The sequence below is a fragment of the Streptomyces sp. NPDC014894 genome (assembly GCF_043080985.1).
Classification (GTDB): Bacteria; Actinomycetota; Actinomycetes; order Streptomycetales; family Streptomycetaceae; genus Streptomyces.
Map to the genome: position 1 here is coordinate 1 of NZ_JBIBWD010000013.1, position 56,473 is coordinate 56,473.

Here is a 56,473-nt window from a genome sequence, read left to right on the forward strand (position 1 = left end):
CACCACCACACCCCCGACCACCCACAACACCCTCAAAATCCACGCCCGCACCCGCTACGGCAACATCGACATCCGCCGCGCCCGCACCTGACCCCGGCGCCCCGCCCCACGCCACCCCGCATCGCCCCACCTCAACCTTCCCAGCCTTCCCATCGGGGGACCCCATGCCTTCATCTGTCATGCCCATGTCCAATCGCGGCAGCGGCCCGCAGTCGTCCACCGCCACCGCCGTCTCCGCCACCGGTCTGCGCAAGTCCTACGGAGACAAACTCGTCCTCGACGGCATCGACCTGAACATCCCGGCGGGCAGCGTCTTCGCGCTGCTCGGCCCCAACGGCGCCGGCAAGACCACCGCCGTGAAGATCCTCTCGACCCTCATCGCCGCCGGCCCCGGCTCCGGCGAGATCCACGTCAGCGGCCACGACCTCGCCGCCGACCCGCAGTCCGTACGGGCCGCGATCGGCGTCACCGGCCAGTTCTCCGCCGTCGACGGTCTGATCACCGGCGAGGAGAACATGCTCCTCATGGCGGATCTCCACCATCTCTCCCGCCGCGACGGCCGCCGCACCGCCGCCGAACTCCTCGAACGCTTCGACCTCACCGCCGCCGCGAAGAAGCCCGCCTCCACCTACTCCGGCGGCATGAAGCGCCGGCTCGACCTCGCCATGACCCTGGTCGGCAACCCCCGGATCATCTTTCTCGACGAGCCCACCACCGGCCTCGACCCTCGCTCCCGCCACAACATGTGGCAGATCATCCGCGAGCTGGTCGCCGACGGCGCCACCGTCTTCCTCACCACCCAGTACCTGGAGGAGGCCGACCAGCTCGCCGACCGCATAGCCGTACTGAGCGACGGCAGGATCGCCGCCGAGGGCACCGCCGACGAACTGAAGCGACTGATCCCCGGCGGCCATGTGCGGCTCCGCTTCACCGACCCCGCCGTCTACCGAGCCGCCGCCGACGCGCTGGGCGAGGCCACCCGGGACGACGAGGCACTGTCGCTGTCCATGCCCAGCGACGGCAGCCAGCGCGAACTGCGCTCCCTCCTCGACTGGCTGGACTCGGCCGGCGTCGAGGCGGATGAGCTGACCGTGCACACCCCCGACCTCGACGACGTCTTCTTCGCCCTCACCAGCGACGCCGCCGCCCCCCGCCAGTCCAAGGAGACCGTCCGATGAACGCGCTCGCCCTCGCCGCCCGCGACTCCAGCACCATGCTGCGCCGCAACCTCCTGCACGTCAGGCGCTATCCGTCCCTCACCCTGAACCTGCTGCTCAGCCCGATCATGCTGCTGCTGCTCTTCGTCTACATCTTCGGGGACGTGATGAGCGCGGGCATCGGCGGCGGCGCCGCCGACCGCTCCGCGTACATCGCCTACATCGTCCCCGGCATCCTGATGATGACCGTCGGAGGCACCGTCGTCGGAACCGCGGTCTCCGTCTCCAACGACATGACCGAGGGCATCATCGCCCGCTTCCGCACGATGGCGATCCACCGGGGCTCGGTCCTCGTCGGGCATGTCGTCGGCAGCGTGCTCCAGTGCGTCGCCAGTGTGGTCCTCGTCGGAGCCGTCGCGGTCGCCATCGGCTTCCGCTCCACGGACGCGACGGCCCTGGAGTGGCTGGCCGCCTTCGGACTGCTCGTCCTCTTCGCCACGGCGCTCACCTGGATCGCGGTCGGCATGGGCCTGATCAGCCCGAACGCCGAGGCGGCCAGCAACAACGCACTGCCCCTGATCCTGCTCCCCCTCTTCTCCAGCGCCTTCATCCCGGCCGACACCATGCCGGGCTGGTTCCAGCCGATCGCCGAGTACCAGCCCTTCACCCCCGCCATCGAAACCCTCCGCGGCCTGCTGCTCGGCACCGAGATCGGCCACAACGGATGGCTCGCCGTCGTCTGGTGCGTCGGCCTCGCCGTCCTCGGCTACCTCTGGTCGACCTCCAGGTTCAACCGCGACCCGAAGTAACCGCCATGACAGCGGGGGCCGCCTCCCGAGGCCCGTCCCGCCCGGGGCGGCGTACACCGACAACGCGTCGGCGTGCGCCGCCCTCCCGGCGTTCCCGGCGCGACCCGACAGGCGCTCACGCCACCGGCGCGGGCGCGTTCGAGCACCGCCCGTCCGCGCGCCGTACGCGGGGATCGAGAGCGGGTACGGGCCTTCCGCCCCGCGCCCTACTCCCAGGTCGCGGTGTCGGGGTCGATGCCATGGGCCCGTGCGCAGGCGTCGATGACGCGGCGGAGCCAGGGGGCGAGGCCGGCGCGGACTCCGTCGTAGTGCGCGGCGAACGCAGGATCGGCCTCGTACCGGCGGCCGAGACAGACCTGCATCCGCCTGGTGAGAGGAAAGTACGAGGAGAAGACCTCACGGTGCCGCTCGACCAGGTGATTCGCCTCGGGACTGCCGGGCAGGACGCCGGCGTCCATCGCGTCCCCGAGCGCCCGGTCGAGATCGGCCATGGCGTCGGTGACGGCCCGCCATTCCTCCGGACCGCGAGAGGCCGAGCGCTCGGCGTACTGGAGCCACTGCGCCGTGTCCCCGTAACGCTCACGGGCCTCGGCGGGCCAGTCCGGGTTCCACCGCGGGCCGAAGACCGCCGTCTGCTGCTCCACGGTCAGCAGGAGACCGCGCTCGTGGGCCTCGATCATCCGGTCCAGTCCCTCGCCGAGCCGCTGGAGGCGGTCGATCCGCTCGGCGACCTGCGCCCGCTGCGCGCGCAGCGCGCCCGGCACGTCCGCGGTCGAGCCGTCCAGGACGGCGCGAATCCGGTCCAGACCGAGACCGATCTCGCGATAGACGACGATGCGGTGCAGGCGTTCCAGATCCCCGGCGGTGTAGAGCCGGTATCCGGCGGCCGTGCGCAGCGACGGCCGCGCCAGACCGATCTCGTCCCAGTGGTGCAGCGCGCGGACGGTGACGCCCAGCCGCGCCGAGACCTGACCGACGGTCAGGCCGTCGGCGTCCGCGGTGTCAGGCATGCTCCTCATTGTCGCCGCGACCGGCGGGCGGTGGGGTGATCCCCATGGCTTCGAGGGTCCGCGCCTCCTCGCTGCCCGGGACGAAGGGCTTCGCGGCGGTGAGGACGATCCGCGCGTTCTCAGGGGTGGTCACCACCACATCGCGGGTGTTCCAGGGAGTGTCCCGGGGCCCGTCGACCGAGTCCGGGCGCAGCGCGCGACAGGCTTCGACAAGGGAATCGACCTGGCCGAGCACGCACGCGAAACTCAGGCTCAGCGCCGGCGCCTCCTCCGGAACGCTCTCCGCCGGTACGAGGAGCACGTCCTGGAACGCCCATCGGCGCAGATGCACCAGCCTGCCGGGGACGCCGAACAGCTCGAAGAACCCGAGCCCGCGCGTCCAGAAGTCCACCGACTCCGCCAGGTCGGTCGTGGGGATCGTCGCGAACGCGGGCATTCCGTAGATGCCGTGGAACGGCTCCGGCGGAACCGCGTCCGGGCCGGGGGCGGGTACGGGACTGGTCTCGAACGCGTTGTAGTAGTCGCTCATGGGCCCCACCCTCAAGCCTCACGCGACGTGAGGGTCAAATCGGTTCGGGAATCCGGGAGGCCCCCGGCGCGTTCGGCCGACAGTCAGTCGTACGCCCTCGCCCCGTCCAGGAGACCTCTTCCATGTCCAAGCCAGAGATCGACGCGATCGTCTTCGACGTGCTCGGCACACTCGTGAACGAGCCCGCCGGCATCCGCGCCGGCGTTCACGCACTGGACCCGTCGCTCGACGGCCCCGGGACCGAGCGGCTGCTGTCCCTGTGGCAGCGGCACATCGAGCGCGAACAGCGGCGCGTTCTCGACGGCGAGCGGGAGTATCTCCCCAGCGACCTCCTCGATCTGGAGGCCGCCCGGCTCGTCGCGGACGCCGCCGGAGTGGACGATCCGGCGGCGGGGGCGTCGCTGGCCCTGGCCGGCCGACGGCTCCCGCCGTGGCCCGACACCCTGGCGGGCCTCGCCCGGCTCGCCGAACGGTTCCCGCTGATCGGGCTCTCCAACGCGAGCCGTACGGCTCTCCTGGAGCTGAACGCCCACGCCGGACTGCGCTGGCACCAGGCCCTGTCCGCCGAGGACGCCCGGACCTACAAGCCGGACCCGGCCGTCTATCGGCTCGCCGTCACCGTGTCCGGGCGACCGCCCGAGCGGCTCCTGATGGTCGCCGCCCACGCCTGGGACCTCCGCGGGGCCCAGCGCCTCGGCCTGCGCACCGCCTATGTCTCCCGCCCCGTCGGCGACCCGCCGGCCTCCTCGGACGCGTTCGATCTGTACGCCGAGGATCTCGCCGATCTGGCCGATCAACTGGACCGCGGCTGAGGAGCCCTGACAGAGCGCGCCCTCCCCAAGGGGCGGCCGGTGTCCCCGCCGCCGCCGGCACATCGGTGCCCTAGAGTCGCCGCATGCGACGAAGGACAGGCCTGGCGATGGCCGGGGCCGCGATTCTGGCCTGGGGCGAGTGGATGAACTGGCGCTGGTCGCGCGCCCTCGTCGGAAGCGGCACGGGCGGATCCGAGGCCGTGGTCGTGCTGGGCTACCGGAACCCGCAGCCGACCGCGAACTTCATCAACCGCTGGCGGGTCCGCGCGGGAATCCGCTCCGCCGCCGACGGTGCGCGCGACACTCGCGTCATCTTCAGCGGCGGTGTCACCAGCGACGGAGCCTCGGAGGCGCGGCTGATGGCCGACTACGCGGAGTCGGTCCTCGCGTTCGACGGCACGGTGCTGCTCGAAGAACGGAGCACGACCACCTGGGAGAACGTCACGAACGTGATCCCGCTTCTCCAGGACGTCGACCGCATCAAGATCGTCTCCCAGCCGGCCCACGCGCTCAAGGCCCGCGCGTACATGCGGCGGCAGCGCCCCGATCTCGCCGAGAGGCTTGTACGGGCGGACGACTACCGCCCCGGCGAGTGGGTTCTCGGCAAACCGCTGCTGGCTCTGGGCGGGCTGTGGCTGCTTCGCGGCCTCAAGCCCGAGGAGCGGAGAGTCTCGCGGTGACGGCCGCTCCGGAGCCGGGGCTTCGTGGACGCCGTCGCGACGGCGTCACCCGTGCGGGCGGGCGGGGCCGGCTCCACGCCCCGGCGCGGGGCGCCGGGTCCTGAGCCGGGCTTCCCCGACAGCGCCGGCGCCCGCGTCCACAAGGGCGTAGGCACGCCGGCCGACGCGAGTGCCCCGCCGTGCGGGACATCGCGAGCGGGCTGACCGTCCGTCGGCACCACCGGCCGGGGCGGGGGGTGTGCTCCGGCGGGCGAGTGAGGAGGGGGCGGGGCGCTGCTCGCGGGCGAGGCCGGGGGCGGGCGAAGGCGGCCGTCGGGATCTGGCGGTGGGATCTGGCGGTCGCCCGGCTCGCGCGGGAACAAGGAGAAGGTCATGGCGAGCCGGTACGGGCGGTCCGGTCCGCCCCCGCTCGCGCGGGAACAGCGCCGCCGCCCGCGTCGTCAAGGACGTAGGCACGGCGGCTCCGGTCCGGCCGGTCCACCCCCGCGCCCGCGCCACGCGGGCTACCCCGACGGGTCGGGCCGCTGGTTCGCCGCGGCGCGGAGCAGGGCGACGGTGGTGTCCACGGTGTGGCGGGTGGGCTCGTCGTCGGAGTTGCGGCCCATTTCCTCCAGGAGCACGATCGCGGCCTGGAGGACGCCGACATGGACCGGCACGGTGTGGATCGCGGCGAGCGCGGCGGCCGCGCGGTCGGTCGGCGAGGCGGCGGCCGACTGCGGTATGAGGGTGGCGACGCCGCGCCCGAGGGCGCGATCGCGGCTGGGCTGAGCGGGAGTTGAGGTCACCCGGGAATTGTCCCTCTCGCGGGACGGCCCCGGTCCCGTCCGTCGTGGGCGGGACCGGTCGGCTCCGGCGGGAGGCGCGGGGTGTCAGCGGTGGCGGGGCGCGGGGTGGACGATGTGCTTGATCTCCTGGAACTCCTCCAGGGCGCGTTCGCCGTTGAGGCGGCCGACGCCGCTCTGCTTGAAGCCGCCCTCCTCCATCTGGTCGACGATGACGGCCCAGGTGTTGGTCCAGACGGTGCCCGCGTCGAGTTCGCGCGCGACGCGCAGGGGGCGGTCCGCGTCGCGGGTCCAGACGCTCGCGGCGAGGCCGAACTCGGTGGCGTTGGCGCGGGTGATCGCGTCGGATTCGTCGTCGAAGACCTCGAAGGTGGCGACGGGGCCGAAGATCTCCTGCTGGACGATGGGCCGGTCGGTGTCGTCCACCTCGATGAGTGCGGGCCGGACGAACGCCCCGGCGGCGAGGGGGCCTTCGGTGATCCGGCCGCCGCGTACGAGGACCTTGGCGTACTCGGCCGCGTCGGCGATCTCCTTCTCGACCCGGTCCGCGTTGGCGTGGTCGACGAGCGGGCCCATCTCGCTGGCGGGATCGGTGCCGGGGCCGACCCGTACGGCCTCCAGCGCGGCGGAGAGCCGGCCGCGGAGCCGGTCGGCGATGCCGCGCTGGACCAGGACGCGGCTGCCGGTCATGCAGAACTGTCCGGTGAAGGTGGTGATCGCCTTGGTGAGGACGGGTACGGCGGCGTCAAGGTCGGCGTCGTCGAAGACGATCATCGGGGTCTTGCCGCCCAACTCCAGCGACATGGCCTTCAGGGACGCGGACGCGGAGGCCATGATGGAACGGCCGACATGGGTGCTGCCGGTGTAGCTGACGACGTCGACGCCCGGATCGGCGACGATCAGCCGGGCTCCGGCGCTGCCGGACTCGGTGAAGGCGTTGAAGACGCCCTTGGGCAGGGACTTCACCGAGGCGACGATCTCGTACAGCAGACCGTTGGTGAGGGCCGTCTGTCCCGGCAGCTTCAGGGCGACGGTGGCCCCGGCGGCGAGCGCGGGGGCGAAGGAGCGGACGGAGAGGATGACCGGCGAGTTCCACGGTGCGATCACTCCGGCGACCCCGGCGGGCTGGCGCAGGGTCATCGAGTACAGACCGGGCTTCACCTCGGAGGCGCGGCCGGACTCGGTGAGCGCGAGCGCGCCGTAGTAACGGATCTTGGAAACGGTCAGATCGACCTCCAGAGCCGCCTCCGCCGGTATCTTCCCGTTCTCCCGGGACAACAGCGCGACCAGCTCGTCCCGCCGCTCCGCCATCCGCTCCGACAACTCGAACAGCGCCCGCGCCCGCAGATCGCGGTCGCGGGACCAGTCGCCGGACTCGAACGCCCGGCGCGCGGCGTTGATCGCGGCACGAGCCTCGGGCGCGCCGCCGTCGGCGAAGGTGCCGATGATCTCGCCGGTGGCGGGGTCGGCGGACTCTCCGACGGTGCCGGAGTCGGTCCAGGCTCCGTCGATGAAGTGACGGGCGTGGGGCTTGGTGCTCATGGGGGGCATCTCCTGGGAGGTTCGGGGTGGTGGTCCGGGGCCCGGACACCGGTACGGGGTCCGCGCGCGAGGAGAGGGGGAGCGGTCACGCCCTCGGACGGGCCGGGTGCGGGCCGGCGCGGAGCGGTCCGGTCCGGTCGAGCGGGACGGGGCTCGTGGTGCTGTTCATCCGGGTACCTCGCTGAGCGGGTGCGGGCCCCGCCCGGGCCCTGGGAGAGCGGACGGCGGTGGGTGGCCGAGAGCCGTGGCACTCGTCCGCGGCCGCCCGTCACCCACTCCATGTAGTTCGTTCTGCAACGAATAATAACAGGCGTGGAAGCGAAACGGCGGGGGAGGCGCTCCCCGGTGCGCGCCGGGCGGCCGGCGCGGCCGCGACGGCGCGTTCCCTGGGGCCGGAGCGGCGGCGGCAGGCCCGGAAGGGGGCGGGCCTCCGATCGCCGGGCCGCCTCTCCGGGCCGTACGCGGCACACCGGCACCGCGGTCGACGTCGGGCCGCGCGCCCGGCACCGGCACTCCGGTCGGCGTCGGGCCGTACCCGCCCGTACCGATACCGAGGCCGGCTTCGGTGCGTACGCCCGGCACCGGCACCGGCACCGGCACCGACGCCGCCGTCGGGCCGTACGCCCGGCGCCCGACAATGCCGCCCGGCGCCCGACAACGCCGCCCCGCGCCCCTCCCGGCCGGGGCCGCGACGCCTGGGCCTGCGGAAACTCCGTGGACGAGACGGCCGCGCCGATGCGATAGTCCCGCCGTGACCGAGACCGCAATTCCTTCCGTACCCGTCGCACTGCCCGACGGCCTCGTTCTGCGCGAGGCGCGCCCCGGGGACCTCGATCAGATCGGCGCGCTCCTCACCGCACGCGGCGAGCCCGCCGACGCCGTCGATCACCGGCTGGTCGTCGAGGACCCCGACGCCGGCTGGTCCGCCTGCGCCGTGGTCGTCGACGGCGACCGGGTCGTCTCCACGGCGACCCTCCTCGACGAGGAGATCCGCGTCGGGGGTGTGCGCCTGCCCGCCGGTCAGGTCGAACTGGTCGCGACGGACCGCGCGTACGAGGGGCGCGGGCTGGTGCGGGCGCTGATGGGCTGGGCCCACGACCGCTCCGCCGCCCGCGGCCATGTCCTCCAGGCGATGATCGGGATCCCGTACTTCTACCGGCTGTTCGGCTACGAGTACGCCATCGACATCCCGCTCGCTCCGGCCGTGCGCACCCCGCCGCCCGGCGAGGGAACCCCCGCGCTCCGCCCCGCCCGCCCCTCCGACATCCCCGCCGTGACGGCCCTGCAGAACGCCGCCCAGAGCGGGTTCGACGTGGCGATGCCGCACTCGGCGGCCCGTCTGCGGTGGCTGACCGCCCACGAGGCGAGCAGCCTCTGGGTGCTGGAGCGCGCCGGAGCGGTCGTCGCCACCGGACGCACCACGCCCCCCGACGGCCGGGTGCTCCTGGCCGAGGCCGCCGCACTCGACGCGGCGGCCGCCCGGGACCTGCTGCGCGGCGTCGCCGCCCTGGCCCCCGGGGGCGAGGTGCGGGCCGTCCACCGGGCCGGCACGGTGACCGCGGCCGCCTGGGCGGAGTTCCAGGAGCACGAACCCCGCGAGCGGGCGGAGCAGTACTACGTCCGCGTTCCGGACGTCGCGGCGCTGCTCGACCGGCTGCGACCGCTGCTCTGGCAGCGCCTCACGGCGGCCGGCGCGGACCGGACCGGCCGCGACATCGTTCTCTCCACCTTCGGCGCGCACTACCGGATCCCGGTACGCGCCGACGGCCTCGGCGAGATCGCCACCGGCCGTGCGATGCAGGCCCCGGGGTCCGTGGGAGGCGCGGCCGTCGCTCCGGACCAGCTGCCCGCCCTGCTGTTCGGCCCGCACGGAATCGACGGGCTGTCCCGGATCCGGCCCGACGTCTACCCGGGGGGTGAGGAGCTGTTCCAGACGCTGTTCCCGCCGCTCACCGCCGATCTGCTCAGCTACTACCTGCCCTACTAGGACCCTTCTCCCGGGTCACCTCCTCCGAGTGAAGCCGGGCAGGGTGAGGGCCGTATGGGCGGGCCGCCCCTCCGGGGAGGGCATCGCGCCGAGACCGCGCAGCATCGCGTTCCGCCGCTCCAGGGAGAGGGCGGTGGTCGGGAAGAGGACGGCGTCGCCCTCGCCCACCAGGTCCTGGTTCAGGGTCACGAACGCACGGGTGCTGTGCTCATAGGCGGCGAAGCCCTCCCCGTGGTCCTGTCCCGCCAGGGACGCGGCTCCCGCCAGGGACGCGGCGAGCATGTACGCGCCGACGAGGGCGAGGCTGGAGCCCTGTCCGGTCAGGAACGAGGGGGCGTACGCGGCATCCCCCACCAGGGCGGCCCTGCCGCTGGACCAGCGGGGCAGACGGATCTGGCCGACCCCGTCGAAGAACAGGTCGTCCGCTTCCCGCAGGGCGGCGAGCAGGCCCGGGATCTCCCATCCCGCGTCGGCGAAGACCGTCTCGACCAGCTCCCGCTGGGACTCCGGCTCCCGGAAGGCGCCGTGCGGCGGCTCCGGATGGGCGAAGTTCAGCAGGGCGTGCACCGGGTCGTGGCGGCCCACCGCGTAGAGCGCCGCGGCCCTGCCCGGGGTGTTCCACAGCAGGATCTCGCGGGAGAGCCCGAAGGCGTTGGGCAGGGTGAACCCGGCGAAGCGGTAGCCGAGGTACCGGTGGAACCGCTCCTCGGGGCCGAGAAGAAGCCCACGGGTACGGGAGTGCAGACCGTCCGCGCCGAACACCAGGGCGAACGTACGTCTGCCGCCCCCGTGAAAGGCGACGTCGACCCCGTGGCCGGACTGGTCGAGGGTGTCGACAAAGTCGCCGAACAGGAACTCCACATCGTCGTGGACCGCCGCGTGGAGGGCCTCGGTCAGATCCCCGCGCCGCACCTCCAGATCCCGTCCCGCGACCCCGCCGGTGACGGCGTGCGGAACGACCGAGGCCACCTCGCCGCCCTCCCCGTCGAGGAAGGTCAGCCGGCGCAGGTCGATGTGCGCGTCCCGCAGCCGCGGCAGGATGCCCATCCGCCGGACGACCTCGAGGGCGGTACCGCGTACGTCGACGGGGTATCCGCCGCCGCGGGGCGCGCCCGCCTTCTCGACCACCGTGACCGCGTATCCGCGGCGGTTCAGCCAGAACGCGAGGGCGCAACCCGCGACACCGGCCCCGGATATCAGAACCTCGCGCCGTGGCGCGGTACGGAGACGGTGCGAGCGCTCGGTGCGGGTGCTGGTCATTCCTTGTCTCCCTCGCTCAGGGTACGGGCGACGAGCAGCGACAGCGCCGTGACGGCCGCGGCCACCGCGAAGCCGGTGACGAAGGCCGATTCGGCCGGGACTGTCGAGCAGGAGGGGGTTCCGGCGGTGAGGATCGCGCCGCTGATCTGCACCCCCACGGCATAGCCGACCACGCGTGTCACCAGGACCAGGCCGGTGGCGATGCCGGTGTCGTGGCGGTCGACGGACAGGGCGGCCCCGGTCACCAGCGCCGTGACGCACAGACCGTTGGCGAGCGAGATCATCGCCTTGCCCATGACGAGGTGCCAGATCTCGGAGTGCGCGGCCGCCAGGGCGGTCAGGCCGACGGTCATGAGGGCGATCCCGGCGGTGACCACGGCACGGGAGCCGAAGCGCCGCGCCCCGAGCCCGCTGAGGGGCCCGGCGAGCGACGCGGCCACCGCGCCGGGCAGCAGGAAGAGTCCGATCTCGGTGGCGTCGGCGCCGAAGCCGTAGGCGTCGGCGGGGACCGCGAAGAGCTGCGGGACGAGATGCGCCGCCACCGCGGTGCCGACGCACAGCGAGAAGGTCAGCACACACGACTTCCACACCGCGGGCCGTGCCAGCATGCGCAGATCGACCATCGGCGAGGCCGCGCGGCGCTCCACCGCTGTCCAGCCGGTCGCCAGGGCGATCAGGGCGATGACGAGGGCGGCGAGGAGAAGCGGCTGTGAGCCGAGGGCGGGCGCCAGCGCGAGGAGGAGCATCAGCGTGACCAGCGTCCCGCTCAGCAGGACCAGGCCGGGCCAGTCGACCCCGGACCCGTCCGGCCGGCGGCCCGGCGGATCGTCCGGCATCAGCCTGTTCACCAGCAGGGTGGCCCCGATGACGGCGATCGTCGGCAGCGCGAACATCCAGTGCCGGGAGAGCCCTTCCGCGACGGGCCCGGCGGAGAGCGTTCCCGCCATCCCGCCCCCCACGAACATCCCGCTGACCACTCCGATGGCGACCTTCGACTCCGCCGCGGGGAGGTGTTCGCGCACCAGGATGAACGACAGGGGCAGCGCGCCCACCATCGCTCCCTGGAGTAACTGACCGAGCAGCAGCACCGGCAGACTGGGCGCCAGGGCGGACACCAGACCGCCGGCACAGACCACCGCCATCAGCCGGACCAGCACCCGTTTCCCGCCGTAGCGGTCGCCGAACCTGCCCGCGACCGGGGTGATGAGCGCGCCGGTGATGAGGAGCATGACGCTGAGCAGCGCCCCTTCCGAGGGGCTCATGTCCAGCTCGCGCTGGAGGAGCGGGAGCGTCGGCGTCACCACCGACTCCAGGGCGCCGGTGGAGACCGCCAGCAGGCCGAGGGCCCCGACGGCGGCTCTGCCGACGCGGACCGGGGGAGCGAGATTCGTGATCATGGACGTCCTTCCGTCATGGCGGGACCCGGTGCGGGCGCGGCTCCGAGGGCACGGGAGCGACACACGGGAGACGGCTGCGGGGCGCTCGCACCGAGGCTGAATTACACTACACCGTGCAGTGTAGAAAGGTTAGGATGCGGCCATGTCGACCATGAAGACGCCCACCACGAAGACACTGCGCGAGGGGTCCGCGCGAAAGCGGGCCGCCATCCTCTCGGCGGCCCGGGAACTCTTCCTCGCCGACGGCTTCGACCGGACCAGCGTCGACGCCGTCGCCGCTCGGGCCGAGGTGTCCAAGCGCACGGTCTACGACTACTTCGGCGACAAGCGGACCCTGCTGAAAGCCGTCGTCGACGCCGTCGGCGAGTCGCTGATCACCACGATCCGGCGCACCCTCGACGACACCCTCGCCGGCCTCGCCGAGGCCGCCGGCCTCGAAGACGCCCTGGTCGCGTTCTCGATGCGGATCGCGACCGACATGCTGGGCTCGGCGGAGTACGCGTCGCTGCGGCGACTGGTCCGGGCGGAGTCGGGCCATCTGCCGCACCGGGGCTACAACTCCCTGGCCGACACCCCCGACGAGGCGCTCGCCGAGCGGTTCGCCGCCTTCGCCGCGGCCGGGCTGCTCGACGTCCCCGACCCCCGCCTCGCGGCCGACCAGTTCATCGCGCTGACCTTCGGCGTGGCCCTCAACAGGCTCGGCTCGGCGAACGCGGTGGAGGACGCCCGCGTCAGGCCCCTGGTCGTCGAGGGAGTGCGGACCTTCCTGCGGGCCTACCGCCCCCGGTAGGGAGACGGCCACCGCCGGGGCGGGCCCGCGGATGGGGTGGCGTGAGCGAGGTCCGCCCCTGTCGGGCCGGCGTGCGGCAGGCGGCGGCCGGATCCGAGAAGCTTGTTCATGAAACTTCCCTAAGCTTCCCTATCTGATTCCATCAAGAGGACGGATAGGGTAGTTTCATGAATGAAAGCTTCTACTCGGTGGAGCAGGTCGCCGAACTCCTGGGGCTCCATGTGCGCACCATCCGGACCTATGTACGGGACGGGCGGCTCCCGGCCGTCCGCATCGGCAAGCAGTACCGGATCGCGCACCGGGACCTGGAGGCCTTCACGGGCCGCCCGGTGAACCCGCCCCCGGTGGACGAGGCCGGGCCGCAGCGGTACGCCGAGGTGTCGAGCATCGTGGAGATCGACGCGATCAGCCCCGTGACGGCCGACCGTGTGGCCACCCTCCTGACGGCCGCGGCCGCTGGCCGGGGCGCGGGCGAACGGCCCCTGCGCATCGAGACGGTCTACGACAGGGAGAGGTCCCGGATGAAGGTCGTCGTTCTGGGCGGTCTGGGCGACACCGCCCGGCTGTTCGACTACATGGAGGGGGTGCTCACCTCGTGAGCGCGATCTACAAGTCGGAGGCCGGCGCGAGCGAGATCCGGCGGCGCTATCTGCGGTCGCTGGACGACTGGCCGGTCCCCGCCGAGCGGATACGGGTGCCGACCCGCGAGGGCGAGACGTTCGTCGTCGTCTCGGGGCCCGAGGACGCGCCGCCTCTTCTGCTGCTGCACGGCTCGGGGGCGAACGCGACGATGTGGTGGGACGACATCGCCGTATGGTCGCGGCACTTCCGCGTCCACGCCGTCGATCTCATCGGCGAGCCCGGTCTGAGCGCGCCGTCCCGCCCGCCCCTGGCCTCCGACGCCTACGCCCTCTGGCTGGACGACGTCCTGGAGGGCCTCGGCGTGCCGAGCGCCTCGGTCGTCGGATCCTCCCTCGGCGGCTGGATGGCGCTGGACTACGCCACCCGCCGCCCGGAGCGGGTGACCCGGCTGGCGCTGCTCTGCCCCGGCGGACTGGGCGGGCAGCGGATGGGCTGGCTGTTCAAGGCGCTGTTCCTGCGCCTGTTCGGGCGTCGGGGGATCCGCCGCTCGGTGGCGGTCACCGCCGGGCTGAGCGACTCGCCGACCAGCACCGCGCTGGACCATGTGGTCCTGGTCTTCACGCACTTCAGACCGCGCACGGAGCGACTGCCGCTGTTCCCCGACGCCGACCTGCGCCGTCTCGCCATGCCCGTGGAGGTCACGGTGGGCGATCGTGACGCCCTCTTCGACTCCGAGGGCACCGCCCGCCGGGTGCGGGAGAACGTCCCGCACGCGACCGTGCGCCGTCTGCCGGAGACCGGGCACGCGATCCTCGGCGAGACCGACTCCGTCCTGGCCTTCCTCCGCGGCTGACGCGCGGGGCGGACGCCCGCTGTCGGACGGGCGTCGCTCCTCTCGCCCGCGGTCCGGCGGTCCGGTATTCCGCCGGAACGGTGGATCGTGCGACGAGAAAAGGATCGCGGGCGTCGCCGGTCCGGTCCGGGAATTCCCTTTCCGGCTTGGCGGAAAGCGCGCGGGAATACGACACGCCGACGCCCGCGACCTCGGACCGGAATACGCCCGGACGGCCGGGAGCCGAATTCCGTTCACCGCGTCGCCCGCCCCTCGCGTACCCGCCGCCGACGCCGAGCGAACCGGCCGCCGGATCGACCCGCCGTACGCACGGCTCCCGCGTCAAGCCGTGCGTACGAGCCCGCCGCCCCGGTCCACCGAGGGTGTACGAGCGGCTCGACCGCACGGGAAGGCGGCTCCCGCCGCGGGCGAACTCCGGTGCGAAGGCCGGGAATCCGGATGCCGCGGACCGGTACGTGAGGCGTAGAACTCAGGACGGACGATTCCGTGTTCCTCCTCATGAAGTCCCATGGGAAATCCGCGAAGGATCCTCGGTGCGTACTCCTTGATTCGGATATCACGTGAACCTTTGAGCCCCCTTCGGCCCGGGTGAATACTGCGGCGCGATGGGCGGGCGAAAGGCGATCCGCCCCGTGTATTCGCGTATTTCCGGGGAGAGATGTGAGCGGACGCAGGAAAAGGGTGTACGTGTCCACGCTGGCCGTGGCGGCGGCCGTCGCGGTGACGGCGGGGATGACCGGGCCGCCCCGGGCCGGGGGAGACCGGGAGGAGCGGACCGCGAAGGCGCGTACCGGAACAGCGACGGCGGCGGGGGCGACGGGACCCGGGGCCGGGGGCTTACCACCGCGCACGATCACCCTCGTCACCGGTGACCGGGTGACGGTCGACCCGAAGGGCCGGGTCGTCGGCGTCGAACCCGCCGAGGGCCGCGAGAACGTGCCGATGCACACCCGGACGGGCCAGGGCCGCACCCTCGTCGTGCCCTGGGACGCGCAGCGGCTCATCGACGAGGGCGTGCTCGACGAACGGCTCTTCGACATCGACGAGTTGAACAGCGCGACGAGCCGGGCGGCCTACGGCCGGGGCGTCAAGGTGATCGTGGACTATCGGGGACCCGGGGCCCGCGCGGCGCGCGACGGCGTCCGGGCCGCCGGCTCCGGCCGGGCCCTCGCCTCGCTGAACGCGGACGCCGTCACCGTGCCCGCGCCGAAGACGGCCGCCTTCTGGAAGACGCTCACCCGCGACGCGGGCGGCGAACGCGGCCGCACCGCCGCCTCCGGCATCGGCCGGATCTGGCTGGACGGGGTCTACACGGCCGCCCCGGCCACCGGCGTGGAGCGGGTCGGCGCGCCCCGGGCCTGGGCGAAGGGGCTCGACGGGACCGGGGTGAGGATCGCCGTACTGGACTCCGGGGTCGACGGAACCCACCCGGATCTCGTGGGCCAGGTGGTCGCCGAGAAGAACTTCTCCCCGTCCCCGGACACCCGGGACCGCTTCGGCCGGGGCACGCACACGGCGTCGGTCGCCGTCGGCACCGGCGCGCGCTCCGGCGGTGTGTACAAGGGGATGGCCCCCGGGGCCGAGGTGCTCAGCGGCAAGGTGCTGGACGACGACGGCTTCGGCACCGAGTCGGCGGTCATCGCCGCTGTCGACTGGGCCGTCGCCGAGGGCGCCGACATCGTCAATCTCGGCCTCAGCGGCCGCACCCGGCCCGGGATCGGCCCGCTGGAGGCCCATGTCAACCGGGTCGCCGCCGAGCGGGGAGTGCTGTTCGCCGTACCGGCGGGCGATCTGGGGCCCGGGGCGCGCTCGATCACCTCGCCGGGCCGGGCGGAGGGCGCGCTCACGGTCGGCGCGGTCGACGGCGAGGACCGGCTCGCCGACTTCTCCGGGCAGGGCCCGGGCACCGGCTCGGGCCCCGGTGTCAAACCCGACCTCACCGCGCCCGGGGTCGACATCACCGCCGCCGCCTCCACCGCCGCGCCGGCCGCTCCGGGAGCGGGGCAGAGCCCGCCCGGCCATGTGTCGTTCACGGGCACGGCCGCGGCCGTGCCGCATGTCGCGGGGGCCGCCGCGCTGCTCAAGCAGCAGCATCCGGCCTGGAAGTCCGCCGAGCTGAGGAGCGCGCTAACCGGCTCCGCGAAGGACGTCGGGCGGACGCCGCAGGAGCAGGGGACGGGCCGGGTCGCGGTCGACCGGGCCGTCGAACAGCGGGTGTTCGCCGAGCGGCCGACGCTGAACCTCGGGGTCCAGAGATGGCCCCACACCGACGACCGGCCCGTCACCGAGCCGGTCGTCTACCGCAACACCGGCTCCGCCGACGTCACCCTCGATCTGACGGTGACCGCGACCGGACCGGACCGGAAGCCCGCGCCGGAGGGCTTCTTCACCCTCGGGGCGCGCCGGATCACCGTCCCGGCGGGCTCCACCGCCAGGGTGGACCTGACCGCCGACACCCGGCTCGGCGGCGACGCCGACGGCTCCTACACCGCGGCCGTCGTCGCGACCGGCGACGGCCGGAGCGTGCGCGCCACCGCGACCGTGGAGCGCGAGAGCGAGTCGTACGACCTCACCGTCCGGCACATCGGCCGCGACGGGCGGCCGGGCAGGGACTTCAGGACCTGGGTGCGCACCGTCGATCTCGATTTCCCGAAGGACAGCGCGTTCGGCCCGGCCGACGCGTCCGGCACGGCCGTGCTCCGGCTGCCCAAGGGCGTGTTCTTCCTCCAGTCCGTCCGCTCGGCGGACCCGCGGGACTCCGCCAAGGGCTTCGACTGGCTGTCGTGGCCCAAGCTGTCGCTCGACCGCGATCTGACGGTGACCCTCGACGCCCGCACCACCCGGCCCGTCGACATCACCCCGCCGGGCCCCGGGGCCACGCCGTCCGGGGCCACGGCGTACAGCACGGTGCGGTCCCCGGGCGTCACACGGCTGGGATCGGTCTTCTCCGCCGCCTCGTTCGAGGGCTTCCGCACCGCGCAGCTCGGTCCGGACCTCACCGACGGCTCGCTCACCCAGTCCTGGGACACGCAGTGGACCCGGGGCGGGAAGGTCCAGTACAGCCTGCTGCACGGCGGGCCCGTGGACCGGTTCGCGACCGGGTACACCAAGCGCTTCACCCAGGCGGAGCTGGCCACGGTCAAGCTCCGCCACGGCGCCTCCGCGCCCGGGAAGCGGATGGTCGTCGGGGCGGTGGGCCAACTGCCCCACGGCGTCCAGGCGGTGACGCACGGCCGGACGTCGCAGCCGGCCCCCGGCGTCCGGACCCTGTACGCGTCCGGGATCGACGGGGCCACCTGGACCCTGCACACCTATCAGCACGGCACGGACGGGGACGAGCCCGAGACGGCGTACTTCCCCCCGCGCAACGAGACGTTCGAAGCCGGCGGGACGTACACGAGGGAGGTCAACACCCCGGTCTTCGGCCCGGCGATCACCGGGAGCGAGGGAGTCTTCCGGGAGGGCGACGAGATCACCGGCAGGCTGTCGGTGTTCGCCGACGGCACGGGGCACGAGGGCTGGTCCCAACTCTCGTCGGCGAGGACCACACTCCACCGGGGCCGGACGAAGATCGGTGAGAACACCGATCCCCTCAGCGGAGAGGAGCCGTTCACGGTCGGCCCCGACGACGCCTCGTACACCCTCGCCACCTCGGTCGAACGCCCGGCCGCCGTGGCGCGGGCGGGCAGCCGGATCGACGCGAGCTGGACCTTCCGCTCCCGGCGGCCCGCCGCGGGCGAGAAGGTCGCGCTGCCCGTCTCCGTCGCCCGCTTCTCGGCCCGCGTCGGCCTCGACGGCACGGCGCCGGCGGGCCAAACCCAACGGGTGCCGGTGACCGTGCGGGGCGCGGCGGCGGGGGACGCCCTCCGCCGGCTGACCGTCCACGTCTCCTACGACGGCGGCGAGGTCTGGCAGCGGCTCCCGGTGACCCGGGGCGCGGTGTCCGTCAGAAACCCCGCCAGGGGCAGGGCGCTCTCCCTGCGGGCCGAGATCACCGACAAGCAGGGCAACCGGAGCGCCACGACGCTCCACGACGCCTACTTCGGCCGCTGAGACCACGCGTCGGCATCCGTGTCCGCCGTCCCCGTGCCCCCCTTGGCACGGGGACGGCGGGCCGTCCGTCCGCGAGGCCCGGGCGCGGCGGCCGGATCAGACCATGGCCTCGTGGACGAAGCACCAGCGCCAGTCCTCGCCCGGTTCGAAGGACCGGATGACCGGGTGCTCGGCGGACGCCGCGTGGGCGCGGGCGTGGCGCTTCGGCGAGGAGTCGCAGCAGCCGACACGGCCGCAGGTCAGACAGAGGCGCAGATGCACCCAGACGGATCCCTCGCGCAGACAGTCCTCGCAGCCCTCCGGGGTCCGCGGCACGACGGGCCGGACGAGGGCGAGATGCGGATCGCGTTCCACGGTCATCGGTTCTCCTCCGTCGTGTCCCGGAAGGTCACGGTCAGCTCGCCGTCCTCAGCGTCGAGCACCACGGTCACGTCCTCCCGCGCCTCACCGCTGAGCAGGGCGCGCCCGATCCGCGTCTCGACCTCGTGCGAGATGAAACGCCGCAGCGGGCGGGCCCCGTAGACCGGGTCGTACCCCTCGCTCGCGATCAGCCGGCGGGCCGGCTCGGTCAGGGCCAGCGCGACGCGCTGCTCGGCCAGGCGGCCGCGCAGCTCGTCGAGGAGCAGATCCACGATGCGTTCGATCTGGGCCAGACCGAGCGGGCGGAAGAGCACGATGTCGTCCACCCGGTTGAGGAACTCGGGGCGGAAGTGGCCGCTCAGCTCGCCCATCACCAGCTCCCGCACCTCGGGTTTGATCTCGCCGTCCTCGGCCGCGTCCTGGAGCAGATACTGCGAGCCGAGGTTGGAGGTCATGATGACGACCGTGTTGCGGAAGTCGACGGTACGCCCCTGGGCGTCGGTGATCCGGCCGTCGTCCAGCACCTGGAGCAGGGTGTTGAAGACATCGGCGTGCGCCTTCTCGATCTCGTCGAAGAGCACGACCGAGTACGGTTTCCGCCGCACCGCCTCGGTGAGCTGGCCGCCCTCCTCGTACCCCACGTATCCGGGCGGAGCGCCCACCAGCCGGCTGACCGTGTGCCGTTCCTGGTACTCGCTCATGTCCAGCCGGACGATATTGCTCTCGCTGTCGAACAGCGCGGCGGCCAGCGTCTTGGCCAGCTCGGTCTTGCCGACGCCGGTGGGGCCCAGGAAGATGAACGACCCGATCGGCCGCCGCGGGTCGCGCACCCCGGAACGGGCCCGGATCACCGCGTCGGCGACCAGCCGTACGGCCTCGTCCTGGCCGACGACCCGCTCCCGGAGGATCTCGTCGAGGCGGAGCAGCTTCTGCCGCTCGCCCTCCTGGAGCCGGGTGACGGGGATGCCGGTCCACGCGGCGACGATCCCGGCGATCTCGTCGGCCGTGACCACCTCGCGCAGCAGCCGGGTCTCGCCCTGCCGCACGGCGAGCTGCTCCTCCTCGGCGGCGAGCCGGCGCTCCAGCTCGCCGACGGTGCCGTAGCGGAGCTGGGCGGCCCGGTTGAGGTCGTAGGAGCGCTCGGCCTCCTCGGCCTCCTGCCGGGCGTGCTCCAGCTCCCGGCGCAGCTCCTGGACGCGGCGGATGGCCTGGCGCTCGGCCTCCCACTGGGCGTGCTGGGCGTCCACCTCCCCGCGCAGATCGGCCAGTTCGCGGCGGAGGTCCTCCAGCCGGGACCGGCTGGCCGGATCGGTCTCCTCGGCCAGCGCCGCCTCCTCGATCTCCAGCCGGGTCGCCCTGCGGCTGAGTTCGTCCAGCTCGGCAGGCATGGAGTCGATCTCGGTGCGCAGCCGGGCGCAGGCCTCGTCCACCAGGTCGATGGCCTTGTCGGGCAGGAACCGGTCGGTGATGTAGCGATGGCTGAGAGCGGCGGCGGCGACCAGCGCGCCGTCCTGGATCTTGACCCCGTGGAAGATCTCCAGCCGTTCGCGGATGCCGCGCAGGATGGAGATCGCGTCCTCGACGGTCGGCTCGTCCACCAGGACGGTCTGGAAGCGGCGTTCCAGCGCGGCGTCCGACTCGATGTGCTTGCGGTACTCGTCCAGCGTGGTCGCGCCGATCATGTGCAGCTCACCGCGGGCCAGCATCGGCTTGAGCATGTTCCCGGCGTCCATGGCCCCTTCGGCGGCGCCCGCCCCGACGACGGTGTGCAGCTCGTCCACGAAGAGCAGGATCGCGCCCTCGGCGCCCTTGACCTCGGCCAGCACGGCCTTGAGACGTTCCTCGAACTCGCCCCGGTACTTGGCCCCGGCCACCAAAGAGCCCATGTCGAGCGAGAACACCGTCTTGTCCCGCAGACCCTCGGGGACGTCGCCGCGGACGATCCGCTGGGCCAGCCCCTCCACGATCGCGGTCTTGCCCACACCGGGTTCGCCGATCAGCACCGGGTTGTTCTTCGTCTTGCGGCTCAGGATCTGGATCACCCGCCGGATCTCGGCGTCCCGGCCGATCACCGGATCGAGACGGCCGGTACGGGCCTCCACGACCAGATCGCGGCCGTACTTCTCCAGGGCCTCGTAGGCGGCCTCGGGATCGGCGGAGGTGACCCGCTGATGGCCGCGCACCCCCGCGAGCGCGGTGAGGAAGCCGTCCCGGGTGACGCCCTGCTCGGCCAGGCGCAGTCCCGCGGCGGCGGCCGGGCCCTCGTCCAGCAGGGCCAGGACCAGATGCTCGGTCGAGACGTACTCGTCCTTGAGCCGCCGGGCCTCCCGCTCGGCCGTGTCGAGGAGCAGGGCGAGGCGCTGGGTGACCGTCAGCCGCCCGGGCTCCGCGCCCGGTCCCGTGGTGCGCGGACGCCGGGCGAGATCGCCCTCCACCGCCTCCCGCAGCGCGTCCGCGTCGGCCCCCGCGCCCGTCAGCAGCCGGGCCGTGAGCCCGTCCCGCTGATCGAGCAGCGCGAGCAGCAGATGCTCCCCGTCGACCTCGCTCTGCCCCAGTCGCACCGCCAGGCTCTGGGCTTCCCGGAGCGCCTCCTGGGACTTCTGGGTGAGGCGGTTCATGTCCATGGCGTTCCCTCCTCGGCGGCGCGCTCGCTCTGCCGCAGCGCGCTCTCCAGGGCGTCGATGCGATCCAGCAGATCCAGCACGACCCCGACGGCCGCGTAGTTCAGGGACAGCCCGGACCGCAGCCGCTGGACCCGGGCCAGGGCCGACGGCGCGGTGGTACGGAACCACAGCCGGCCGGCCCCGTCCCGCTCGGCGTCCACCAGCCCGAGGGCGACGAGACGGCGGACCATGTCGGGCGGCAGACCGCTGCGCCGGGCGACGCCGGTCAGGGTCAGCCGGTAGGGGGTGCTCCGGTGGATCCGCACCAGCGGATAGCGGGCGAGGGGGGCGCCGCCGCCCTCCGCCGCCGGGGTGGGGTCGTCGGCTCTCATGTCTGCTCCCTCCGGTTCCGCGGGTCCTGGGAGTTCCGGGAGCGGTTCCGGGAGTCGCGCGCGTCCGCGCTGTCCCGCGGGGCTCTCGGATCGAAGGCCGAGACGGCCGCCAGCTCCTCGAAGAGTTCGCGTTCCCGGGCGGTCGCCTCGGGCGGGACCATCACCCGGATCTCGGCGTACAGATCGCCGGCGCTCCCCCGGGGACGGGGCATCCCCTCGCCGCGCAGCCGCAGCCGGCGGCCGGTGGACGAGCCCGGGGGCACCTGGACCTTGGCGGCGCCGCCGGGGCCGGTGACCGGCACGGTCGCGCCGAGCGCCGCCTCCCAGGGGGTGACCGGCAGATCGACGTGGACATCGCGGCCGGTGAGCCGGTAGCGGGGGTGCGGGGCGAGCCGGACCACGAGATAGAGATCGCCGGCCGCGCCCGGGCCGCGCCCCCGGCCGCCCTCGCCGGCGAGCCGGATCCGCTGGCCGTCGATCACGCCGGCCGGGATGTTCACGTCGTAGCCGCGCTCCCCGCCGGGGCCGCCGAGGGTGATCCTGCGCCGGCCGCCGCGATGGGCCTCCTCGACGGTGAGGGTGAGTTCGGCCTCCTGGTCCGCGCCGGGCGCGGGTCCGCCGCCCCGGCCCGCCCGGCCGCCGAACAGATCGCCGAAGAGATCCTCGAAATCGACCCCGGAGCCGCCGAAGCCGCCCTCCCGCCGGCCGCCTCCCGCACCCCCGAACGGCCCGCCGCCGCTCCAGCCGCCCCCGCCGAACCCCCCGGCGGCGGCGACCCGTTCGTCGTAGTCCTCCGGGACCTGCCGGAAGTCGGGGCCGAACCGGTCGTACCGGGCCCGGGTGTCCGGGTCCGCGAGGACTCCGTACGCCTCGTTGATCTCCTTGAAGCGCTCCTCGGCCGCCGGATCGCGGTTGATGTCGGGGTGGTGGCGGCGCGCCAGGGTGCGGAAGGCCTGCTGGATCTCGGCCGCGTCGGCGGTGCGGGGGACGCCGAGCACCTCGTAGTAGTCGCGGGCCACGGCGGCCTCACTCCTCCTTCCGGCTGACGGCCACCGCCGCCGGGCGCAGCTGACGGCCGGGGTCGCCGTAGCCGGGGCGCATCACCTGGACGACGGAGCCCGGCGGGGCGTCGGGGTCGTCGACCACGGACACCACGTCGTGCAGCATGGGGTCGAAGGGGACGCCGGTCTCGTCGTGGCGCGGATAGCCGAGGCCCCTCAGCACCTCGACGGCCTGGTCGCGGACGGCCCGGACGCCGCTGACGATCGCGCCGGGGTCGGCGTCGGCGTGATCGAGGGCCAGTTCGAGATGGTCGAGGACGGGGAGCCAGGCGGCGGCCACCCGGGCGCGTTCGGCCTCCAGCTCCCGGGGCCGGTCGCGGGCGTGGCGCTTGCGGAGGTTGTCGAGATCGGCGAGGGCGCGCCGCCAGCGGTCCGTCAGCTCCTCGGCGTCCGGCTCTCCGGCGTCGGGCCGGGTCACGGCGGCCTCCGGGGGATTCTTTCCGTTCTGCCAGAGTTCGGGGGGCGACTCGGGCGGGGAGTCGGCCGGCTCGGGGACGTCCGCGCGACGCCCCGGGGTCTCCTCGGTCATGACCTCACCTCAGCTCCGGTCGAACTCGGCGTCGATGACGTCGTCGTCCCCGGAGTCCCCCGGGGAGCCGGGTCCGCCCGGTCCGCCGGCGGACTCCGGGCTTCCGGGGGCCGGGCCGCCCGCGCCCTCGGCGGACCGGGCGCTCAGCGCGGCGTACATCTGCTGAAGCTCGGAGGTGAGCGAGCGGGAACGGTCCGCCGGCGCTTCCTCCTTCACGGCGGTACGCGCCTGATCCACCAGGAGTCCGGCGCGGGCGCGCTCGTGCTGGGGAGCCGCTTCGCCCAGCTCGCCGAGCCGTCGCTCCACCTGGTAGGCGGCGGCGTCCAGCTCGTTGCGGGCGTCGACCGCCTCGCGCAGCGCCTGGTCGGAGCCGCGGTTGCGCTCGGCCTCGTCGATCATCCGCTCGACCTCCGCCGGGTCGAGATTGGACCCCTCGCTGATGGTGATCGACTGTTCGGCGGCCGTCTCCTTGTCCTTCGCGCCGACCTTGAGGATGCCGTTGGCGTCGATGTCGAAGGTGACCTCGATCCGGGTCTCGCCGCGCGGCGCGGGCGGGAGGTTCTCCAGCCGGAAGCGGCCCAGCACCCTGTTGTCGGCGGCCAGCTCCCGCTCGCCCTGGAGGACGACGACGTCCACGGCGGGCTGGTCGTCCTCGGCCGTGGAGAAGATCTCCGAGCGCCGCGCGGGAATGGTGGTGTTCCGCTCCAGGATCCTGGTCATCACCCCGCCCGCGGTCTCCACGCCCAGCGAGAGCGGGGTGACGTCCAGCAGCAGTACGTCCTTGACCTCGCCCTTGAGCACCCCGGCCTGCACGGCCGCGCCCAGCGCCACCACCTCGTCCGGATTGACGCTCATATTGGGGTCCTTGCCGCCCGTGAGCCGGCGCACCAGCGCCTGCACGGCCGGGATCCTGGTCGAGCCGCCGACCAGGATGACCTCGTCGATGTCGTTCTCGGTGACCTTCGCGTCGCTCATCGCCTGCTTGACCGGCCCCAGACAGCGCTCCACCAGATCGGCGGTGATCTGCTCGAACGTGGAGCGCCGGATCGTCTCGGTCAGATGCTTGGGCCCGGCGGCGTCCGCGGTGACGAACGGCAGGCTCACCTGGGTCTGGGTGACCGAACTCAGCTCCGTCTTCGCCTTCTCGGCCGCCTCGAACAGCCGCTGGAGGGCCTGCGGGTCCTTGCGCAGATCGATCCCCTCGGCCTGCTGGAACGCGTCCGCCATATGGTCCACGAGCCGCCGGTCGAAGTCGTCGCCGCCGAGATGGGAGTCGCCGGCCGTGGAGCGGACCTCCACCACCCCGTCGCCGACGTCCAGGATGCTGACGTCGAAGGTGCCGCCGCCGAGGTCGAAGACGAGGACGGTCTCGTGCCCCTTCTTGTCCAGTCCGTAGGCGAGCGCCGCCGCGGTCGGCTCGTTGATGATGCGCAGCACCTCAAGGCCCGCGATCTTCCCGGCGTCCTTGGTCGCCTGCCGCTGCGCGTCGTTGAAGTAGGCGGGCACGGTGATGACGGCCTCGGTCACCCGCTCGCCGATCGACCTCCCGGCGTCGTCGGCGAGTTTGCGCAGCACCTGCGCGCTGATCTCCTCCGGCGCGTACTGCTTGCCGCCGACGTCGAAGCGGGCCACTCCGCCGGGCCCCTCCACGACGTCGAACGAGACCGCCCTGGCCTCCTCGGACACCTCGTCGTAGCGACGGCCGACGAACCGCTTGGCGGAGGTGACGGTGCCCTTGGGGTTGAGGATCGACTGACGCCGGGCGAGCTGACCGACCAGCCGCTCGCCGTTCTCGGTGAAGGCGACCACCGAGGGGGTGGTCCTGGCTCCCTCGGCGTTCGGGACGACGGCCGGCTCACCGCCCTCCCAGACCGCGATGACCGAGTTGGTGGTACCGAGGTCGATACCGACTGCCTTCGCCATGGGAATCTCCTCTGCCGTGTCGAGGACACGACAGCGCCGCCGCGACGGCGTCCGGGCAGCCGTGCCCGGACGCCGTCCGGCGTCGCGGTCGCACTCGCGGCCCAGGGTCGCGCGCCGCCCTCGCCGGTTCTTCGCCCTGGCAGGACCAATCCGCGGCGGCCGGACGGTCCGCGAGGTCAGGGGGCCGCCGGCCGGCGGGGGCGCTCGCCGCGGCCGGGCGTGGCTGTGGGTGCCTCGGGCCCGGGCGTGGCGGTGGGTGCCTCAGGCCCGGGCGGGGTGCTCGCCGGGCCGGCCGGGCGGCGGCGCTCGCTGATGAGGGCTCGCGCCGGGCGGCGTAGCGTGGGTGGGCGGAGCCGGCCGCGAAGCCAGACGTCGAGCCTCGAACGGAGCCCGATGGACGCCGCCCCTATTCGGACCGCCGGGCCCGCGGGCCCCGCGCCGCCGGACGACGCCGCCCGGCCGGACGAAGCCGCCCGGACCGCCGTACGCGGCGACGCCGCGCCCCGGCCGCCCGCGGTGGCCGCCAGGGACGCCGAGCCCGAGCCCGAGTCCGAGCCCGTGCCCGTGCCCGCCGCACCGGCGGGCGGCGTCAAGCGTCCCGTACCCCCGGACGGTCCCGCGCCCGGGTGTCCCGTACCCCCGGACGGTCCCGCGCCCGGGTGTCCCGTACCCCCGGATGCCGTAACCCCGTACGACCTGCCCCGGCTCGTCGCGGGCGTGCTGGACCACCGGGACGAGCACGGGATGCTGTGGGCCGCCCTGGCGGCGATCGCCGCGACCGGGCCGTTCGCGGCCGTGGCGGCCTACACGGTGGACCGGGGGCGGGTCCGCCGCCGTCCGCCGCCCGGCCCGGAGACGCCGGAGGACCCGTCCGGGGCGGCCACGGCCCTGCGCGGCGCTGTCGCCGGCCGTCTCGACCGGCTGATCGGCGCGCTGGACGGCCACGGCGGACATCTCGCGCTCGACGGGCCGGGCGCATCCGGTACAGCCGGTACGTCCAGGACTTCCGGTACGTCCGGGACTTCCTGCGGGGACGGTGAGCTGGTGCTGCGGGCCGTCGCGCTGCGTCACCGGGACCGATGTCTCGGCTATCTCGTGGTCCGGGTCCTGGCCGCCCCCTCGGCGCGGGAGAGCGCCGACGCCGATCTGGTCGCCCGGGAGACCGCGGCGGCCCTCGCGGCGCTCGGCGGCCGGGCCGAGGGCCCTCCGGGGGCCGACGGCGAGCCGGCCGACCCCGGCCTCGGGGCAGCCGTCCTCCGGCTCGCCGCCCGAGGAGCCCTGCACGAGGCGCTCGCCCGCGCGGCGGCCTCCGGCGAGGGCGAGGCGGGGATCCTGCGGATCCTGCACGAGCACACCGGTCTCCCGGCCCGCACCGAGGACCGCTTCGGGAATCTCCGCCTCCGGGCCGGCCCGGACGACCCCGACGGCCTCGGCGACCCGAACGGCTCCGGCGGCCCCGACAGCCCCAGTGACCCCGGCGGCCCCGGTGACCCGAACGGCTCCGGCGGCCCCAGCGACCCCGACGGCCCCGGCCGCGACGCTCCCGGCCCCGGTGACCGGTCCCGCCCCCGCCCGGCCGGCGCCGGACCCCGTGCCCGGCCCGGACCCCGCCCCGACGGCTCCGGACTCCGTGCCCGGCCCGGCCCCCGCCCCGACGGCTCCGGTCCCCGCGACCGGCCCGGACCGCCCGGCGCGGTCCGCGAGCGGGAGCGGCTGACCGTCCCCGTCGCCATGGCCGGCGACCCGCTCGGCCTCCTCGCGCTGGAGGACCCGGAGCGCCGTGCCGGGGATCCGGAGCTGGCGGCCCTCGAACAGACCGCGCTCGTCCTCGCCCCCCTCCTCGCCCACGAGCGCAGACTCGCCGAGCTGGAGCCGCGGCTGCGCCACGATCTGGTCGAGAGCCTGATCTCCGGCACGGCGGCCGACGACGTGTTCGTCCGGGCGGCCGGACTCGGCCACGATCTGCACCGGCCGCACCGGGTCGCGGTCCTGCGCTGGACCGGCGCGATCGGCGCGGCGGCCGTCGGCGACGCGGTGGAGCGGGCGGCCGCCCGGCTGCGGCTGGACGTCCTCGCCGGCTCCCGCGACACCAGCACGGTCGTCCTGCTCGCGGGCCGCGACACGACGGCGGCCGGCGGACTGTACGAGGCGGTCTCCGAACTGCTCGGCACGGCGGCGGGGGCCGTCGGCGTCGGCGGCCCCTGCGAGGGCTTCGCCGATCTGCCGCACTCCTACGAGGAGGCCGTCCGCGCCCTCGCCGTACGGCGCGGATCCCATGAGCCCCACGGCAGCACGGGCTTCGAGGAGCTGGGCCTCGTCCGCATGATGGGCGCGGGGGACGACGAGCGGGAGGCCGACCGCTTCGTCCGCGAGTGGCTCGGCCCGCTGCTGGAGTACGACGCCCGGCACCGCACCGACTTCACCGCCACGCTCTCGTCCTACCTGGAGAGCGGCGGGAGTTACGACGCCACCGCCGAGGCCCTCCACATCCACCGCAGCACCGTCCGCTACCGGCTCCAGCGCATCCGCGAGGTCACCGGCCACGACCTCGGCCATGTCGACACCCGGCTCAACCTCCATGTCGCCAGCCGGATCCACCGGGTGCTGGACCGCCCCCGCTGACCGAGGGCCCCGGGGGAGCCCGCCCGCCGGGGATTCAGCCGTCGGAACGGGCCACGGTCACCCGGGTCCGCTCCCGGAGCCGGGCGAGCAGCTCGGGATCGGCCCCGTCGTCGACGATCAGCCGGTCCAGCCCGTCGACCGGCCCCAGCCGGTGCAGCGCGGTGCGCGCGAGTTTGGTGTGGTCCATCAGCAGCGCGCTCGTCGCGGCCGACTTCAGCATGGCCCGCTTCACCAGTACCACATCCTGCTCCTGGTGATAGGCCGTACGGGAGTCCAGGGCCGAGGTCGACACCGCCACCAGGTCCACGGAGAGCGCCTCGATCGCCTCGACGCACGGTATGCCGAGGAAGGAGTCGTGGGTACGCGAGTACTCGCCGCCCAGCGCGATCAGCCGGATCCCCTCCCGGTCCGTGAACAGGTCGATCACCCGGCGGGCGTTGGTGACCACCGTGAGCGGCGCGAGGGAGGTGAGGAGCCGGGCCATCGCCAGCACGGTGGTGGAGTCGTCCAGCATCACCGACATCCCGGGCTCCACCAGGGCCGCGGCGGCGCGCGCCACGGCGTTCTTCGCGGCGGTGTTGACGCCGAGCCGGTAGTCGAGGCTCGACTCGAACACCGTGGACGGCAGGGCGGACGCGCCGCCGCGGAAGCGCCGGAGCACGCCCCGGCGTTCGAGGTCGTCCAGATCGCGGTGGACCGTCATCAGGCTCACGCCGGTCAGCTCCGCCAGATCCGCCCCGGTGGCGGTGCCGTGCTCGACGACATGCTCGGCGATACGCCGTCGGCGCGCGTCGCCGGAAGTTCTCTTCATGGTGCCTCTGTCTCGCGCATCGGGGGTGGACGGCGGAGTGGGCGGAACGGGCACAGCGGGCGCGCCCGGGACGCGGGAACAACACCGCTTCACGTTCGCGCTGTTGAATTTAACAAACAATCACACTTCGCACCCCGGAGGTTTGAAGGCCCGGCGCCGCCCCGGCGGAGGCGTCCTCGCCGGGCCCCGCGCAATGCTGCGCGATGCATCCATCATTCATTCGGACAGACGCATTGACAGTATTAACGAAAACGATGTTAAGTGTATCGCGCGGAATCAGGACGAAGGTCTACAGGGCAACAGGTCTACTGGACGGTACCCGGGCGTTGCGACGGTGGCGGTGTCTCTCTCTCGCCTCCCCCGTGCCGCAAGCGGAATTCCAAGGAGAAACCTGTGAAGCACTCCTCGCTCAGAACGCTTGCCGCAGCGATGTCCGTCACGGCGGTTCTCTTATCCAGCGCGGCCTGTTCCACTTCCACCGGCGGTTCGGACAAGGGCTCGGGAAACAGCTCCGCGAAGATCGCTTTCCTCATGCCCGATCTCGCCTCGACCCGCTATGAGCTGTACGACGCTCCGCTGTTCAAGGCCCGGATCAAAGAGCTGTGCGGCGGCTGCGCCGTTCTCTACCAGAACGCCGGCGGGGACGCCGCCAAGCAGCAGCAACAGGCCAACTCGGCGCTCGCGCAGGGTGTCAGGGCGATCGTGCTCGACCCGGTCGACTCCGCCGCCGCGGCCACCACCGTCCGTACCGCGCAGTCCCGCGATGTGCCCGTCATCGCCTACGACCGGCCGATACCCAAGGCCCGGGCCGATTTCTACGTCTCCTTCGACAACGAGAAGATCGGGGCGATGATCGGCCAGTCGCTGGTCGACCGTCTGAAGAAGACCCGAGCCAAGGGCGGCATCCTCCAGGTCAACGGCTCGCCCACCGACGCGGCGGCCGGTCTGATCAAAAAGGGGATTCACCGGTCCGTCGACGGCAGCGGAATCGATCTCCTCGCCGAGTACGACACCCCCGCCTGGGAGCCGAGCAAGGCACAGGACTGGGTGAGCGGGCAGATCAGCAAATTCCCCGGCCGGATCGCCGGAGTGGTGGCGGCCAATGACGGCACCGGCGGCGGCGCGATCGCCGCGTTCCGCGCGGCGGGGGTGAAAGTGCCGCCCGTGACCGGGAACGACGCCGAAGTCGCCGCCGCGCAGCGAATCGTGAACGGCGATCAGTACAACACGATCTCCAAACCCATCAAGACCGTCGCCCGTTCCGCGGCGAACGCGGCGTACGCCCTCGTCCAGGGCGAGAAGCCGAAGGGGAACGCCACCCTCTTCGACACCCCGTCGGAGCTGTTCACCCCCACGGTCGTCACCCGGGAGAACATCGCCGAGGTGCTGGTGGGCTCCGGGAAGCCGCTCGCCGCCGCCGACGTCTGCACCGGGACGTACGCGGCCGCCTGCGCCGAACTCGGCCTCGGCTAGCGGTCCCCGACCCCGCCCGACGCCGGGCCGGGACCGGCCGCGAATCACCCGTACACCGAGCGGGACCGGTCGCCATCCGCCCGTACACCCGGCCGGGACCGGTCACCAGCCGCCCGGCGCGCCGATCTGACCCGACCCGACCCGACTCGACGCGATTCGGTCCAGCCCGACCCGACCCGACCCGACCCGACCCGAACCGATTCGATTCGGTCCGGACGCCGGGAGCCCTCCCGGCCGAGCGCCGCACGAGACTCATGCCCCCTGCCCCGAAGGTGCGCCATGTCCTCTCCGTCCCCTCCGCCGTCCCCGCCGGGGCAGGGCGCGCCGCTGCTCTCCCTGCGCGGCATCAGCAAGTCCTTCGGCGCGGTCGCCGCGCTCACCGATGTCGCCCTCGACGTCGCGGCCGGCCAGGTCGTCGCCCTCGTCGGGGACAACGGCGCGGGAAAGTCGACCCTGGTCAAAATCCTCTCCGGCGTCCATCCGCCGGACGCGGGAACCATCGGCTTCGCCTCCCGGACCGTGACCGTGCCCACCCCGGCAGCCGCCCAGCAGCTCGGGATCGCCACCGTCTTCCAGGACCTGGCCCTGTGCGAGAACCTGAACGTGGTCGAGAACCTCTACCTCGGCCGTGAACTGCGCGCGCTCCGGCTCGACGACGTGGCCATGGAGGTCAACGCGCGCGCCCTGCTCAAGGAGTTGTCGGCGCGGATCCCGTCCGTACGGGCGCCGGTGGCCGCCCTCTCCGGCGGCCAGCGGCAGACGGTCGCCATCGCGCGCTCGCTGCTCGGCCGCCCCAAGGTGATCATCCTCGACGAGCCCACGGCCGCCCTGGGCGTGGCGCAGACCGCCGAGGTGCTCAATCTGATCGAGCGGCTGAGGGAGCGGGGGCTCGGCGTCATCATGGTCAGCCACAGCATGGCCGAGGTGAAGGCCGTCGCGGACACCGTCGTCGTGCTGCGGCTCGGCCGCAACAACGGGGTGTTCGACGCGGCCGAGGCCACCGCCTCCGACCTGGTGGCGGCGATCACCGGCGCCGAGGACAACGTCGTCAGCCGCCGCGCCGACCGTGACCCGCGCCCGCGCCCGGCCGGCGCCGTACCCGTGGACCCCGCCGCGCCCCCGGATCCCGCCGAGGCCCCCGGGTCCGAGGCCCCCGGGTCCGAGGCCCCCGGGTCCGACGCCCCCGTCGACGCCGCCGGGCCGCCGGGCGGGGCCGAGGGGCGTGCCGGGCCCGGTCCGTCGGCCGATGTGAACAGGAGGCCCCGATCATGACGCGACCGGCCGCCACACCGACCCAGGGCCCCGCACCGGACGGGCCGCCCCGCGAGCACGCGGCCGCCGCCGGCCCCCGGGACCTGCTCTCCGCCGCCGTGGACCGGCTGCGCGGCGGGGATCTCGGGATCGTGCCCGTGCTCGCCGGGCTGATCGTGATCTGGACCGTCATGCAGATCCTCAACCCGATCTTCCTGTCGAGCGCCAACCTCACCAATCTGGCCCTGGAGAGCGTTCCCGTCGGCGTCATCGCCCTCGGAGTCGTCTGTGTGCTCCTCGTCGGACAGATCGATCTGTCCGTCGGCTCGATCAGCGGACTCGGCGCCGCCGTCCTCGCCGTCCTCTTCGTCGACCGGGGGCTGCCGTCCTGGGCCGCCGTCCTCGCCGCCCTGGTGCTCGCCGCGCTGATCGGCTGGTTCTACGCACAGGTCCACCATCGGCTGGGGGTGCCCAGCTTCGTCGTCACCCTCGCCGGGCTGCTCGGCTTCCTCGGACTCCAGCTGTGGATCCTCGGCACGAAGGGCTCGATCAACCTGCCCTTCGAATCCGGCCTGGTGACCTTCGCCCAGCTCGCCTTCGTGCCGCCGTGGCTGGCGTACGCCCTGGTCGCGCTGAGCGCCCTCGCGCTCTACGCGACGGGCCGCTCCCGGGCGAGGGAACGGCGGCGGGCCTCGCTGCCCGCGGCCTCGCGGAGGCTGCTGGCGGCGCGGAGCCTGGCCCTTCTCGCCGGCCTCGGCGTCGCGGTCTGGTACCTCAACCGCGACCGGGGCGTGGGCTGGATGTTCGTCCTCTTCCTCGCCCTGGTGCTCGCGCTCCACTACGCCCTGACCCGGACCCGCTTCGGCAAGGCGATGTACGCGGTCGGCGGCAACGCGGAGGCGGCCCGGCGCGCGGGCATCGACGTCCGGGCGGTGCTCACCGCCGCCTTCGTGCTGTGCACCACCCTCGCGGCCGCCGGCGGGGTCCTGGCCGCCTCCCGGCTCGCCGCCGCCAATCAGAGCAGCGGCGGCGGCGACGTCAATCTCAACGCCATCGCGGCGGCCGTCATCGGCGGTACGAGTCTCTTCGGCGGCCGGGGGAGCGCGTTCGCCGCCCTGCTCGGCGTCCTGGTGATCCAGTCGATCTCCAGCGGACTCACGCTGCTCAACCTCGACTCCGCCTACCGCTTCATGGTGACCGGCGCGGTGCTGCTGCTCGCCGTCGCCCTGGACTCCGTGGCACGGCGGTCGCGGGTCGCCCACGGGCGGGCCTGAGGCTACGGCGGCCCGAGGCCACGAGGGGCCCCAGGCAGCAGGGGCCCGAGAGCGCGCCCGCGTCCGAGGGGCTCGACCGGGCCCGAGGCTCCGACCGGGCCCGAGAGCGCGGCCCCCGGTCTCGTACCGGCGGCCCGTGCTCCGGCGCCTCCCCGCCCCCGGGGAGGCGCCGGACCGCGTCAGCGACGCGGCTTCGGGGTCAGCGACGCGACTTCGGACAGATGTCGAGCGACAGCAGGGAGCCGCCCTGGTCCTCGTCGTCCGTGCCCACGACGCCCGTGTCGGTCCCCGCGCGGCAGGCGACGGCCTCGATCTTGCGGTTGTCGACCTCCTTGCTGAAGGACGCCAGCGAGGTGAGCTGGTGCTTCGCCTTCAGGCTCACCCGGAGCCTCCCGGACGCGTCGGTGGTCACCCTTCCGGCGCGGTAGACGGCCGAGGCGAACGGGCCGGAGTTGACGTTCGGGTCCGACGCCGCGGTCAGCAGCACCGTCCCGTCCGCGTGCACCTTGATGTCGCTCGCGTGCCGCACCTCCTGCCCGTCGACGGGCAGCGGGTCCGGCACGCTGAAGGCCACCGGACCGGTCGCCGGGCCGAACACCCCGCTGTTCGGGTCGTACACCGCCGCGCGCACCTGCGCGGGCTTGGCGTCGCTCGATCCCCGGGTCGCCCAGACGGCGACGGTCCGGCCGTGCTGCCGGGTCAGCGCGAAGCTCTCGTAGTTGTCCCCGGCCGCGCGGCCGGGGACGGGCGAACTGCCCCAGGCCATCGCCGCGTCCGGGTCGAGCGTGAAGTGGTACGCCGTGCCGTCGCTGGACAGAGCGACGAAGTCGCCCGGCTGGCCGGGCACCGCGTCGACCGCCTCCAGATCCCTCGGCTCCTCCATGCCCCGCCAGGGCAGCTCCCGCACCACCGGCGTGTCGCCGTCCCGGTACCGCACGGTGGCGATCCGGTTCTCGCCCGTCTTCTTGCTGTCCCGCACCATCACGAGATCCACGGGCTCGTCCGGACCCGCGCCGTTCTCGATCACCGCGAGCCCGCTGACGCCGCCGGTCATTCCGGTGCCGACCCGCTGCCACTCCCCGGCGGAGGACGGTGCGGCGTGTGCGACGGAGACGGCGGTTCCGGCGAGGCTCACGAGGGCGACCGCTGCTGCGGCCAGTCTTCGACTCATCATGCGGGGGACGCTAACGGAAGATCCAACACAACCGGAACGCGGTCCCCCGCCCCTGACGAACGCCCAGGCCAGAGGCGGTCCGCGGAGCCGTTCACGGAAGCTCGCCGACAACTCGCCTCCTTGCAGGCCGAGTTGACGATCCGTCGGACTGATGCCCTTCCGCCCCTTTCGCCCGCCGCGCGGCGCACCCGCGGACGTCCGTTCATCCGTACACGACCGTCCGCCGGACCTCCGGCGCACGGGGGAGGACGGCGTCCCCGCGCCGCCCTCCCCCCGCTCGGCCGCTTCCCGCGTCCCGCCGTCCCGTCCCGTCCCGCCGTCGCGCGCGGGTCGGTCCGGCGGCCCGGTGTCAGGCGTTGACGCAGGTGTTGCCGAACGACGGGTTGAGCAGTCCGATCACACTGACGGAGTCGCCGCAGGCGTTGACCGGGACATGAACGGGCGCCTGGATCAGATTCCCGGACAGCACACCGGGGGAGTGGACGGCCGCCCCCTGCGCCCCGGCGTCGGCCCACGCCGCCGACGCTCCGCCGGCCACGGCCGCGCCCGCCGCCAGAGCCAGCACCGCACTTCTCAGAACACGTGACATGACACATCTCCTCTGCTGGGCGAGAGCCGCGGGGGCGGAACACCGTCGCTCCGCCCCGGACCTGAGCCGCTCTCGGCGCTGATTCGGCCCGCCGGGGCGCGCGGCTTGGCGCGCCGGGACGGATTCCGTCGAACGGCGTAACCCTGGCCACCCCCGCCCCTCACGTCCTTCTTCACACTTTCCACCCATCCGGACTCCTCGCGGCCGCGAAGTACGACTGAGAGCGCCGCCGCGCGGCGGCGCAGCGAGCCGTACGGAGTGAGGGTCTGTGGATCGGCGGAGAGTGGCCGTGGTCGGCGGCGGAGTGGCGGGGCTGACCGCCGCGTACGTGCTGCGGAACCAGTGCGACGTGGTGCTGTACGAGGCCGACGACCGGCTCGGGGGCCATGCCCACACCCACGAACTGCCCGCCCGCGACGGCGGCGCCGTCCGGGTCGACTCCGGCTTCATCGTCCACAACGAGCGGACCTACCCGACCCTGCTGCGGCTCTTCCGCGAACTCGGCGTCGCCACCCAGGACTCCGAGATGAGCATGTCGGTGCGGTGCGACGGCTGCGGACTGGAGTACGCGGGGGCGCGCGGCCCCGCCGCCCTCTTCACCGGACGCGCGGCCCTGCGGGGCAGATATCTGCGGCTGCTCGCCGAAGTCCCGGTCTTCCACCGGGGCGCGCGCCGTCTCCTGGCCGCCGGCGGACCGGAGCATCTCACCCTCGGCGCGTTCCTCGCCCGGGGCGGCTTCTCCCCGTACTTCGTCTCCCACTTCGCCGCCCCGCTGGTCTCCGCCGTCTGGTCCTGCCCGGCGCGGACCGCCATGGAGTACCCGGCCGCGTACCTCTTCCGCTTCCTCCGCCACCACGGACTGCTCTCGATCACCGGCTCCCCCCGGTGGAAGACCGTCACCGGCGGCTCCGCCGCGTACGTCGCCCGGGTCGCCGAACATTTCGCGACGCGCACCGGAGTGCCGGTGGCCGCCGTCAGGCGCTTCCCGGGCGGCGCGGTCGTCACCACGGCGGACGGCGCGGCGGAGACCTACGACGCCGTGGTCCTCGCGACCCACCCCGACCAGGCCCTCGCCCTCCTCAAGGACCCCACCCAGGAGGAGCGCCGGACGCTGGGGGCCTTCGTCCTCTCGCGCAACCCCACCGTGCTGCACTCCGACGCCCGCGTCCTGCCCCGCTCCCCGAGGGCGAGGGCCTCCTGGAACTACCGCATGCCCTCCTGCGACACCACGGCCGACGCCGTCCGGGTCAGCTACGACATGAACCGGCTCCAGCGTCTGACCGGCGTCGCCGACCATCTCGTCACCCTCAACGCGGGCGACGAGATCGACGACGGGCGGGTGCTCGCCCGCATGGTGTACGAACACCCCGTCCACACCCCGGCCTCCGTCGCCGCGCAGCGCCGGCTGCCCCTGCTCAACACCGCCGTCACCGCCTACGCCGGGGCCTGGCACGGCTGGGGATTCCACGAGGACGGCTGCCGCTCCGGCGTCGCCGCGGCCGCCGCGCTCGGAGTCGACTGGTGACCCGCGCCGACGGGACTGACCGGGCGGACGGGACTGATGGGACTGACGGGACTGCCCGGGCGGACGGGAGCGCCGACCCAGCCGACCGGACGGGCCGGAGCGCCGACCGTACGGACCGGAGCGCCGTGCCCGCGCTCTACGAGTGCGTCGTCTCCCACGCGCGCACCGCCCCCGTGCGCCATGCGCTGCGGCACCGCACCTACATGTGGCTGATCGACCTCGACCGCCCGCCCCGGCTGCCCCGCGCGCTGCGGCCCCTGGCCCGCTTCGACGCCCGCGACCACTTCACCGGCGCCGCCCGGACGATACGCGCCGGACTCGACGCCCACCTCGCCTCCCGGGGCGTGCGCCTGGACGGCGGGCGCGTCCTCATGCTGGCGCACGCCCGGGTCCTCGGACATGTCTTCAACCCGCTGACGCTGTACTGGTGCCACGACGCCGCCGGCGCCCTGCGATGCGTGGTCGCCGAGGTTCACAACACCTACGGCGAGCGGCACTGCTATCTGCTCAGGACCGACGAAACCGACCGGGCCGAGACCGCCAAGACCTTCTACGTCTCCCCGTTCCTCCCCGTCGACGGCGGCTACCGGATGCGGCTGCCGGTCCCCGGCGAGCGTCTCGACATCACCGTCCGGTTCGTCCTCGGGGACAGCTCCCCCTTCATCGCCACGCTCCGCGGGCGACGCGGCCCCGCGACGCCCGCCGCCCTGCTCCGGGCCGCCCTGCGCCACCCCTGGTCGACCGCGGCCGTCTCGGCCGGCATCCGCCGCCACGGCGTCCGTCTGCTGCTCCGCGGCCTGCCCGTCCTGCCCCGGCCCGAGCCGCGCGGCGGCGGGAGGACGGCCCACGCCCGCCGGACGCCCTGCGAGAGCGCCCCGCCGCCCGCCCACCACACCGAGGAAGGCACCGTTCAGTGACCCTCTCGATCCCCCGCGCCGCCGACGGACGCTCCGCCCCGCCCGGTCGGCGCGCCCATGTAGACGCCCGGACCTGGCCCGATGTGGCCCATCCGCCGAAGGCCCGCCCGGGCCACCCGGCCGTCGCCCGGCTGCTGCTCGAACGGGCCCTGGCCGGGATGCCGCTGCGGGTACGCCTCGGCCACCGCCCGCCCTCGGGAAGCGGACCCTCGCTCGTCGTCCACGAGCCCGACGCGTTCTTCCGCCGGATCGGCGCACAGGGCCTCATCGGCTTCGGCGAGTCCTACATGGCGCGCGAATGGGACAGCGACGACCTCCCGGGCCTGCTCGCCGTACTGGCCGCCCGCGTCGACGACCTCGTACCCGCCCCGCTGCGCCGGCTGCGCGGAGCGTGGGCGCGCCGCAGGCCCGAGGCCCACCGCAACACCGTGGCCGGGGCGCGCGAGAACGTCCGGCGCCACTACGACCTCTCCAACGATCTCTTCGCGCTCTTCCTCGACGACACCATGACCTACTCGTCGGCGGTCTTCCGGGCCTTCCCCGCCCGCCGGGAGAGCCTTGAGGACGCCCAGCACCGCAAGATCGACCAGCTGCTCGACCTCGCCGCCGTCGGCCCCGGCGTCCGGCTGCTGGAGATCGGCACCGGCTGGGGCGAACTCGCCCTGCGCGCCGCCGGCCGGGGCGCGCGGGTGGTGACCGTGACCCTCTCCGCCGAACAGCGCGATCTGGCCCGGCGGCGGATCGCCGACGCCGGACTGACCGACCGCGTCGAGGTACGGCTCCGCGACTACCGCGAGGTGCGCGGCGCGTACGACGCCGTCGTCAGCGTCGAGATGATCGAGGCCGTCGGAGCCGACTTCTGGCCCGCGTACTTCGCCGCGCTGAGCGACAACACCGCCCCCGGCGGCCGGATCGCGCTCCAGACGATCACCATGGAGCACGCCAGGATGCTGGACACCGCGAGAACGCACACCTGGATCAGCAAATACGTCTTCCCCGGCGGACTCATCCCCTCCCGCGAGGCCGTCGAGACCCACGCGGCCGGGGCCGGACTGCGCGTCGCCTCGGACCACGGCTACGGCGACCACTACGCCGAGACGCTGCGGCTGTGGCGCGAACAATTCACCGACGCCGTCGAATCCGTGGCGGCCCTCGGCTTCGACGACACCTTCCGCCGGATGTGGGAGCTGTATCTCGCCTACTCCGAGGCCGGATTCCGCTCCCGTTATCTCGACGTACGACAACTGCTGCTGACGAAGGAGACCGTCCGATGAAAGCGAGCAGGCCCGTCGCCGGCCGACTGGCGGAGCTGCTGGCCCCCTTCTTCGCGGGCCCCCTCCCCGTACGCCTGCGCGCCTGGGACGGCACCGAGGCGGGCCCCGCCGACGGTCCCGTGGTCGTCGTGCGCTCCCCGGAGACGCTGCGCCGGCTGCTGTGGCAGCCCGGGGAACTCGGCCTCGCCGAGGCGTACATCACCGGCGGTCTCGACATCGAGGGAGACCTCGCCGAAGGGCTCGGCCGAGCCTGGGGAAGCGTCCGCGACCACGGCCTCCACCGGCCCGCGCCCGCCCAGTGGGCCAGGGCCGCCGCCCTCGCCGCGGGCCTGGGGGCGCTCGGCCCGCCCCCGCGCCCGCCCGCCGTCCCCCGCGCCCGGCTCGGCGGCCGGCCGCACAGCACCGCCCGCGACCGGGCGGCGATCAGCCACCACTACGACCTCTCCAACGACTTCTACCGGCTCCTGCTGGACGAGTCGATGGCGTACTCCTGCGGCTACTGGACCCGGCCCGGCGGACCGGGGTACGGACTGGCCGACGCCCAGCGCGACAAGCTGGAGCTGATCTGCCGCAAGCTCGGCCTCCGGGAAGGATCCCGGCTGCTGGACGTCGGCTGCGGCTGGGGCTCCCTCGCCCTGCACGCCGCCCGCGCCCACCGGGCCCGGGTCACCGCCGTGACCCTCTCCCGCGAGCAGCACGCCCATGTCGCCGCGCGGATCGCCGACGAGGGCCTCGGCGACCTGGTCGAGGTGCGGCTGTGCCACTGGCGCCGGATCGACGGCGGAGGATACGACGCCGTCGCCGCCGTCGAGATGGGCGAGCACGTCGGCGACGCCGAGTACCCCGCCTTCGCCGCGCTGCTGCACGGGGCCCTGCGGCCGCGGGGACGGCTGCTGATCCAGCAGATGTCCCGGGGCGCGCACGCGCCCGGCGGGGGCGCGTTCATCGAGACGTACATCGCCCCCGACATGCATATGAGGCCCGTCGGCCGGACCATCGCGCTCCTGGAGGAGGCCGGACTCGAACTCCGATCGGCCGAGTCCCTGCGCGAGCACTACGCCCGCACCATCGACGCCTGGCGGCACACCCTCACGACCCGCCGGGACGAGTTCCGCGCGCTGGTGGGCGAGACCACCGTCCGGGTCTGGCTCCTCTATCTGGCGGGCAGCTCCCTGGCCTTCTCCCAGCGCCGCATGGGAGTCGACCAGCTCCTCGCCGTACGGCCCTCGCACGACGGGGCGTCCGGGCTCGAACGGCTCCCGCTGGACGGTGAGTCGGGGCTTGTGCGGTCCGCCCACGGCGACGGGTCAGGACGCGTACGACGGTCCCCCGGCGGAGAGCCGGGGCCCGAACGGCCTTCCCCCGAAGGAGAGTCGGGGCCCGAACGGCCTTCCCCCGACGGCCCGCCGGACCCGGAAGCCGCCTCCGGGCCGGCCAGGGGCGGGGCCCGATGACGGGCGGCACCGCCTGGGCCGCCCTCGGAGTCAATCTCGCGGCCGCCGCGCTGACCTGCCTCGTCGTCCTGCTGCTGACCTTCGCCGTGGCCGCCGTGCGCGGCCTCCACCGGATCGTCGACGTCGCCTGGGGCCTCGCCTTCACGGCGGTGGCCGTCGTCACCCACGTCCTCTCCGCCGGGCACGGCGACGACGCCCGCCGCCTTCTCGTCACCCTCGCCACCGCCGTCTGGGGGCTGAGGCTGAGCGCCCACATCGCCCACCGGGGCCGGGGCCGGGGCGAGGACCCCAGATACGAGAAGATGCTGGCCAAGGCCCGCGGCAGCCGGAACCTCCACGCCCTGCGCTCGGTCTATCTGCTCCAGGCCGCCCTGGTCTGGCTGATCTCCCTCCCCGTCCAGGCCGCCCAGTACGTCAGCGCCCCCGTCACCGCCCTCACCCTCGCCGGAGCCGCCCTGTGGTCCGTCGGGCTGATGTTCGAGACGGTCGGGGACTTCCAACTGGCCCGGTTCACCGCCGATCCGGCCCACCGGGGCCGGATCATGGACCGGGGCCTGTGGAGCTGGACCCGCCACCCCAACTACTTTGGGGACTTCCTCGTCTGGTGGGGGCTGTATCTGATGGCCTGCGGCTCCTGGCAGACCGCCGCCCTCTGTCTGGTCTCACCCGTGGTGATGAGCCTGCTGCTCACCCGGGGGAGCGGGAAACGCCTGTTGGAGGCACATATGGCCGACCGTCCCGGATACGCCGACTACGCCGCCCGCACCAGCGGCTTCTTCCCCCTGCCGCCCCGCGGGCCGCGCTCCGGGGGGAGCGCGGCATGAGCGCCGCCGTCCCCCGGAGCGGCCCCCGCGCGGAGTTCGGGGAGGAGCGTCCGGCCCTGTCCGTGCGCCGCTCGCCGACGCGTCCCCGGGCCGCCGTGCTCCTGCTGCACGGCGGCCGGGAGGACGGCCTGGAAGCACCGCCCCTGCTCAATCTCCCGGCCGCCCGGATGCGCCCCTTCGCCGCCGCGATCGCCCGCGCCACCCCGCTCGACGCGGTGGCGGTGGCCGAGGTCCGCTACCGCCACCGGGGCTGGAACGGCCCGCGCGCCGACCCCGTCCACGACGCGCGGCGCGCGCTCCACGGCCTCCTCGGGGACACGGACTCCCTCCCGGTGGTCCTCGTCGGGCACTCCATGGGAGCCCGGGCGGCCCTCCGGCTGGCCGGCGACCCGCGCGTCCACGGAGTCGTGGCGCTGGCCCCCTGGTGGCCCCCGGACGAATCCGTCGCGGGGACGGCCGGCCGACGGCTGATCGCCCTGCACGACGAGCACGACCGGGTCACCGCCGCCCGGAACACCTGGGAGCTGCTGGCCCGCGCGCGCCGGGCCGGTGCGCACACCCTGGGCGTACGGATGCCGTCCGGCGGCCACGCCATGCTGCGCGACGCCCGCACCTGGCACCGCGTCGCCACCGCCCTCACCCTCGGACTGCTGGGCCTGGCCCCGCTTCCGGCGGCCCTGAACGGCGACGGCGCGTACCCGGCGGGCGAGCCGCAGCCGTCGGCGCCGCCGAAGTCACCGCTGACGCCGACGACATCAATGCCGCCGCAGCCGTCGGTACCGCTGTCGCCGCAGTCGCCGCTGTCGCCGGGGGAGGTGCTCGCGGAAGTCCGCCCGCGCTGACTCCGGCCCGTCCTTCGCCCCGCGCCGCCGCCCGCGCACCGCCGCCCGGCGAACCGGAGCCGGCGGCTCAGTACGATGGTCCCGCCCGGGCCGGCCGGCGGGCGCGTACGGCGGAAGGTTGACGGGGCGTGACGGACCAGATCGAGGACGGCGCCGACGGGCGCCCCCGCCGCCGGGGCCAGGGCGAGCTGGAGGCCCAGGTGCTCGCCGCGCTGCGGCTGGCCCCGGAGCCGGTGAACGCGGCCTGGGTCCAGGAACGTCTGGGGGCCGACCTCGCCTACACCACGGTGATCACCATCCTCACCCGGCTGTACGCCAAGGGCGTGGTCACCCGGGAGCGGGCCGGACGCTCCTTCCGCTGGACCCCGGCCGCCGACGAGGCCGGACTCGCCGCGCTGCGCATGCGCCGGGTCCTGGACGAGGAGGCCGACCGGGAAGCGGTCCTGGCGAGCTTCGTCACCGCGCTCTCCCCGGGCGACGAACGGCTGCTGCGGGATCTGCTCGCCCAGACGTCCGAGGAAGAGGACGACTGAACCGATGGGGGTCTTCGTCTTTCTGCCGCTGGTGCTGCCGCTGACCGCGTGGCCCATCGCCCGCCTCGCCGAACAGCACCTCCACCCCCGCGCCGCGACCTGGCTGCTGACCACCGTCGCCGGCGTCCTCGCGGTGTGCAGCACCCTCTGCCTCGCGCTGCTGGTCGTGGTCGGCACCGCGCAGCTGCCCGGCAATCCGCTCCCCGACGGCTGGTCGGACCCCGAGGTCCGCGCCGCCGTCCCGTACGACGAGCTGGCGGGCAAGGCCGCCATCCCCGCGCTGATCGCGGTGCTCGCCGCCGGGACGCGAACGGCCTGGCACCACCATCGCGTACGCCGCCGCGCCGAGCGCGCCCTCGCGGGGCTTCCCCCCGTCGCGGCCGACCCGGTCGCGATCCTGCCCGACCCGGCTCCGTACGCGTACGCGCTGCCGGGCCGGGCCGGCCGTATCGTCGTGACCACCGGGATGCTGGCCGAACTGGACGCCTCCGAGCGCCGGGCCCTCCTCGCGCACGAGGGCGCGCATCTGGCCGCCCGGCACCACCGGTTCCTCCTCACCGTACGGCTCGCGGCGCGCGCCAACCCGTTTCTGCGGCCGCTCGGCACCGCCGTGGCGTACACCGCCGAGCGATGGGCGGACGAGACCGCGGCCGACGCGGTCGGGAGCCGCCGTACGGTGGCTCGGGCGGTCGGCAAGGCGGCGCTGGTCTCCCGCGCGGCGCCCATGGGCGCCTTCCCCGGATTCGCGACCGCCGGGCCGGTGCCCCGCCGGGTCGCCGCGCTGCTCGGGCCCGCGCCCGCCGCACGGCTGTGGCCGCCCGCCTTCACCACGGCGGGCCTGGCGGCGTGGGGAGCCGCCGCCGGGACCACCGTCTCCGCCCTGTCGTCGGCGAACTCGGCCTTCACCCTCTTCTTCATCCTGAAGGCCGCGACGCCGATGTAGGCCGTGCGCCGGGGCCGTTCACACGGCCGGGCCCCGGCGCGGCGTCCCCCGGGAGGGCTCAGCCCTCCTCTTCCTCCTCGAAGAAGTCGCCCACCTCGTCCACCGCTTCGGCGGCCACCAGACCGCCCGCGACCCCGACCGCCAGCCCGGCCGCGCCGACGGCGACCGCGGTCCCCACACCCGGCCCGGAGCGGGAGTGCCCGCCGTCCGAGTGATGCCCATGGTGCCCATGATGGCTGTGATCTCCATGGGACCCGTGGTGCGCGTACGCCGCCGGTGCGGTACGGGTGCCGAGGGTGGCCGCCAGCTGACGCACCCAGCCGTCCACCTCGGCGTTCCAGTCGCGCTCCTCCACTCCCGTGTGGCTCACCCGGAAGAGGGTGAGGGCCTCGTGGCCCGAGGTGAAGAGACCGCCCGGGCTGTCGGCCTCCAGAACGACCTCCATTCCGCCCGGATGCGCCAGGAAGGTCACTTCGAGCTGCCGCATGGCGTCCTGGTGACGCGGCGGCGGAGTCAGCTCGATCTCCTGGTAGAAGGGCAGCAGCTGCCCGGTGCCGCCGATCCGTCCGTACTCCAGATCGGCCGAGGCGAAGCCGAAGCCGAGTTGGCCGAGCGCTTCGAGGACCGCCTCCTGCGCGGGCAGCGGGCCCACGGCCAGCGGGTCCAGATCGCCCTTGTCCTTCGCCCCGGCGATCTCCAGCTCCGTGCGGACCGCCAGGACGACGCCCAGGCTCTGGCCGTGCAGCGCCGTGATCGGGGTCTCCCACGGCAGCGGGACGGCGAAGGGGACGTCGAGCCGCTCACCGGCCGCCAGGCCGAAGTCCTCGGCCACGGTGAACCGTTCGAGGGCGATCAGGCCCTCCGACTCCTCGTCGCCGCCCTCGATCTCGACCCGGGCGACCAGTTCCAGGGTGAGCCGGGTGATCGTCCGATCGGCGTTTCCGCCGGTCAGCCTGACCTGTCCGGTCAGATCCGATCCCGGCGCGGGGACGCCCGGATCCAGCTCCGTGTCGACGGCGGGTCCGCCCACGCCCAGGGTCCCCAGCAGTCGTTTGAACACCATCGTGGAGTTCTCTCCTCATATGCGGTGCGAGTGCTTTCCGTACTTCGGGTGCTTCCCGTGCTCTCCGTGCCTCCGGCCCGGGGCCGGGGCCGGGCTATCGGGCGGAGGCGTCCAGCGCGGCCAGGGCCCGGGCCCACCGCGCGTACTTGAGATCGGCCAGATCGGCCACGGTCCGTACGCCGAAGGCCGCGTCGAGGAGTTCGCCGTCCCGGTCGGAGACGCCCCGCAGGGCGGAGACGGGAGCGGCGAGGATCTCCGGCAGGTCCTTGTCCGACCACGCTTTGTCCAGCACCTTGTCCAGATCGATCGAAGCCATGAAGGCCCTCCCAGATTCGATGGTCCGGGCGGGGCGCGCGTCCGGCGCGCCCCGCCCCGGGCGCGGGCAGCCGAAAGCACCCGCCGCCCGGTCAACTTCTACACAGCTGTAGAAGCATAAGGCCGAAGGCTCCCCGGGGAGGGGCTGTTCGGGGCCGAAGGAGGGTGAACATCCGGAGAACGCTCAGGCCCGTGCCGGGATCGGCACGGGCCTGAACGTGGGGAGTTGAGTTGTCCGCGGCAGTCGCGGCAGTCGCGGCAGTCGCCGTGGTCGCGGCCGCCGTCAGGCGGGCCGGCTCCGCGCGAGCAGCACCCGGCCGAACAGAGGGGCGTAGTCCTCGGGGAGGCTGCCGAGCAGACGGGAGAGCAGCTCCGGTCCGGCGAGCCGCGCGACCAGGGTGAGGACGGTGGTCGCGCCCCAGCGGGCGTTGGCCGGAGTGGCCCGGGGCAGCCGCTCGGCCACCTCCTCGACCAGCGCCCGCCCCGTCAGGGGGGCGGCCGCCGAGGACCGCGTGACCAAGTGCCGTGCCGCGTCCGGGGGAAGAGCGGACGCGAGATCGGCGCGCTCGGCGGGGGAGAGCTGCCGGCCGAGCGCCCTCAGCGTGACGCGGATGACGTAGGCCGCCTCCTCGCGCGTGGGATAGAGGCCCTGATAGCGCACGGTCTCCACGAAGCGGTCGTCGGTCATGGCTCGCATCCGCCGCTCCGTCGCCGTCCGGTAGCGCTGGGCCGTCCCGGCGGCGCTCCCCTTGCCCCTGCCCCCGGTCCTAACCGCGGACGGCGCGCGGGTCGTGGCTATGCGGCCGTCTCGGGGGACGCGCCGGAGTGCCGAGGTTCCGGTTCCGTCCTGGTGTGCCGCGGATGCGCCGCCGTTCGACATGCCAACTCCTCCACTGAAGCGGTGTACCGGGCGTGTTCCCCCCTTCCGCTCCTCCATTCCCCCGGATCGGAGTGAACCCGGCGGAGGGGTGTGGCGCGCGCCGGTCCCGCCGCCCCGCGAGGGAATTTCGCTTTCGTTCGTGTGAGCCCGCCGGAGTCGGGCAGGAGTGGCTCTGAAGGATGATGTGCAACGGTTTTTCCCGAGGTGTCGCACAAGGCGGCACAGAGCATCGTAAATGCATACCCGGAAATAATTCGGGCAGCTGGTGCACGGGAATCACCGCACCTTTCCGGGGATCGCGGACCCGGCCTCTGCGGGGCTGAAGTCCGTATCACCGGATCGGTGCGCACACGGTTTCCCCATTGACGAGAAGAAGGAGAATTTCATGTTCGAGAACATGTGGTCCTACGTTCCCACCGCCGGTCACACCCCGGACGACGACCTCACCGGATACGGCGTCGAGGCGACCGACGGGCACATCGGCAAGGTCGACAAGTACTCCTCCGAGGTCGGCGCGCAGTACATCGTCGTCGACACCGGAGTGTGGATCTTCGGCAAGGAGGTGCTGCTGCCGGCCGGCACCGTCACCGGGGTCGACCACGAGCACCGGACGATCCATGTCGCCCGCACCAAGGACGAGATCAAGGCCGCCCCGGAGTTCGACAAGGACAAGCATCTCGGCGACCCCGCCTACCGCGACCAGCTCGGCGGCCACTACAGCTCCGGCCACTGACCGGAACGCCCAGAGAACGCCTGTGACCTGGTATGAGTCCCCGGGCAGCGGGTAGTGGTGGACGAGTCCGAGGGCACCGTGCGCCCCCGGTGACGTCTGAGGAGGCCGGTATGGCGAGCGAGAGACCCGTCCCCCCGAGGGGTGACGCGCCCGGAGGCCGCGGGGAGGAACTCCTCCGCGGCCTCCGGGTGGACCAGGCCCGCCCCGAGCAGCCGGTCCTCCTGGACGCCGACGGATCCCCCATCGCCACCTGGCGGGAGAACTACCCCTACGACCGCAGACTCGCGCGCGGCGCCTACGAGCGGCGCAAGCGGATCCTCCAGATCGAACTGCTGAAGCTCCAGAAATGGGCCAAGGAGAGCGGCCGCCGGATCGTGGTGGTCTGCGAGGGGCGGGACGCCGCCGGGAAGGGCGGCGCGATCCAGCGCTTCACCGAACGGCTCAATCCGCGCGGCGCCCGGGTGGTGGCCCTGGACAAGCCGACGGAACGCGAGTCGGGCCAGTGGTATTTCCAGCGCTACATCGCCCATCTTCCCTCCCCGGGCGAGATCGTGTTCTTCGACCGTTCCTGGTACAACCGGGCCGGGGTCGAACGGGTCATGGGTTTCTGCACACCGGAGGAGTACCGGCACTTTCTCGCGCAGACGCCCGTCTTCGAAAAGATGCTGACCGAGGACGGAATCCTGCTGGTGAAGTTCTGGTTCTCCGTCTCGCGCGGCGAGCAGCGGACGCGATTCGCGATCCGGCAGGTCGATCCCGTACGCCGCTGGAAACTCTCCTCCACGGATCTCGCCTCGCTGGATCTGTGGGACGCCTACACCACCGCCAAGGTGGAGATGTTCCGCGCCACCGACACCCCCCACGCTCCGTGGACGGTCGTCAAGAACAACGACAAGCGGCGCGGACGGCTGGAGGCCATCCGGCATCTGCTGCTGCGCTGCGACTATCCGGCCAAGGACCCGGAGGCGGTCGGCGAGGCCGACTCCCGGATCATCGGCCCCGCCGACACCCTGCTGGAGCCCGGCGAGGGCCCGGCCGACCTCTCGCCCACCCCGCTGGCCCCGCACGACCGGGGCTCCGGGAACCATCCGTAGCCCCGGGCCCATGGCGTTCTCCTCCACTCGCCGAGCAGGAAGGCAGTCACCCCCCATGACGGCACAGGGCCGCCGCGCCGCGCACAGACCGCGCCGCCGCGCCTCCTTCAGCCTGCGGCAGACGGCGTTCGCGTTCGGACTGGCCGCCATCCTGCTCTGCGGGGCCGGCCTCATGCTGAGGGCGCTGTTCCGGGCCGCCGGCGAGTACCGCCCCCTCGCCTACGCCCTGACGGCGCTGGCCGCCACCGCCGTGCTGCTGGTCGCGGTCCGCGCGCGCCGCCGCCGTCCCCCGGCGCCGAGGCCCCTGGTGCCCGGCCCCCGGGAGCCCGCCGGGCCGGAGACGCTCCGGTACGAGGTGATCGAGCCGGGGATCGTCGAGGCCGGGAGCCCCGGGCGCGGGGCCGCCGCGCCCGCCGGATTCGAACCCGCAGGATTCGCGCCCGCCGGGTCCGGGACGGTCGAGCCCGCGCCGGTGGATCCCGGGTACGCCGAGCACGAGCCGGTGGAGCCCGAGCCCGTCGATTTCGCCTCCATGGACCCCGTCGTCTTCGAGGAGGCCGTCGCCGCCCTGTGCGAGCGGGACGGCTGCCGCGACGTGGCGGTGAACGGCGGCGCCGGGGATCTCGGCGCGGATGTGACGGCGATCGCGCCGAGCGGTCTCCGGGTGGTCATCCAGTGCAAGCGGTACGGCCCCGTGAACAAGGTCGGCTCGCAGGACATGCAGCGCTTCGGCGGCACCTGCTTCGCCGTCCACGAGGCGGATGTCGCGGCCATGGTCACCACCGGCGAGTTCACCGGCCCCGCCGCCGACTACGCCGCCGAGTGCGGCATCCACTGCTTCGACCACCGCTCGCTCGCCGCCTGGGCCGACGGGACGGGACCCGCCCCCTGGGAGGCGGAGGTCCCGGCCGCGCCCTCCGCGGCCCCGGCCGAGTGAGCGGGAGCCCCTGCGGAGCCCCGTCCCCGGGCGGCCGGACACGTGCCCGCATTGGGGCCGTGTGTCCGGATGAGAGGATGGCGGACATGGACATCCGCCGCAGGAACAACGTCACGGTCACCGGCCGCCCGGACGGACCGGTGGTCGTCCTGGCCCACGGCTTCGGCTGTGACCAGAACATGTGGCGGCTGATCGTTCCCGCACTGGCCGAGCACTGCCGCGTGGTCCTCTTCGACTACGTCGGCTGCGGACGGTCCGACCTCTCCGCCTGGAGCGAGGAGCGCTACGCCTCGCTGGAGGGGTATGCCCAGGACGTCGTCGAGGTCTGCGACGAACTCGACCTGGACCGCGCGGTGTTCGTCGGCCACTCGGTCAGCTCCATGATCGGGGTGCTGGCGGCCCGGAACGCCCCGGAGCGACTGGGCTCGCTGGTGATGGTCGCGCCCTCGCCCCGCTACCTCGACGACCAGGGCTACCGGGGCGGATTCAGCGCCGAGGACATCGACGAACTCCTGGAGTCCCTGGAGTCGAACTATCTGGGCTGGTCCTCGGTCATGGCCCCGGTGATCATGGGCAACGCGGACCGCCCCGAGCTGGGGGAGGAGCTGACGACCAGCTTCTGCGCCACCGACCCCGACATCGCCCGGGTCTTCGCCCGCGCCACCTTCCTCTCCGACACCCGGGAGGAACTCAAGGGCGTCACCGTGCCCACGCTCGTCCTGGAGTGCCTCCAGGACGCGATAGCCCCCCGCGAGGTCGGCGCGTTCGTCCACGCGGCGATCCCCGGCTCCCGGCTGGTCACCCTGGACGCCACCGGCCACTGCCCGCAGCTCAGCGCCCCCGAGGCCACCGCCGAGGCCGTCCTCGGCTTCATCGGGGGCCTGCGGTGATGTGCCCCGCCGGGCAGGACACCGACCCCGCCGGGACCGGCGGCGCGGACACCGACGCCGCCTTCAGCGCCCTGCTGGAGGACAGCGCCGAGGAGCTGTACGACTCCGCCCCCTGCGGCTCCCTGTCCACCCTGATGGACGGCGTCATCGCCAAGATCAACGCCACCCTGCTGGACTGGCTCGGCCTGGAGCGGTCCCAGGTGGTGGGCCGGATGCGGTTCACCGATCTGCTCACCGTCGGCGGCCGGCTCTACCACGAGACCCACTTCGCGCCCCTGCTGCGCCTGCGGGGCGAGATCAGCGGCATCGCCCTGGAGCTGAAGGCCGCCGACGGCCGGATGCCCGTCCTCGTCTCCTCGGTCGTCAAGCACGACGGCGGGGGCGAGCCGCTGCTGATCCGCACCACCGTCTTCGACGCGCGGGACCGCCGCGCCTACGAGGAAGAGCTGCTCCACCGCCGCCAGGCCGCCGACGAGGCCCGCCGGGAGGCGGAGCAGGCCCGCGAGGAGGCCGAGGAGGCGCGCCGGCAGGCGGAGGCGGACCGGGCGCGTCTGACCGACGCGCTCGCCGTGCTCCAGCAGAGCCTGCTGCCCTCGTCCCTCCCGGCCGTACCGGGCCTCGAAGCGGCCTCGTACTACCACGCCGCCTCGCCCGACCGGCTCGGCGGCGACTTCTACGACCTCTTCCCCATCGACGGCGCCCGCTGGGGATTCTTCCTCGGCGACGTCTGCGGAAAAGGGCCCCAGGCCGCGGCCGTCACCTCGCTCACCCGCTACACCCTGCGCGCCGCCGCCCTCCACGACCACGACCCGGTCGCCGCGCTCACCACCCTCAACACCGTGCTGCACGAGCGCTACAGCGGCGGCGACCCGCGCTACTGCACCGCGGTCTTCGGCGTGCTCGTCGCCGATCCGGTCACCGGGCGCACCGACATCCGACTCGCCTCCGGCGGGCACCCCCCGGCGCTGATCCTGCGCGCCGACGGCCGGGCCGAGTACCTCCCCACCCCGGGCGGGCTGCTCATCGGCATCGTGCCCGACGCGCCCTTCACCGCCGCTTCCACCACCCTGGAGCCCGGCGACACCCTGCTCCTCTACACGGACGGACTGACCGAGGCCCGCACCGGAGCGAACCGCGCGCTGTACGGCGACGAGGCGCTGCGGGCCTTCGCCGCGGAGCGGGCTCCCGCGCGCCCGGGCGAGGTGATCGCCGCCCTCACCGGTCTGCTGGAGAGCTTCGGCGAGGGCCTCGACGACGACACCGCCCTGCTCGCCCTCGGCGTGCCCGGGACGAGCCCCGGCCACGGCCCCGCGACGACCCGTCGGAGCTGATCCCGCCCGGGATCCCCCACCGCCCCGCCGAGCCGCCCGTCCACCGGCCCCCGCCCGCCCGCTTCTGCCGGCTGCCCTCCGCGACTCCCTCAGGAGACGCCTGTGGAAGACGGCACCGTTCCGCGATCCGGGGAGACCGCTCCCGACGACCACCCCGCCCGGCCCACGCGTACCCCCGGCGTACCGGCGGTCCGCCCTCAGTCGGCGGACAGCTCGGTGTCCGGCACCCGCCACGCGGCGATGACCAGGGCGATCAGGGACACGACGGCCCCGGTGACGAAGACGGCCTGGAGAGCGCTGACGTACCCCTCCATGAAGGGCATCGCGACCCGGCTGTCGAGGGTGCGGAGGAAGGCCGAGTCCTCCAGATTGACGCTGCCGTTCGACCGCAGGACGCCCTCCAGCGCGGCGGCGTTCGCCGGTTCCTCGGCCAGTCGGCGGAACGACGGCTCCCGGAGGGCCGTGGCCAGCCGCTCGGCGATACCGGGGCCGGCCACGGAGAAGAAGATCGAGAGGAAGGCGGCGGCGCCCACCGTGCCGCCGTTCGAGCGGAAGAAGTTTACCGACGCGGTCGCCGCCCCCATGTCCCGCCGGGGTATCTCGGACTGGGCCAGGATGGTGATGGTCTGCATCGCCGCGCCCAGCCCCGCTCCCAGGAACAGCATCCCGACGGACACGTACCACAGCGGGCTGTCCACCCGCAGCGTCGCGAACACCGCCATGGCCGCCGCGAGCGAGCCCACCCCGGCCACCAGATGGACCTTGAACCTGCCCGTCCGGGATATCAGCCGTCCCACCACCAGCGTCACCGTCACATTCGCCACGACGGTGGGCAGCGTCGCCAGCCCCGCCGCGATCGGGCTCATGCCCTGCGCGAGCTGCAAGTACAGCGGAATCACCGTCATCGCGCCGAACATCCCGATGCCGACGACGAAGTGCAGCACCACTCCCAGCCGGAACGCCTTGACGCCGAGCAGCCGCAGCGGCAGCAGGGCGGCGTCCCCCATCCGGCGCTCCACCAGGACGAAGGCGATCAGACCGGCCAGACCGACCGCGTACAGGATCAGCGCCCGGGGCGAGGACCAGCCCCAGCCGCGCCCCTGCTCGGCGACGACCAGCAGGGGGACGATGCCGATCGCCAGCGCGGTCGCCCCGCCGTAGTCCAGCCGGTGCTTCACCGGCTGGTGCGGCACCCGCAGCACCCGGAGAATCACGATCACGGCCAGCGCCGCCAGCGGCACATTGACCAGGAAGATCCAGCGCCAGCCGTCCAGACCGAACAGGGTGGCGCGCTGCGCGAACGCCCCGCCCAGCAGCGGTCCGACGACGCTGGAACCGGCGAAGACCGCCGTGATGTAGCCCTGGTACCGGCCGCGCTCCCTGGGCGAGGTGATGTCCGCGATGATCGTCATCGCGAGGGACATCAGACCGCCGCCGCCGAGCCCCTGCACCGCCCGGAAGGCCGCGAGCTGATGGATGGACCCGGCGAGCCCGCACAGCAGCGAACCGGCGGTGAACAGCGCGATCGCCCACAGATAGACCGGACGGCGGCCGTAGATGTCGGAGAGCTTTCCGTACAGCGGGGTGGCGATCGTGCCGGCCACCAGATAGGCGGTGGTCACCCACGCCTGCGCGGTCAGCCCCTGGAGATCGTCGGCGATGGTGCGCAGCGCCGAGGAGACCACCATCTGGTCGAGTGCCGCGAGGAACATCCCCAGCATGAGCCCGGACAGAACGGTCACGATCTGCCGGTGGGTCAGCCGGGGCGGAGCGTCCGGCTCCTCGCCGCCCGGCCCCTCCGCCGTGTCGCGCGCGCCCGCGCCCGAGGTGCTCATGCCGTCTTCTCCGCTCATGCCGTGCCGCGCTACCGGAGTGGATGGGTGGGGCCGTACGGCTCTCGACGCCGTGGCCGTGCGGGGCTGTGGTCGTACGGAACCGTGGCCGTGCGGAGCCGTGAACGTAGGGCGCCGAGGTTGTACGGGGCCGGCCCTGTGCGGCCGTGACCGTACGAGGCCGGCCCCGGGTGTCGTACGCCCGCCCGGCGGGCTATCCGGCGAGCTGCTCCAGGTCGGCGACGGCGCTGTCGATCTCCGGCAGCGCCAGCATCGCGAGCCGGGCCCGGCGGGTCCTCGCGGCGGCGGTGGCGTCCGCCAGCACCGCACGGCAGACGGCCGCGATGCCGTCCGGCGTCACATCGGTGATCTCGCGGCCGATCCCCAGCTCCTCGACCCGGCGCGCGTTGTCGAACTGATCGCCGAAGTGGGGCAGCACCGCGAGGGGCGTCGCCGTGCGCAGCGCCTCGCGGATGCTGTTGAACCCGCCGTGTGTGAGCAGCAGATCGACCGATTCCAGCAGCAGGGGCTGGGGCAGATGCTCAGTGATGTGTACATGCGGGGGCAGCCCGTCGATCTCCGTCGGGATGCCCGAGGTCGACACGACGACGGTGCACTCGTCCAGCAGCGAGGCCGCCCGCACGATCGCCCGCAGGGTCTCCACCGGGTCCGCGATCTTGAACGGCATCTCCGGGGCGTCCTTCTCGCGCTGTTTCGCCCGGATGATGGGCAGGGCGGTGCCCAGGGCGGCGAACACCAGGGGCCGGTCGGTGGGCAGTTCCGCCACCCAGCGCGGCAGGACGGAGGCGCGGTCCACCGCGACGGCCTGCCGGTACGCCCGTGACACCGGCATATGGCTCGCGAAGGAGAACGCGGCGGGCACATAGTCGATCCGGCCCTGGGGGACGATCGACAGCGGGTCCGCCCGCTCGGGCAGTCCGTTCTCCCGCCGCAGGACGTTGAGGCCCGGGAGCATATCGGCCGGGTCCAGCGAGTTGCTCGCGCCCGAGGGGGTGGGCAACTGCGGAATGCCGAGCATCTCGCCCATCAGGACGCTGCTCAGATCCATGCCGTCGCGGAGGATCACATCGGGCCGGAAGTCCCGTACCACGGGCAGTAACGCGCCGAGCAGGTCACGGGCCATGCCGTCGGCGAGGGACTCGGACATGGCGCGCTTGAGGCCCTCGCGCTGCTGCTCCTCGCTCAGGTCCGGATTCCGGGCGATCTCCTCCAGGTGACGCATCACATGGGAGCCCGGTTCGATGTCGTCGATACAGGTCGCCACGTCGACGTCGTCGTTCTCGAAGACCGGGGCGATGGGCCGGGTGGTGGCCACCCGGACCTCGTGCCCGGCGGCGGCGAGCGCCCGGACCAGGGGGAGTTGGGCCCGTCCGTGGGAGGGGCTGCCGATGGTGGTGAAGAGTGCGCGCACGAAGGAGACCTTCCGGTTGGGGCTTGCGCCCTCGGGGGAGGGACGACCGCTCCGGGGGTATGAGGTTCGGCGTCCGCGCGAAGTCACTTCGCGCGGGGGGCGGTTCGGCGTCGGCCGTGCGTTGTTCGCGCACGGGCCACCCCTTCTGCCGGTTCGGGGCGGGTGCGTGACGGCTGTGCGTCCGCACAGGCCGGAGCGGAGCGGGAGGGGCGTCCGGGGCCACCGCCCGTAGATCAAAAAATATGGTCGGCCCCGCCGTCGGTCAACGACGGGTGATATCACTCGACGACTTTTGGACACACCGGCGGACGGGACGGCTCGGGGTCGGGCCGGGGCGGCTCCGGGGCGGACGCCGCCGCTCGTCCGCCCCGGTCCCGCCGCCCTTCGCGCCCGGCGGACCCGCCGCGATCAGCCCGCCGCGAGCTGCCGTGACGCGGCCTCGACCGTCTGCGCGAGCAGAACGGCGATGGTCATGGGACCGACGCCGCCGGGCACGGGGGTGATCAGGCTCGCCCGCTCCCGCGCTGTCTCGAAGTCGACGTCGCCGACATTGCCCGCGTTGTAGCCCGCGTCGACGACCACCGCTCCGGGTTTGACGTCCGCGCCCGGGATGAAGCGGGGCCGCCCGACCGCCGCGACCAGCACATCGGCCTCCCGCACGATCGAGGACAGACCGACGGTGCGCGAGTGGCAGTACGTCACCGTGGCGTCCCGGCCCAGGAGAAGCATTCCGGCGGGCTTGCCCAGAATGGCGCTGCGCCCCACGACCACGGCGTGCTTGCCCGTGAGGTCCACGTCGTACTCGTCCAGCAGCCGGATGATTCCGCCCGGGGTGCAGGACACGAATCCGGGCAGGCCGAACCCCATCGCGGCGAAGGAGTGCATGGTGACCCCGTCGACGTCCTTCTCCGGGGCGATCGCCTCGAAGGCGGCCCGCTCGTCGATATGGCCGCCCACGGGGTGCTGGAGCAGAATGCCGTGCACGCCCGGGTCCTCGGAGAGCGCGGTGATCGTGTCGACCAGCTCGGCGGTGCCGACCGACGCCGGCAGAACGGTCTGGCGGGACTCGATGCCCGCCTTCGCGCTCCGGGCGCGCTTCATCCGGACATAGGTCACCGAGGCGGGGTCCTCGCCGACCAGCACGGTCGCCAGGCAGGGGGCCGTCCCGGTGCGGCGGAGCAGCTCCGCCGCCTCGGCCGCGGCGGTGTCGACGACGGTGCGGGCGAGCCGGGCGCCGTCCATGAGACGGGCGGTGGGCGTCGGAGGCATGGGCCACTCCTGAGCTTGACGGTGAGTCGCCCAGGCGCACGGCATCGACGGAATGTCAGGCCGCTCCCCGGTGGTGCTCCACCCCAGCGCCAGTCACGGCCCGCCCCGACTCTAGCCCGTGCGGGCGTCTGAGCCTCCGGTGCGTCCCCCATCGCCGGACGCGCCGGATCGTCCGCCGACCCGCCGACCCGCCGACCCGCCGACCCGCCGACCCGCCGACCCGCCGACCCGCCGACCCGCCGACCCGCCGACCCGCCGGCGTTCGGGGGCGCGGGCGTTCCGGGCCGGTCCCCGACGGGGCGGGCAGGGTGCGGGCGCCGGTGGCCCTGGTCCGTCCTCGGTCGTCCGCGGCCCCCGGCCTCACCAGTCGCGGGCGGCGATCAGCTTCTCCACGTCGGCGTCCGGGAATCCGTACGCCGTCGCCACGAACCAGAAGCCCTCGCCTATCTCCTCCCGGGCGACGGTCTCGATCTCGCTCCCGGCCGCCTCGAACTCCGCCTCCAGCGCGTTGAACTCCTCCGTCGCGGGCTCCGTCAGCGCGTACAGCGCCGCCAGGTCCGCCGGACGCTCGGCCTCGATCCGCGCGCACAGCCTCAGCAGGATCGCCCGGCCCCGGTCGACGACATGATCCGGGAAGTACGGGTCCGCGTAGAGCCCCGAGAGGAACTCGTACTCCGCCGCCCGCCGGTTGGTGATCGGCACTCCGGTCTCCCTCTCCCTCGCTCCGGCACTCCTGAGAACACCTTGCACCACGCCACTGACAATGCCGCCGCCGCGCCCGGTTCGCGAAGTCCGTTCCCGGGCCCCGCTCCTAAGCTGGGGCCATGACGACCAAGACGTACGCCGCACTCCTGCGCGGCATCAACGTGAGCGGCCGCAACAGGGTCCCGATGGCCGAACTGCGCACCCTGCTCACCGGGCTCGGGTTCGGCGGCGTGCGGACGTATCTCCAGAGCGGCAACGCCTTCTTCACCACCGCCCCCGAGGACGAGCGGGCCCTCGCGGACCGGGTCGGGCGCGCCGTCGAGGAGCACTTCGGTCTCACGGTCGGCGTGCTCGTCCGCGACCACGCGTATCTGCGGGCCGTCGTCGACGACTGCCCGTTCCCGGCGGCCTCGCTGGAGGGCAGACAGCTGCATGTCACGTACTTCTCGGAGCCGGTCGACGCCTCGCGGCTGGCCTCCGTCGATCCGGCCGCCTATCTGCCGGAGGAGTTCCGGCTGGGCGATCGCGCGCTCTATCTCCACGCCCCGGACGGAATCGGCCGGTCCCGGCTGGCCGGCGTGCTGGACCGGTCCGCCCCCGGCCCGGGCGTCGTCGCCACCACCCGCAACGGGAACACCGCCGCCAAGCTGGCGGAGCTGACCTCCCGCTGAACCGCCGCCCGCCGGGGGAGTCCGCCCCGGCGGACGGCGGCTGTCGGCTGCCCGGCCCGGGCGGCCGTCGGCGTACCCGGCCCGGGCGTACCCGGCCCCGCCCCGCCCGGACCGAAGGATGTCGGCCCCGGCCCGGACCGAAGGATGTCGGCCCCGGCCCGGACCGAAGGCTCTCCGTCCGGCCCGGGCGGCGGCCCGCGACGGATCAGCCGCGCCCCCCGAGGGCGGGCGGTTCACCCGGCGGGAGTCGGCCGCTCCTCGGGGAGGGGGAAGAACGGGATCTCGACACGGATCTGGTCGGCGGCGGCGAGGATCTCCGACGCGTCGTCGACCGGCGGGTGGATGACCTCGTTGATCCACTTCTTGACGGCCGCGCCGTCCGCGCCCGAGGCCAGCACCGCGCGGTCCCAGCCCCGGGTGAAGAGCCCGCCGGCGCCGCCCAGGTCCAGGCAGGTGACGTACGGGCCGGGGACGAAGTCGCGCGGCTCCTTACCGAGCAGATCGGCGGCCGCGTTGTACCCGGCGACCCGGCCGAGCGGGATGGCGTGCTGGCAGGACTGGGTGACCTGGTGTTCGGCGTCGGCGGCCGCCGCGGCCGCGTCCCCGGCGACGAACACCTCGGGAAGGGCCCGCAGCCGCCGGTCGACCGGCACCCGGCCGAGGTGGTCGAGCGTGTCGGAGATCTGCCGGGTGAGTTCGCTCGC

Annotated in this window: 50 protein-coding genes and 1 riboswitch (1 of these 51 cut by a window edge); of the genes, 27 read left to right on the forward strand and 23 right to left on the reverse strand. The window is 73.7% G+C overall.

Annotation, left to right across the window (positions count from 1 at the left end; all coding sequences use genetic code 11):
* Positions 1-179 precede the first annotated feature (179 nt).
* Both ACF089_RS27550 and ACF089_RS27555 read left to right on the forward strand, forming a co-directional pair.
* Complete coding sequence (locus ACF089_RS27550; RefSeq protein ID WP_392031912.1) at positions 180-1,178, forward strand: ATP-binding cassette domain-containing protein; 999 nt, start codon at positions 180-182, stop codon at positions 1,176-1,178.
* Positions 1,175-1,966 carry an ABC transporter permease gene (locus tag ACF089_RS27555; RefSeq protein ID WP_392031915.1) on the forward strand — a complete coding sequence of 264 codons (792 nt, stop codon included), beginning with the start codon at positions 1,175-1,177 and terminating at the stop codon, positions 1,964-1,966. The genes ACF089_RS27550 and ACF089_RS27555 overlap by 4 nt, the downstream gene beginning before the upstream one ends.
* 206 nt (positions 1,967-2,172) lie before the next feature.
* Here ACF089_RS27555 and ACF089_RS27560 read toward each other — a convergent pair whose 3' ends face one another.
* Positions 2,173-2,976 carry a MerR family transcriptional regulator gene (locus tag ACF089_RS27560; protein WP_392031918.1) on the reverse strand — a complete coding sequence of 268 codons (804 nt, stop codon included), beginning with the start codon at positions 2,974-2,976 and terminating at the stop codon, positions 2,173-2,175.
* Positions 2,969-3,505, reverse strand: coding sequence for a VOC family protein (locus ACF089_RS27565; protein ID WP_392031921.1), 537 nt, complete (start codon positions 3,503-3,505; stop codon positions 2,969-2,971). The genes ACF089_RS27560 and ACF089_RS27565 overlap by 8 nt, the downstream gene beginning before the upstream one ends.
* Before the next feature lie 122 nt (positions 3,506-3,627).
* On the opposite strand from ACF089_RS27565, the gene ACF089_RS27570 reads away from it, so the two are divergent.
* Entirely contained in the window at positions 3,628-4,317 is a 690-nt protein-coding gene (locus ACF089_RS27570; RefSeq protein WP_392031924.1) for a haloacid dehalogenase type II, read from the forward strand.
* A gap of 83 nt (positions 4,318-4,400) precedes the next feature.
* Positions 4,401-4,997, forward strand: coding sequence for a YdcF family protein (locus ACF089_RS27575; RefSeq protein ID WP_392031927.1), 597 nt, complete (start codon positions 4,401-4,403; stop codon positions 4,995-4,997).
* Between the two features lie 503 nt (positions 4,998-5,500).
* Here ACF089_RS27575 and ACF089_RS27580 read toward each other — a convergent pair.
* The gene (locus ACF089_RS27580; protein WP_392031930.1) at positions 5,501-5,782 is read right to left on the reverse strand and encodes a hypothetical protein; all 282 of its coding nucleotides are present in this window, start codon (positions 5,780-5,782) and stop codon (positions 5,501-5,503) included.
* An 84-nt stretch (positions 5,783-5,866) separates the two neighbouring features.
* A complete protein-coding gene (locus tag ACF089_RS27585; RefSeq protein WP_392031933.1) occupies positions 5,867-7,330 on the reverse strand; it encodes an aldehyde dehydrogenase family protein in 1,464 nt (487 codons plus the stop codon).
* A 742-nt stretch (positions 7,331-8,072) separates the two neighbouring features.
* Here ACF089_RS27585 and ACF089_RS27590 point away from each other — a divergent pair.
* Positions 8,073-9,308, forward strand: a complete 1,236-nt coding sequence (locus ACF089_RS27590) for a GNAT family N-acetyltransferase (RefSeq protein WP_392031935.1) — start codon at positions 8,073-8,075, stop codon at positions 9,306-9,308.
* A gap of 15 nt (positions 9,309-9,323) precedes the next feature.
* On the opposite strand, the gene ACF089_RS27595 is transcribed toward ACF089_RS27590, so the two are convergent.
* Both ACF089_RS27595 and ACF089_RS27600 read right to left on the reverse strand, forming a co-directional pair.
* On the reverse strand, positions 9,324-10,568 hold the full coding sequence (locus ACF089_RS27595; protein WP_392031938.1) for an FAD-dependent monooxygenase: 1,245 nt from the start codon (positions 10,566-10,568) through the stop codon (positions 9,324-9,326).
* Positions 10,565-11,965, reverse strand: a complete 1,401-nt coding sequence (locus ACF089_RS27600) for an MFS transporter (protein WP_392031941.1) — start codon at positions 11,963-11,965, stop codon at positions 10,565-10,567. The genes ACF089_RS27595 and ACF089_RS27600 overlap by 4 nt, the downstream gene beginning before the upstream one ends.
* 142 nt (positions 11,966-12,107) lie before the next feature.
* On the opposite strand from ACF089_RS27600, the gene ACF089_RS27605 reads away from it, so the two are divergent.
* The 4 genes from ACF089_RS27605 to ACF089_RS27620 all read left to right on the forward strand — a co-directional run bounded on the left by ACF089_RS27605 (position 12,108) and on the right by ACF089_RS27620 (position 18,243).
* Entirely contained in the window at positions 12,108-12,755 is a 648-nt protein-coding gene (locus ACF089_RS27605) for a TetR/AcrR family transcriptional regulator (protein WP_392031944.1), read from the forward strand.
* A gap of 167 nt (positions 12,756-12,922) precedes the next feature.
* Positions 12,923-13,354, forward strand: a complete 432-nt coding sequence (locus ACF089_RS27610) for a helix-turn-helix domain-containing protein (RefSeq protein WP_392031947.1) — start codon at positions 12,923-12,925, stop codon at positions 13,352-13,354.
* Positions 13,351-14,190, forward strand: coding sequence for an alpha/beta fold hydrolase (locus ACF089_RS27615; protein WP_392031950.1), 840 nt, complete (start codon positions 13,351-13,353; stop codon positions 14,188-14,190). The genes ACF089_RS27610 and ACF089_RS27615 overlap by 4 nt, the downstream gene beginning before the upstream one ends.
* Before the next feature lie 687 nt (positions 14,191-14,877).
* On the forward strand, positions 14,878-18,243 hold the full coding sequence (locus ACF089_RS27620) for a S8 family serine peptidase (protein WP_392031953.1): 3,366 nt from the start codon (positions 14,878-14,880) through the stop codon (positions 18,241-18,243).
* A 96-nt stretch (positions 18,244-18,339) separates the two neighbouring features.
* Here the strand turns inward: ACF089_RS27620 and ACF089_RS27625 are convergent, their stop codons facing one another.
* From ACF089_RS27625 to dnaK, 6 genes are read right to left on the reverse strand one after another with little or no spacing between them, the layout of a single operon-like run.
* Positions 18,340-18,603, reverse strand: coding sequence for a UBP-type zinc finger domain-containing protein (locus ACF089_RS27625; RefSeq protein ID WP_392031955.1), 264 nt, complete (start codon positions 18,601-18,603; stop codon positions 18,340-18,342).
* Positions 18,600-21,227: an ATP-dependent chaperone ClpB gene (clpB, locus tag ACF089_RS27630; RefSeq protein WP_392031958.1), complete on the reverse strand. Its 2,628-nt coding sequence runs from the start codon at positions 21,225-21,227 to the stop codon at positions 18,600-18,602. The genes ACF089_RS27625 and clpB overlap by 4 nt, the downstream gene beginning before the upstream one ends.
* The gene (locus tag ACF089_RS27635) at positions 21,218-21,598 is read right to left on the reverse strand and encodes a chaperone modulator CbpM (protein ID WP_392031961.1); all 381 of its coding nucleotides are present in this window, start codon (positions 21,596-21,598) and stop codon (positions 21,218-21,220) included. Before ACF089_RS27635 ends, clpB begins: the two co-directional genes overlap by 10 nt.
* Positions 21,595-22,617, reverse strand: a complete 1,023-nt coding sequence (locus tag ACF089_RS27640) for a DnaJ C-terminal domain-containing protein (protein ID WP_392031964.1) — start codon at positions 22,615-22,617, stop codon at positions 21,595-21,597. The genes ACF089_RS27635 and ACF089_RS27640 overlap by 4 nt, the downstream gene beginning before the upstream one ends.
* 7 nt (positions 22,618-22,624) lie before the next feature.
* Positions 22,625-23,188, reverse strand: a complete 564-nt coding sequence (locus tag ACF089_RS27645; protein ID WP_392031967.1) for a nucleotide exchange factor GrpE — start codon at positions 23,186-23,188, stop codon at positions 22,625-22,627.
* Positions 23,189-23,197: 9 nt separating this feature from the next.
* The gene (gene dnaK, locus ACF089_RS27650; RefSeq protein WP_392031970.1) at positions 23,198-25,111 is read right to left on the reverse strand and encodes a molecular chaperone DnaK; all 1,914 of its coding nucleotides are present in this window, start codon (positions 25,109-25,111) and stop codon (positions 23,198-23,200) included.
* Positions 25,112-25,504: 393 nt separating this feature from the next.
* Here dnaK and ACF089_RS27655 point away from each other — a divergent pair, with 393 nt between their 5' ends.
* Positions 25,505-27,733 carry a helix-turn-helix domain-containing protein gene (locus ACF089_RS27655; protein ID WP_392031973.1) on the forward strand — a complete coding sequence of 743 codons (2,229 nt, stop codon included), beginning with the start codon at positions 25,505-25,507 and terminating at the stop codon, positions 27,731-27,733.
* 34 nt (positions 27,734-27,767) lie between these two features.
* On the opposite strand, the gene ACF089_RS27660 is transcribed toward ACF089_RS27655, so the two are convergent.
* Positions 27,768-28,544 carry a DeoR/GlpR family DNA-binding transcription regulator gene (locus tag ACF089_RS27660; RefSeq protein ID WP_392031976.1) on the reverse strand — a complete coding sequence of 259 codons (777 nt, stop codon included), beginning with the start codon at positions 28,542-28,544 and terminating at the stop codon, positions 27,768-27,770.
* Positions 28,545-28,973: 429 nt separating this feature from the next.
* Between ACF089_RS27660 and ACF089_RS27665 the strand changes: the two genes are divergently transcribed.
* The 3 genes from ACF089_RS27665 to ACF089_RS27675 all read left to right on the forward strand — a co-directional run bounded on the left by ACF089_RS27665 (position 28,974) and on the right by ACF089_RS27675 (position 32,542).
* Positions 28,974-30,017 (forward strand): substrate-binding domain-containing protein, encoded by a 1,044-nt coding sequence (locus tag ACF089_RS27665; RefSeq protein WP_392032437.1) that lies wholly within the window; start codon positions 28,974-28,976, stop codon positions 30,015-30,017.
* Between the two features lie 279 nt (positions 30,018-30,296).
* Positions 30,297-31,289, forward strand: a complete 993-nt coding sequence (locus tag ACF089_RS27670) for an ATP-binding cassette domain-containing protein (protein WP_392031980.1) — start codon at positions 30,297-30,299, stop codon at positions 31,287-31,289.
* The gene (locus ACF089_RS27675; RefSeq protein WP_392031983.1) at positions 31,286-32,542 is read left to right on the forward strand and encodes a sugar ABC transporter permease; all 1,257 of its coding nucleotides are present in this window, start codon (positions 31,286-31,288) and stop codon (positions 32,540-32,542) included. Before ACF089_RS27670 ends, ACF089_RS27675 begins: the two co-directional genes overlap by 4 nt.
* A 199-nt stretch (positions 32,543-32,741) precedes the next feature.
* Here the strand turns inward: ACF089_RS27675 and ACF089_RS27680 are convergent, their stop codons facing one another.
* Both ACF089_RS27680 and ACF089_RS27685 read right to left on the reverse strand, forming a co-directional pair.
* Positions 32,742-33,716: a hypothetical protein gene (locus tag ACF089_RS27680; RefSeq protein ID WP_392031986.1), complete on the reverse strand. Its 975-nt coding sequence runs from the start codon at positions 33,714-33,716 to the stop codon at positions 32,742-32,744.
* Positions 33,717-34,065: 349 nt separating this feature from the next.
* Positions 34,066-34,305: a chaplin gene (locus ACF089_RS27685; protein WP_392031989.1), complete on the reverse strand. Its 240-nt coding sequence runs from the start codon at positions 34,303-34,305 to the stop codon at positions 34,066-34,068.
* Between the two features lie 268 nt (positions 34,306-34,573).
* On the opposite strand from ACF089_RS27685, the gene ACF089_RS27690 reads away from it, so the two are divergent.
* From ACF089_RS27690 to ACF089_RS27725, 8 genes are all read left to right on the forward strand, one after another.
* Positions 34,574-35,830, forward strand: a complete 1,257-nt coding sequence (locus ACF089_RS27690) for an NAD(P)/FAD-dependent oxidoreductase (protein WP_392031991.1) — start codon at positions 34,574-34,576, stop codon at positions 35,828-35,830.
* Positions 35,831-35,955: 125 nt separating this feature from the next.
* Complete coding sequence (locus ACF089_RS27695) at positions 35,956-36,747, forward strand: DUF1365 domain-containing protein (protein WP_392031994.1); 792 nt, start codon at positions 35,956-35,958, stop codon at positions 36,745-36,747.
* Complete coding sequence (locus tag ACF089_RS27700) at positions 36,744-38,021, forward strand: class I SAM-dependent methyltransferase (protein WP_392031996.1); 1,278 nt, start codon at positions 36,744-36,746, stop codon at positions 38,019-38,021. Before ACF089_RS27695 ends, ACF089_RS27700 begins: the two co-directional genes overlap by 4 nt.
* Complete coding sequence (locus ACF089_RS27705; RefSeq protein ID WP_392031999.1) at positions 38,018-39,475, forward strand: class I SAM-dependent methyltransferase; 1,458 nt, start codon at positions 38,018-38,020, stop codon at positions 39,473-39,475. The genes ACF089_RS27700 and ACF089_RS27705 overlap by 4 nt, the downstream gene beginning before the upstream one ends.
* On the forward strand, positions 39,472-40,299 hold the full coding sequence (locus ACF089_RS27710; protein WP_392032002.1) for a DUF1295 domain-containing protein: 828 nt from the start codon (positions 39,472-39,474) through the stop codon (positions 40,297-40,299). Before ACF089_RS27705 ends, ACF089_RS27710 begins: the two co-directional genes overlap by 4 nt.
* Positions 40,296-41,141 carry an alpha/beta hydrolase gene (locus ACF089_RS27715; RefSeq protein ID WP_392032005.1) on the forward strand — a complete coding sequence of 282 codons (846 nt, stop codon included), beginning with the start codon at positions 40,296-40,298 and terminating at the stop codon, positions 41,139-41,141. Before ACF089_RS27710 ends, ACF089_RS27715 begins: the two co-directional genes overlap by 4 nt.
* Positions 41,142-41,269: 128 nt before the next feature.
* A complete protein-coding gene (locus tag ACF089_RS27720) occupies positions 41,270-41,674 on the forward strand; it encodes a BlaI/MecI/CopY family transcriptional regulator (protein ID WP_392032008.1) in 405 nt (134 codons plus the stop codon).
* 4 nt (positions 41,675-41,678) lie between these two features.
* The gene (locus tag ACF089_RS27725) at positions 41,679-42,617 is read left to right on the forward strand and encodes a M56 family metallopeptidase (protein WP_392032011.1); all 939 of its coding nucleotides are present in this window, start codon (positions 41,679-41,681) and stop codon (positions 42,615-42,617) included.
* Between the two features lie 58 nt (positions 42,618-42,675).
* Here ACF089_RS27725 and ACF089_RS27730 read toward each other — a convergent pair whose 3' ends face one another.
* The 3 genes from ACF089_RS27730 to ACF089_RS27740 all read right to left on the reverse strand — a co-directional run bounded on the left by ACF089_RS27730 (position 42,676) and on the right by ACF089_RS27740 (position 44,692).
* Positions 42,676-43,680: a sporulation protein gene (locus ACF089_RS27730; RefSeq protein WP_392032014.1), complete on the reverse strand. Its 1,005-nt coding sequence runs from the start codon at positions 43,678-43,680 to the stop codon at positions 42,676-42,678.
* A 94-nt stretch (positions 43,681-43,774) separates the two neighbouring features.
* Positions 43,775-43,996 carry a hypothetical protein gene (locus ACF089_RS27735; protein WP_392032017.1) on the reverse strand — a complete coding sequence of 74 codons (222 nt, stop codon included), beginning with the start codon at positions 43,994-43,996 and terminating at the stop codon, positions 43,775-43,777.
* Between the two features lie 282 nt (positions 43,997-44,278).
* Positions 44,279-44,692: a DUF2267 domain-containing protein gene (locus tag ACF089_RS27740; RefSeq protein WP_392032020.1), complete on the reverse strand. Its 414-nt coding sequence runs from the start codon at positions 44,690-44,692 to the stop codon at positions 44,279-44,281.
* A gap of 568 nt (positions 44,693-45,260) precedes the next feature.
* Between ACF089_RS27740 and ACF089_RS27745 the strand changes: the two genes are divergently transcribed.
* From ACF089_RS27745 to ACF089_RS27765, 5 genes are all read left to right on the forward strand, one after another.
* Positions 45,261-45,608: a PRC-barrel domain containing protein gene (locus ACF089_RS27745; RefSeq protein ID WP_392032023.1), complete on the forward strand. Its 348-nt coding sequence runs from the start codon at positions 45,261-45,263 to the stop codon at positions 45,606-45,608.
* Positions 45,609-45,718: 110 nt separating this feature from the next.
* Entirely contained in the window at positions 45,719-46,702 is a 984-nt protein-coding gene (gene ppk2, locus ACF089_RS27750; RefSeq protein ID WP_392032026.1) for a polyphosphate kinase 2, read from the forward strand.
* Positions 46,703-46,757: 55 nt separating this feature from the next.
* Complete coding sequence (locus tag ACF089_RS27755; RefSeq protein ID WP_392032029.1) at positions 46,758-47,639, forward strand: restriction endonuclease; 882 nt, start codon at positions 46,758-46,760, stop codon at positions 47,637-47,639.
* Between the two features lie 86 nt (positions 47,640-47,725).
* The gene (locus ACF089_RS27760; RefSeq protein ID WP_392032032.1) at positions 47,726-48,529 is read left to right on the forward strand and encodes an alpha/beta fold hydrolase; all 804 of its coding nucleotides are present in this window, start codon (positions 47,726-47,728) and stop codon (positions 48,527-48,529) included.
* Positions 48,529-49,860, forward strand: a complete 1,332-nt coding sequence (locus ACF089_RS27765) for a PP2C family protein-serine/threonine phosphatase (RefSeq protein WP_392032035.1) — start codon at positions 48,529-48,531, stop codon at positions 49,858-49,860. Before ACF089_RS27760 ends, ACF089_RS27765 begins: the two co-directional genes overlap by 1 nt.
* A 197-nt stretch (positions 49,861-50,057) precedes the next feature.
* On the opposite strand, the gene ACF089_RS27770 is transcribed toward ACF089_RS27765, so the two are convergent.
* From ACF089_RS27770 to ACF089_RS27785, 4 genes are all read right to left on the reverse strand, one after another.
* Positions 50,058-51,695, reverse strand: coding sequence for an MDR family MFS transporter (locus ACF089_RS27770; protein ID WP_392032038.1), 1,638 nt, complete (start codon positions 51,693-51,695; stop codon positions 50,058-50,060).
* Between the two features lie 211 nt (positions 51,696-51,906).
* Complete coding sequence (locus ACF089_RS27775) at positions 51,907-53,124, reverse strand: glycosyltransferase (protein ID WP_392032041.1); 1,218 nt, start codon at positions 53,122-53,124, stop codon at positions 51,907-51,909.
* 408 nt (positions 53,125-53,532) lie between these two features.
* Positions 53,533-54,393, reverse strand: coding sequence for a bifunctional 5,10-methylenetetrahydrofolate dehydrogenase/5,10-methenyltetrahydrofolate cyclohydrolase (locus tag ACF089_RS27780; RefSeq protein WP_392032044.1), 861 nt, complete (start codon positions 54,391-54,393; stop codon positions 53,533-53,535).
* A gap of 21 nt (positions 54,394-54,414) precedes the next feature.
* Positions 54,415-54,500, reverse strand: a riboswitch (ZMP/ZTP riboswitch).
* A 253-nt stretch (positions 54,501-54,753) separates the two neighbouring features.
* On the reverse strand, positions 54,754-55,095 hold the full coding sequence (locus tag ACF089_RS27785) for a DUF5713 family protein (protein ID WP_392032046.1): 342 nt from the start codon (positions 55,093-55,095) through the stop codon (positions 54,754-54,756).
* A 122-nt stretch (positions 55,096-55,217) separates the two neighbouring features.
* Between ACF089_RS27785 and ACF089_RS27790 the strand changes: the two genes are divergently transcribed.
* A complete protein-coding gene (locus ACF089_RS27790) occupies positions 55,218-55,769 on the forward strand; it encodes a DUF1697 domain-containing protein (RefSeq protein ID WP_392032049.1) in 552 nt (183 codons plus the stop codon).
* A 233-nt stretch (positions 55,770-56,002) separates the two neighbouring features.
* Here the strand turns inward: ACF089_RS27790 and ACF089_RS27795 are convergent, their stop codons facing one another.
* Positions 56,003-56,473 carry the 3' portion of an NAD(P)/FAD-dependent oxidoreductase gene (locus ACF089_RS27795; protein ID WP_392032052.1) on the reverse strand. 684 nt of this gene lie beyond the right edge of the window, so the window shows 471 of its 1,155 coding nt (coding positions 685-1,155); its start codon lies beyond the right edge, outside the window; the stop codon is at positions 56,003-56,005.

Bases quoted from the DNA above. Each gene is read 5' to 3' on its own strand.
- ACF089_RS27550 (WP_392031912.1), top strand. From the start codon at position 180: ATGCCCATGTCCAATCGCGGCAGCGGCCCGCAGTCGTCCACCGCCACC.
- ACF089_RS27555 (WP_392031915.1), top strand. From the start codon at position 1,175: ATGAACGCGCTCGCCCTCGCCGCCCGCGACTCCAGCACCATGCTGCGC.
- ACF089_RS27560 (WP_392031918.1), bottom strand. From the start codon at position 2,976: ATGCCTGACACCGCGGACGCCGACGGCCTGACCGTCGGTCAGGTCTCG.
- ACF089_RS27565 (WP_392031921.1), bottom strand. From the start codon at position 3,505: ATGAGCGACTACTACAACGCGTTCGAGACCAGTCCCGTACCCGCCCCC.
- ACF089_RS27570 (WP_392031924.1), top strand. From the start codon at position 3,628: ATGTCCAAGCCAGAGATCGACGCGATCGTCTTCGACGTGCTCGGCACA.
- ACF089_RS27575 (WP_392031927.1), top strand. From the start codon at position 4,401: ATGCGACGAAGGACAGGCCTGGCGATGGCCGGGGCCGCGATTCTGGCC.
- ACF089_RS27585 (WP_392031933.1), bottom strand. From the start codon at position 7,330: ATGCCCCCCATGAGCACCAAGCCCCACGCCCGTCACTTCATCGACGGA.
- ACF089_RS27595 (WP_392031938.1), bottom strand. From the start codon at position 10,568: ATGACCAGCACCCGCACCGAGCGCTCGCACCGTCTCCGTACCGCGCCA.
- ACF089_RS27600 (WP_392031941.1), bottom strand. From the start codon at position 11,965: ATGATCACGAATCTCGCTCCCCCGGTCCGCGTCGGCAGAGCCGCCGTC.
- ACF089_RS27605 (WP_392031944.1), top strand. From the start codon at position 12,108: ATGTCGACCATGAAGACGCCCACCACGAAGACACTGCGCGAGGGGTCC.
- ACF089_RS27610 (WP_392031947.1), top strand. From the start codon at position 12,923: ATGAATGAAAGCTTCTACTCGGTGGAGCAGGTCGCCGAACTCCTGGGG.
- ACF089_RS27625 (WP_392031955.1), bottom strand. From the start codon at position 18,603: ATGACCGTGGAACGCGATCCGCATCTCGCCCTCGTCCGGCCCGTCGTG.
- clpB (WP_392031958.1), bottom strand. From the start codon at position 21,227: ATGGACATGAACCGCCTCACCCAGAAGTCCCAGGAGGCGCTCCGGGAA.
- ACF089_RS27635 (WP_392031961.1), bottom strand. From the start codon at position 21,598: ATGAGAGCCGACGACCCCACCCCGGCGGCGGAGGGCGGCGGCGCCCCC.
- ACF089_RS27645 (WP_392031967.1), bottom strand. From the start codon at position 23,188: ATGACCGAGGAGACCCCGGGGCGTCGCGCGGACGTCCCCGAGCCGGCC.
- dnaK (WP_392031970.1), bottom strand. From the start codon at position 25,111: ATGGCGAAGGCAGTCGGTATCGACCTCGGTACCACCAACTCGGTCATC.
- ACF089_RS27655 (WP_392031973.1), top strand. From the start codon at position 25,505: ATGGACGCCGCCCCTATTCGGACCGCCGGGCCCGCGGGCCCCGCGCCG.
- ACF089_RS27660 (WP_392031976.1), bottom strand. From the start codon at position 28,544: ATGAAGAGAACTTCCGGCGACGCGCGCCGACGGCGTATCGCCGAGCAT.
- ACF089_RS27665 (WP_392032437.1), top strand. From the start codon at position 28,974: ATGTCCGTCACGGCGGTTCTCTTATCCAGCGCGGCCTGTTCCACTTCC.
- ACF089_RS27670 (WP_392031980.1), top strand. From the start codon at position 30,297: ATGTCCTCTCCGTCCCCTCCGCCGTCCCCGCCGGGGCAGGGCGCGCCG.
- ACF089_RS27675 (WP_392031983.1), top strand. From the start codon at position 31,286: ATGACGCGACCGGCCGCCACACCGACCCAGGGCCCCGCACCGGACGGG.
- ACF089_RS27680 (WP_392031986.1), bottom strand. From the start codon at position 33,716: ATGATGAGTCGAAGACTGGCCGCAGCAGCGGTCGCCCTCGTGAGCCTC.
- ACF089_RS27685 (WP_392031989.1), bottom strand. From the start codon at position 34,305: ATGTCACGTGTTCTGAGAAGTGCGGTGCTGGCTCTGGCGGCGGGCGCG.
- ACF089_RS27705 (WP_392031999.1), top strand. From the start codon at position 38,018: ATGAAAGCGAGCAGGCCCGTCGCCGGCCGACTGGCGGAGCTGCTGGCC.
- ACF089_RS27710 (WP_392032002.1), top strand. From the start codon at position 39,472: ATGACGGGCGGCACCGCCTGGGCCGCCCTCGGAGTCAATCTCGCGGCC.
- ACF089_RS27715 (WP_392032005.1), top strand. From the start codon at position 40,296: ATGAGCGCCGCCGTCCCCCGGAGCGGCCCCCGCGCGGAGTTCGGGGAG.
- ACF089_RS27725 (WP_392032011.1), top strand. From the start codon at position 41,679: ATGGGGGTCTTCGTCTTTCTGCCGCTGGTGCTGCCGCTGACCGCGTGG.
- ACF089_RS27730 (WP_392032014.1), bottom strand. From the start codon at position 43,680: ATGGTGTTCAAACGACTGCTGGGGACCCTGGGCGTGGGCGGACCCGCC.
- ACF089_RS27735 (WP_392032017.1), bottom strand. From the start codon at position 43,996: ATGGCTTCGATCGATCTGGACAAGGTGCTGGACAAAGCGTGGTCGGAC.
- ACF089_RS27740 (WP_392032020.1), bottom strand. From the start codon at position 44,692: ATGCGAGCCATGACCGACGACCGCTTCGTGGAGACCGTGCGCTATCAG.
- ACF089_RS27745 (WP_392032023.1), top strand. From the start codon at position 45,261: ATGTTCGAGAACATGTGGTCCTACGTTCCCACCGCCGGTCACACCCCG.
- ppk2 (WP_392032026.1), top strand. From the start codon at position 45,719: ATGGCGAGCGAGAGACCCGTCCCCCCGAGGGGTGACGCGCCCGGAGGC.
- ACF089_RS27755 (WP_392032029.1), top strand. From the start codon at position 46,758: ATGACGGCACAGGGCCGCCGCGCCGCGCACAGACCGCGCCGCCGCGCC.
- ACF089_RS27760 (WP_392032032.1), top strand. From the start codon at position 47,726: ATGGACATCCGCCGCAGGAACAACGTCACGGTCACCGGCCGCCCGGAC.
- ACF089_RS27765 (WP_392032035.1), top strand. From the start codon at position 48,529: ATGTGCCCCGCCGGGCAGGACACCGACCCCGCCGGGACCGGCGGCGCG.
- ACF089_RS27770 (WP_392032038.1), bottom strand. From the start codon at position 51,695: ATGAGCACCTCGGGCGCGGGCGCGCGCGACACGGCGGAGGGGCCGGGC.
- ACF089_RS27780 (WP_392032044.1), bottom strand. From the start codon at position 54,393: ATGCCTCCGACGCCCACCGCCCGTCTCATGGACGGCGCCCGGCTCGCC.
- ACF089_RS27790 (WP_392032049.1), top strand. From the start codon at position 55,218: ATGACGACCAAGACGTACGCCGCACTCCTGCGCGGCATCAACGTGAGC.